The 56,432-nt window shown below is 63.5% G+C and carries 53 protein-coding genes and 3 pseudogenes (2 of these 56 cut by a window edge); 29 read left to right on the forward strand and 27 right to left on the reverse strand.

The window, feature by feature from the left end:
• From ttgB to ACFY68_RS08390, 5 genes are all read left to right on the forward strand, one after another.
• A protein-coding gene (gene ttgB, locus ACFY68_RS08370) for a multidrug efflux RND transporter permease subunit TtgB (protein WP_387525535.1) crosses the window boundary here: on the forward strand, positions 1–252 show its 3' portion. Its footprint begins 2,901 nt before the window's first position; 252 of the gene's 3,153 nt are visible here — the last part of the coding sequence; its start codon lies beyond the left edge, outside the window; the stop codon is at positions 250–252.
• Entirely contained in the window at positions 249–1,703 is a 1,455-nt protein-coding gene (locus ACFY68_RS08375) for an AdeC/AdeK/OprM family multidrug efflux complex outer membrane factor (protein WP_387525538.1), read from the forward strand. The genes ttgB and ACFY68_RS08375 overlap by 4 nt, the downstream gene beginning before the upstream one ends.
• A 245-nt stretch (positions 1,704–1,948) precedes the next feature.
• Entirely contained in the window at positions 1,949–3,202 is a 1,254-nt protein-coding gene (locus ACFY68_RS08380; RefSeq protein ID WP_387525541.1) for an OprD family porin, read from the forward strand.
• 207 nt (positions 3,203–3,409) lie between these two features.
• Positions 3,410–4,333: a LysR family transcriptional regulator gene (locus ACFY68_RS08385; RefSeq protein WP_346614523.1), complete on the forward strand. Its 924-nt coding sequence runs from the start codon at positions 3,410–3,412 to the stop codon at positions 4,331–4,333.
• A 124-nt stretch (positions 4,334–4,457) separates the two neighbouring features.
• Entirely contained in the window at positions 4,458–4,982 is a 525-nt protein-coding gene (locus ACFY68_RS08390; RefSeq protein ID WP_387525544.1) for a DUF962 domain-containing protein, read from the forward strand.
• A 74-nt stretch (positions 4,983–5,056) separates the two neighbouring features.
• On the opposite strand, the gene pcaC is transcribed toward ACFY68_RS08390, so the two are convergent.
• The 8 genes and pseudogenes from pcaC to pcaR form a co-directional block, all read right to left on the reverse strand.
• Entirely contained in the window at positions 5,057–5,455 is a 399-nt protein-coding gene (pcaC, locus tag ACFY68_RS08395) for a 4-carboxymuconolactone decarboxylase (protein ID WP_346614525.1), read from the reverse strand.
• A gap of 10 nt (positions 5,456–5,465) precedes the next feature.
• Positions 5,466–6,257 carry a 3-oxoadipate enol-lactonase gene (pcaD, locus tag ACFY68_RS08400; RefSeq protein ID WP_387525547.1) on the reverse strand — a complete coding sequence of 264 codons (792 nt, stop codon included), beginning with the start codon at positions 6,255–6,257 and terminating at the stop codon, positions 5,466–5,468.
• Positions 6,258–6,268: 11 nt separating this feature from the next.
• Complete coding sequence (locus ACFY68_RS08405) at positions 6,269–7,621, reverse strand: 3-carboxy-cis,cis-muconate cycloisomerase (RefSeq protein WP_387525550.1); 1,353 nt, start codon at positions 7,619–7,621, stop codon at positions 6,269–6,271.
• A gap of 9 nt (positions 7,622–7,630) precedes the next feature.
• Positions 7,631–8,920 (reverse strand): MFS family transporter, encoded by a 1,290-nt coding sequence (locus tag ACFY68_RS08410; RefSeq protein WP_387525553.1) that lies wholly within the window; start codon positions 8,918–8,920, stop codon positions 7,631–7,633.
• Between the two features lie 186 nt (positions 8,921–9,106).
• Complete coding sequence (pcaF, locus tag ACFY68_RS08415; protein WP_346614568.1) at positions 9,107–10,312, reverse strand: 3-oxoadipyl-CoA thiolase; 1,206 nt, start codon at positions 10,310–10,312, stop codon at positions 9,107–9,109.
• A pseudogene (locus ACFY68_RS08420) lies at positions 10,309–10,434 on the reverse strand (CoA-transferase subunit beta); the annotation flags it as partial. The gene pcaF and the pseudogene ACFY68_RS08420, both read right to left, overlap by 4 nt.
• Positions 10,435–10,604: 170 nt before the next feature.
• Positions 10,605–11,948, reverse strand: a complete 1,344-nt coding sequence (locus ACFY68_RS08425; protein WP_346614529.1) for an MFS transporter — start codon at positions 11,946–11,948, stop codon at positions 10,605–10,607.
• A gap of 310 nt (positions 11,949–12,258) precedes the next feature.
• Positions 12,259–13,134 (reverse strand): pca regulon transcriptional regulator PcaR, encoded by an 876-nt coding sequence (gene pcaR / locus ACFY68_RS08430; protein ID WP_387525556.1) that lies wholly within the window; start codon positions 13,132–13,134, stop codon positions 12,259–12,261.
• Between the two features lie 465 nt (positions 13,135–13,599).
• Here pcaR and ACFY68_RS08435 point away from each other — a divergent pair, with 465 nt between their 5' ends.
• Positions 13,600–13,800, forward strand: coding sequence for a hypothetical protein (locus ACFY68_RS08435; RefSeq protein WP_346614531.1), 201 nt, complete (start codon positions 13,600–13,602; stop codon positions 13,798–13,800).
• A 317-nt stretch (positions 13,801–14,117) separates the two neighbouring features.
• Entirely contained in the window at positions 14,118–15,590 is a 1,473-nt protein-coding gene (locus tag ACFY68_RS08440; protein ID WP_346614532.1) for an inorganic phosphate transporter, read from the forward strand.
• 96 nt (positions 15,591–15,686) lie between these two features.
• Here ACFY68_RS08440 and ACFY68_RS08445 read toward each other — a convergent pair whose 3' ends face one another.
• Entirely contained in the window at positions 15,687–17,162 is a 1,476-nt protein-coding gene (locus tag ACFY68_RS08445) for a helicase HerA-like domain-containing protein (RefSeq protein WP_387525561.1), read from the reverse strand.
• Positions 17,163–17,472: 310 nt separating this feature from the next.
• On the opposite strand from ACFY68_RS08445, the pseudogene ACFY68_RS08450 reads away from it, so the two are divergent.
• From ACFY68_RS08450 to ACFY68_RS08470, 5 genes and pseudogenes are all read left to right on the forward strand, one after another.
• Positions 17,473–18,345 (forward strand): annotated as a pseudogene (locus tag ACFY68_RS08450) (cache domain-containing protein); the annotation flags it as partial.
• Positions 18,346–18,606: 261 nt separating this feature from the next.
• Positions 18,607–19,203, forward strand: a pseudogene (locus tag ACFY68_RS08455) (methyl-accepting chemotaxis protein); the annotation flags it as partial.
• A 135-nt stretch (positions 19,204–19,338) separates the two neighbouring features.
• Positions 19,339–20,460, forward strand: a complete 1,122-nt coding sequence (locus tag ACFY68_RS08460; RefSeq protein WP_387525564.1) for a glycosyltransferase family 4 protein — start codon at positions 19,339–19,341, stop codon at positions 20,458–20,460.
• Entirely contained in the window at positions 20,453–21,217 is a 765-nt protein-coding gene (locus ACFY68_RS08465) for a DUF2334 domain-containing protein (RefSeq protein ID WP_387525567.1), read from the forward strand. The genes ACFY68_RS08460 and ACFY68_RS08465 overlap by 8 nt, the downstream gene beginning before the upstream one ends.
• Positions 21,214–22,206, forward strand: a complete 993-nt coding sequence (locus ACFY68_RS08470) for a lysylphosphatidylglycerol synthase transmembrane domain-containing protein (protein ID WP_387525570.1) — start codon at positions 21,214–21,216, stop codon at positions 22,204–22,206. The genes ACFY68_RS08465 and ACFY68_RS08470 overlap by 4 nt, the downstream gene beginning before the upstream one ends.
• On the opposite strand, the gene ACFY68_RS08475 is transcribed toward ACFY68_RS08470, so the two are convergent.
• Entirely contained in the window at positions 22,112–22,345 is a 234-nt protein-coding gene (locus ACFY68_RS08475) for a hypothetical protein (RefSeq protein WP_387525573.1), read from the reverse strand. The genes ACFY68_RS08470 and ACFY68_RS08475 overlap by 95 nt on opposite strands.
• Positions 22,346–22,394: 49 nt before the next feature.
• Positions 22,395–23,246: a formyltetrahydrofolate deformylase gene (gene purU, locus ACFY68_RS08480; protein ID WP_387525576.1), complete on the reverse strand. Its 852-nt coding sequence runs from the start codon at positions 23,244–23,246 to the stop codon at positions 22,395–22,397.
• A gap of 296 nt (positions 23,247–23,542) precedes the next feature.
• On the opposite strand from purU, the gene mvaT reads away from it, so the two are divergent.
• A complete protein-coding gene (mvaT, locus tag ACFY68_RS08485; protein ID WP_346614540.1) occupies positions 23,543–23,920 on the forward strand; it encodes a histone-like nucleoid-structuring protein MvaT in 378 nt (125 codons plus the stop codon).
• 80 nt (positions 23,921–24,000) lie between these two features.
• Here the strand turns inward: mvaT and sbcB are convergent, their stop codons facing one another.
• The 3 genes from sbcB to ACFY68_RS08500 form a co-directional block, all read right to left on the reverse strand.
• Positions 24,001–25,437, reverse strand: a complete 1,437-nt coding sequence (sbcB, locus tag ACFY68_RS08490; protein ID WP_387525580.1) for an exodeoxyribonuclease I — start codon at positions 25,435–25,437, stop codon at positions 24,001–24,003.
• Positions 25,438–25,483: 46 nt separating this feature from the next.
• Entirely contained in the window at positions 25,484–25,843 is a 360-nt protein-coding gene (locus tag ACFY68_RS08495) for a PilZ domain-containing protein (protein WP_387525872.1), read from the reverse strand.
• A 122-nt stretch (positions 25,844–25,965) separates the two neighbouring features.
• On the reverse strand, positions 25,966–26,352 hold the full coding sequence (locus ACFY68_RS08500; protein ID WP_346614542.1) for a tetratricopeptide repeat protein: 387 nt from the start codon (positions 26,350–26,352) through the stop codon (positions 25,966–25,968).
• Between the two features lie 180 nt (positions 26,353–26,532).
• On the opposite strand from ACFY68_RS08500, the gene pyk reads away from it, so the two are divergent.
• Entirely contained in the window at positions 26,533–27,987 is a 1,455-nt protein-coding gene (pyk, locus tag ACFY68_RS08505) for a pyruvate kinase (RefSeq protein ID WP_346614543.1), read from the forward strand.
• 138 nt (positions 27,988–28,125) lie between these two features.
• Here the strand turns inward: pyk and ACFY68_RS08510 are convergent, their stop codons facing one another.
• A complete protein-coding gene (locus tag ACFY68_RS08510; RefSeq protein ID WP_387525583.1) occupies positions 28,126–29,046 on the reverse strand; it encodes an iron-sulfur-binding ferredoxin reductase in 921 nt (306 codons plus the stop codon).
• 248 nt (positions 29,047–29,294) lie between these two features.
• On the opposite strand from ACFY68_RS08510, the gene ACFY68_RS08515 reads away from it, so the two are divergent.
• A complete protein-coding gene (locus tag ACFY68_RS08515) occupies positions 29,295–30,818 on the forward strand; it encodes a fumarate hydratase (RefSeq protein WP_346614545.1) in 1,524 nt (507 codons plus the stop codon).
• Positions 30,819–30,937: 119 nt separating this feature from the next.
• Here the strand turns inward: ACFY68_RS08515 and ACFY68_RS08520 are convergent, their stop codons facing one another.
• Together ACFY68_RS08520 and ACFY68_RS08525 are read right to left on the reverse strand one after the other, a co-directional pair.
• Positions 30,938–31,810: a carbon-nitrogen hydrolase family protein gene (locus ACFY68_RS08520; RefSeq protein WP_387525586.1), complete on the reverse strand. Its 873-nt coding sequence runs from the start codon at positions 31,808–31,810 to the stop codon at positions 30,938–30,940.
• Complete coding sequence (locus ACFY68_RS08525; RefSeq protein ID WP_387525588.1) at positions 31,807–32,397, reverse strand: GNAT family N-acetyltransferase; 591 nt, start codon at positions 32,395–32,397, stop codon at positions 31,807–31,809. The genes ACFY68_RS08520 and ACFY68_RS08525 overlap by 4 nt, the downstream gene beginning before the upstream one ends.
• 115 nt (positions 32,398–32,512) lie before the next feature.
• On the opposite strand from ACFY68_RS08525, the gene ACFY68_RS08530 reads away from it, so the two are divergent.
• Positions 32,513–32,911 (forward strand): nuclear transport factor 2 family protein, encoded by a 399-nt coding sequence (locus ACFY68_RS08530; RefSeq protein ID WP_387525591.1) that lies wholly within the window; start codon positions 32,513–32,515, stop codon positions 32,909–32,911.
• A gap of 18 nt (positions 32,912–32,929) precedes the next feature.
• Here ACFY68_RS08530 and ACFY68_RS08535 read toward each other — a convergent pair whose 3' ends face one another.
• The 6 genes from ACFY68_RS08535 to ACFY68_RS08560 are packed head-to-tail and all read right to left on the reverse strand — an operon-like array spanning position 32,930 to position 37,652.
• Positions 32,930–33,508 carry a DJ-1/PfpI family protein gene (locus tag ACFY68_RS08535; RefSeq protein WP_346614549.1) on the reverse strand — a complete coding sequence of 193 codons (579 nt, stop codon included), beginning with the start codon at positions 33,506–33,508 and terminating at the stop codon, positions 32,930–32,932.
• 51 nt (positions 33,509–33,559) lie between these two features.
• On the reverse strand, positions 33,560–34,717 hold the full coding sequence (locus ACFY68_RS08540; RefSeq protein WP_387525594.1) for a phosphatidylserine/phosphatidylglycerophosphate/cardiolipin synthase family protein: 1,158 nt from the start codon (positions 34,715–34,717) through the stop codon (positions 33,560–33,562).
• Position 34,718: 1 nt separating this feature from the next.
• Positions 34,719–35,300: a YceI family protein gene (locus ACFY68_RS08545; protein WP_346614551.1), complete on the reverse strand. Its 582-nt coding sequence runs from the start codon at positions 35,298–35,300 to the stop codon at positions 34,719–34,721.
• Between the two features lie 44 nt (positions 35,301–35,344).
• Positions 35,345–35,641: an amidase gene (locus ACFY68_RS08550; protein ID WP_387525597.1), complete on the reverse strand. Its 297-nt coding sequence runs from the start codon at positions 35,639–35,641 to the stop codon at positions 35,345–35,347.
• On the reverse strand, positions 35,638–36,717 hold the full coding sequence (locus tag ACFY68_RS08555; protein WP_387525600.1) for a serine hydrolase domain-containing protein: 1,080 nt from the start codon (positions 36,715–36,717) through the stop codon (positions 35,638–35,640). The genes ACFY68_RS08550 and ACFY68_RS08555 overlap by 4 nt, the downstream gene beginning before the upstream one ends.
• A gap of 47 nt (positions 36,718–36,764) precedes the next feature.
• Entirely contained in the window at positions 36,765–37,652 is an 888-nt protein-coding gene (locus tag ACFY68_RS08560) for an acyl-CoA dehydrogenase (protein WP_387525603.1), read from the reverse strand.
• 148 nt (positions 37,653–37,800) lie between these two features.
• On the opposite strand from ACFY68_RS08560, the gene olsB reads away from it, so the two are divergent.
• Together olsB and ACFY68_RS08570 are read left to right on the forward strand one after the other, a co-directional pair.
• Entirely contained in the window at positions 37,801–38,556 is a 756-nt protein-coding gene (gene olsB, locus ACFY68_RS08565; RefSeq protein ID WP_387525606.1) for an L-ornithine N(alpha)-acyltransferase, read from the forward strand.
• Positions 38,556–39,344, forward strand: a complete 789-nt coding sequence (locus ACFY68_RS08570; protein ID WP_387525609.1) for a lysophospholipid acyltransferase family protein — start codon at positions 38,556–38,558, stop codon at positions 39,342–39,344. The genes olsB and ACFY68_RS08570 overlap by 1 nt, the downstream gene beginning before the upstream one ends.
• 58 nt (positions 39,345–39,402) lie before the next feature.
• Here ACFY68_RS08570 and ACFY68_RS08575 read toward each other — a convergent pair whose 3' ends face one another.
• Positions 39,403–39,984, reverse strand: coding sequence for an ACP phosphodiesterase (locus tag ACFY68_RS08575; RefSeq protein ID WP_387525612.1), 582 nt, complete (start codon positions 39,982–39,984; stop codon positions 39,403–39,405).
• Positions 39,985–40,135: 151 nt separating this feature from the next.
• On the opposite strand from ACFY68_RS08575, the gene ACFY68_RS08580 reads away from it, so the two are divergent.
• Both ACFY68_RS08580 and ACFY68_RS08585 read left to right on the forward strand, forming a co-directional pair.
• Positions 40,136–40,438 carry a helix-turn-helix transcriptional regulator gene (locus tag ACFY68_RS08580; RefSeq protein ID WP_346614558.1) on the forward strand — a complete coding sequence of 101 codons (303 nt, stop codon included), beginning with the start codon at positions 40,136–40,138 and terminating at the stop codon, positions 40,436–40,438.
• Between the two features lie 17 nt (positions 40,439–40,455).
• Complete coding sequence (locus ACFY68_RS08585) at positions 40,456–41,505, forward strand: alkene reductase (RefSeq protein ID WP_387525615.1); 1,050 nt, start codon at positions 40,456–40,458, stop codon at positions 41,503–41,505.
• Positions 41,506–41,596: 91 nt separating this feature from the next.
• Here the strand turns inward: ACFY68_RS08585 and ACFY68_RS08590 are convergent, their stop codons facing one another.
• The 3 genes from ACFY68_RS08590 to ACFY68_RS08600 form a co-directional block, all read right to left on the reverse strand.
• Positions 41,597–42,421: an ATPase gene (locus tag ACFY68_RS08590; protein ID WP_387525618.1), complete on the reverse strand. Its 825-nt coding sequence runs from the start codon at positions 42,419–42,421 to the stop codon at positions 41,597–41,599.
• An 87-nt stretch (positions 42,422–42,508) separates the two neighbouring features.
• Positions 42,509–43,504 (reverse strand): NAD-dependent epimerase/dehydratase family protein, encoded by a 996-nt coding sequence (locus tag ACFY68_RS08595; protein ID WP_387525621.1) that lies wholly within the window; start codon positions 43,502–43,504, stop codon positions 42,509–42,511.
• A 46-nt stretch (positions 43,505–43,550) separates the two neighbouring features.
• Entirely contained in the window at positions 43,551–44,441 is an 891-nt protein-coding gene (locus ACFY68_RS08600; RefSeq protein ID WP_387525624.1) for a LysR family transcriptional regulator ArgP, read from the reverse strand.
• A gap of 100 nt (positions 44,442–44,541) precedes the next feature.
• Between ACFY68_RS08600 and ACFY68_RS08605 the strand changes: the two genes are divergently transcribed.
• From ACFY68_RS08605 to ACFY68_RS08645, 9 genes are all read left to right on the forward strand, one after another.
• Positions 44,542–45,141: a LysE/ArgO family amino acid transporter gene (locus tag ACFY68_RS08605; RefSeq protein WP_387525626.1), complete on the forward strand. Its 600-nt coding sequence runs from the start codon at positions 44,542–44,544 to the stop codon at positions 45,139–45,141.
• A 192-nt stretch (positions 45,142–45,333) separates the two neighbouring features.
• Positions 45,334–45,930, forward strand: coding sequence for a superoxide dismutase (locus tag ACFY68_RS08610; RefSeq protein WP_012312902.1), 597 nt, complete (start codon positions 45,334–45,336; stop codon positions 45,928–45,930).
• Positions 45,931–46,185: 255 nt separating this feature from the next.
• Positions 46,186–48,237, forward strand: a complete 2,052-nt coding sequence (locus tag ACFY68_RS08615) for an EAL domain-containing protein (protein WP_346614565.1) — start codon at positions 46,186–46,188, stop codon at positions 48,235–48,237.
• Between the two features lie 148 nt (positions 48,238–48,385).
• Positions 48,386–49,723 carry an imelysin family protein gene (locus ACFY68_RS08620; protein ID WP_387525630.1) on the forward strand — a complete coding sequence of 446 codons (1,338 nt, stop codon included), beginning with the start codon at positions 48,386–48,388 and terminating at the stop codon, positions 49,721–49,723.
• Between the two features lie 222 nt (positions 49,724–49,945).
• Positions 49,946–51,373: a di-heme oxidoredictase family protein gene (locus ACFY68_RS08625; RefSeq protein WP_387525633.1), complete on the forward strand. Its 1,428-nt coding sequence runs from the start codon at positions 49,946–49,948 to the stop codon at positions 51,371–51,373.
• Positions 51,374–51,391: 18 nt separating this feature from the next.
• Entirely contained in the window at positions 51,392–52,456 is a 1,065-nt protein-coding gene (locus ACFY68_RS08630; protein ID WP_346615726.1) for an imelysin family protein, read from the forward strand.
• A gap of 2 nt (positions 52,457–52,458) precedes the next feature.
• The gene (locus tag ACFY68_RS08635; RefSeq protein ID WP_387525636.1) at positions 52,459–53,556 is read left to right on the forward strand and encodes a DUF1513 domain-containing protein; all 1,098 of its coding nucleotides are present in this window, start codon (positions 52,459–52,461) and stop codon (positions 53,554–53,556) included.
• A gap of 238 nt (positions 53,557–53,794) precedes the next feature.
• Positions 53,795–54,943 (forward strand): efflux RND transporter periplasmic adaptor subunit, encoded by a 1,149-nt coding sequence (locus ACFY68_RS08640; protein WP_387525639.1) that lies wholly within the window; start codon positions 53,795–53,797, stop codon positions 54,941–54,943.
• A gap of 13 nt (positions 54,944–54,956) precedes the next feature.
• Positions 54,957–56,432: the 5' portion of a multidrug efflux RND transporter permease subunit gene (locus ACFY68_RS08645; protein ID WP_387525642.1), read on the forward strand. 1,569 nt of this gene lie beyond the right edge of the window; only the first 1,476 of its 3,045 coding nucleotides appear in the window; its start codon is at positions 54,957–54,959; the stop codon falls past the right edge of the window.

Consider the following 56,432-nt stretch of genomic DNA (forward strand, 5'->3'; position numbering starts at 1 on the left):
CGTCTGCGCCCGATCATCATGACCTCGCTGGCGTTCATCCTCGGCGTGGTACCGTTGACTATCGCCAGCGGCGCCGGCGCGGGCAGCCAGCACGCCATCGGCACCGGCGTGATCGGCGGCATGATCAGTGCAACCATCCTGGCAATTTTCTGGGTACCGCTATTCTTCGTCGCAGTGTCGTCGCTGTTCGGCAGCAAAGAGCCGAAAAAAGATGCCACCCCTGAAACTCCACGTTATGAGGCTGGGCAATGACCAAGTCTTTGTTGTCCCTGGCGGTAACCGCTTTGATCCTTGGCGGCTGCTCGCTGATCCCTGATTACCAGACCCCGGAAACCCCGGTGGCCCAGCAGTGGCCGCAAGGCCCTGCGTACTCGCCGACCCAGTCGGCCGACGTGGCCGCCGCTGAACAAGGCTGGCGCCAGTTCTTCCAGGACCCGGCACTGCAGCAACTGATCCAGACCTCGCTGGTGAACAACCGCGACCTGCGCGTCGCGGCGCTGAACCTGGACGCCTACCGCGCCCAGTACCGCATCCAGCGTGCCGACCTGTTCCCGGCGGTGTCGGCCACTGGCAGCGGCAGCCGCCAGCGCGTCCCGGCCAACATGTCGACCACCGGCGAATCCAACATCACCAGCCAGTATTCGGCCACCCTGGGCGTCAGCGCCTATGAGCTGGACCTGTTCGGCCGCGTACGCAGCCTGACCGAGCAGGCCCTGGAGACTTACCTGTCCAGTGAGCAGGCGCGCCGTTCCACGCAGATCGCCCTGGTGGCCAGCGTGGCCAACGCCTACTACACCTGGCAGGCCGACCAGGCGCTGTTCAAGCTGACCGAAGATACCCTCAAGACCTACGAGGAAAGCTACAACCTCACCCGCCGCAGCAACGAGGTAGGTGTGGCGTCGGCGCTGGACCTGAGCCAGGCACGCACCGCCGTGGAAGGCGCGCGGGTCAAGTACTCGCAGTACCAGCGCCTGGTCGCCCAGGACGTCAACAGCCTGGCCGTGCTGCTCGGCACCGGCGTACCGGCCAACCTGCCGGCCCCGCTGAAACTCGATGCCGACCAGTTGGCCGAGGTTCCGGCGGGCCTGCCCTCCGACCTGCTGACCCGGCGCCCGGACATTCAGGAAGCCGAGCACCTGCTGAAAGCTGCCAATGCCAACATTGGCGCTGCGCGTGCTGCGTTCTTCCCGAGCATCAGCCTGACCGCCAACGCGGGTACCCTGAGCCCGGACATGGACGGGCTGTTCAAGGGCGGTTCGGGTACCTGGCTGTTCCAGCCCCAGATCAACCTGCCGATCTTCAACGCCGGCAGCCTGAAGGCCAGCCTGGACTATTCGAAGATCCAGAAGGACATCAACGTCGCCAAGTACGAAAAGACCATCCAGACCGCCTTCCAGGAAGTCTCCGATGGCCTGGCGGCGCGCAAGACCTTCGAAGAGCAGTTGCAGGCGCAACGTGACCTGGTGCAAGCGAACCAGGACTACTACCGCCTGGCTGAACGCCGTTACCGCATCGGCATCGACAGCAACCTGACCTTCCTCGACGCCCAGCGCAACCTGTTCAGCGCCCAGCAGGCACTGATCACCGACCGCCTGTCGCAGCTGACCAGCGAGGTCAACTTGTACAAGGCGCTGGGGGGCGGCTGGTACGAGCGGACCGGCCAGGCCAATCAGCAGGCCTCGGTGAATACACCGAAGGGCTGACCCAACGGCTGCAACCTCAAGCCCACCCTCGCGGTGGGCTTTTTGTTGCCGCCACAGATAATTAACCAACCGGAACATTCCGTTCGATTATCGCCCGCTACCGTGTGCGACGAATTGCCTCGCCCCTTCCCTTCCCCGCACCATCGCACCCAGCAACGTTGCCCACGTTCATCAAAAAAGACCGCCCTGCAGGCCGCATCCTGCAGCACAGCGGTTCGCCAATAAAAACAAGAGATCCACGACAGATGAGCACTTCGCACCCCGCACGCCAGCTGCTGCCCGGCCTGTTGGCCATGTCCTGCACGTTCCCCGCGTTTGCCGCCGAAGGCGGTTTCATGGAGGACGCCAAAGCCAGCCTCAACCTGCGCAACTTCTACATCAACCGCAACTTCGTCGACCCGGCCCACCCCCAGGCCAAAGGCGAAGAATGGACGCAAAGCTTCATCCTCGATGCCCGCTCCGGTTTCACTCAGGGCACCGTGGGTTTCGGCGTGGACGTACTGGGTTTGTACTCGGTCAAGCTCGATGGCGGTAAAGGCACCACCAATACCCACCTGCTGCCGGTACACGACGATGGCCGCCCCGCCGACGACTTCGGCCGGCTGGGCGTGGCACTGAAAGCCAAGCTGTCGCAAACCGAATTGAAAGTCGGTGAATGGATGCCGGTGTTGCCGATCCTGCGCTCGGATGACGGCCGCTCACTGCCGCAGACCTTCCGCGGCGGCCAGCTTACCTCGAAGGAAATCGACGGCCTCACCCTGTACGCCGGCCAGTTCCGCGGCAACAGCCCGCGCAATGATGCCAGCATGGACGACATGTCGCTCAACGGCCGTGCGGCCTTCACCTCCGACCGCTTCAACTTCGGCGGCGGTGAGTACACCTTCAACGACAAGCGCACCATGATCGGCTTGTGGGATGCTCAGCTCAAGGACATCTACCGCCAGCAATACCTCAACCTGGTGCACAGCCAGCCACTCGGCGAATGGACACTGGGCGCCAACCTTGGGTATTTCATCGGCAAGGAAGATGGCGCCGAACGCGCCGGCCAACTCGACAACCGCACCGCTTCGGCGATGCTTTCGGCGCGCTACAAAGGCAACACTTTCTACGTCGGTTTGCAGAAAGTCAGCGGCGACGATGCCTGGCTGCGGGTCAACGGCACCAGCGGTGGCACCTTGGCCAACGACAGTTACAACTCGAGCTTCGACAATGCCAAGGAACGCTCTTGGCAGGTGCGCCACGACTTCAACTTCGTCAGTGTCGGTATCCCTGGGCTGACGCTGATGAACCGCTACATCAAGGGTGACAATGTCACCGCGGGCGGTGTTGACGATGGCAAGGAATGGGCGCGGGAGACCGAGCTGGCCTATGTGGTGCAATCGGGTTCGTTCAAGGATTTATCGGTGAAATGGCGCAACTCGACCATGCGCCGCGACTTCAGCACCAACTCGTTCGATGAGAACCGGTTGATTGTGAGTTATCCGCTGAATCTGCTGTGACTTCACTGGCCTCTTCGCGGGCAAGCCCGCTCCTACAGGGATTGCGCTCACTCCAAGCCTGCGCATTCCCTGGGGAAGCGGGCTTGCCCGCAAAGAGGCGGGCAAGCCTTAAATAACCTTATCGAATAACAACCTGCGCAAACCTTCATTGACGACATATGCGGTAACAGCTTAAATCGACGTCCGATCCCGCCGCAGAGCCTCGACATGGACCTTCGCCAACTGCGCTACTTCATCGCCCTCACCGAGTACCGCAGTTTCGTCCGTGCCGCCGAAGCCATGGGTATCACTCAGCCCGCGTTCAGCCGCGCTATCCAGGGCCTGGAGCAGACTTTCGGCTGCCCGTTGGTCGACCGCGCCAGCAAGGCACTGCCACCGACGCCTGAAGGGCTGGTGGTGCTGCAACACGCCCGGCGCCTGGTGCAGGGCGCCGCGCAGTTGAGCAACGAAGTGCTGCAGATGACCAAGCTCGACGCCGGCGAACTGCATTTCGGCAGCGGCCCGGCCCTGGCCGTGCGCCTGGTGCCTGAAGCGTTGCGGCACTTCATCGGCACCCACCCTGGCATCCGCACCGCGCTGCTGGTCGATAATGCCGAACGCCTCGGCCAGGCGCTGCGCCGTGAACAGATCGAATTTTTTGTCGATGACATCCGCCCGTTCGAAGCCGACGCCAACTTCCACACCGAACCGCTCAGCCCGCGCCCGGGGCTGTTCTTCTGCCGCCCCGGGCACCCGCTGCTGGCCAAGGACAGCTTGTCGACCAACGACCTGTTCGCCTACCCCCTGGCCAGCGCTCTGCTCGCCCCCGGGGTACGCAAGCGCCTGGCCAACCTCAGTGGGCGCAGCGACTTCACCCCACACCTGCAGACCGAACACCTGGCGGTGCTGCGCAGCGTGGTGCAAGCCACCGATGCCATCGGCACCGCCAGCGAAGAAGCCGTGGCCGACGACCTGGCCGCAGGGCGCCTGGTGCGCCTGCACTGGCGCAACCTGCCGCCGGCTCTGGAGGTGCTGAGTGTCCGCTGCGGTGTGGTCAGCCGTAGCGGCTACCGCCTGTCACCGGCCGCAAGGGCGATGATCGAGACGCTGGTTGGGCTGGATGCACCAGTGCGCAGTGCTGCCATTCGCTGAACGGATGATGATGGTGAGCTACGCGCTATTCTGATCAGTATTGGCCTCTTCGCGCCCACGCTGCGGGAGCGGGCCTGCCGGCACAGCCAGCACAACTGAACAGGTAAACCAGGGAGGAACAACAATGAGAAACCTCGTCGAACACCTGAGCCAATACGCCAATTACCACCGCGACCCGCGCAATATCGGCACGCATTTCATCGGCATTCCGCTGATCGTGGTGGCGGTGACCGTCTTGCTGTCGCGCCCGGGCTGGGAGGTGGCGGGCATGTGGCTGTCCCCTGCCCTGCTGGCGGCGGCGGCCGCGGTGTGGTTCTACCTGCGCCTGGACTTACGCTTCGGGTTGGTCATGGGCCTGCTGCTGGGCCTGTGCCTGTGGGTTGGCCAGGTGCTGGCGGTGCAAACCACCGCGCTGTGGCTCGGCGCCGGGCTTGGGGCGTTCGTGGTGGGCTGGATCATCCAGTTCGTCGGGCATCATTACGAAGGCCGCAAACCGGCATTCGTCGACGACATCAGCGGGTTGATCATCGGCCCGCTGTTCGTGGTGGCGGAAGCGGCATTCATGCTGGGCTTGTGCCCGGAGCTGAAACGCGCCGTGGAGGCCAATGCCGGCCCGGTGGCGCTGCGGCAGAAGAAGGCAGCCATCTAGTCGTCACTGGCCTCATCGTTGGCAGCGCTGCAATCCCTGTGGGAGCCGGCTTGCCGGCGATGAGGCCGGTGCAGTCAATCGTGTTGGCGAGACTCTACCCCCAACTCATCCCACACCGACTCCGCCAGGTGGAACGTGGCATTGGCCGCCGGAATGCCGCAATAGATCGCGCTTTGCATCAGCACTTCCTTGATCTCGTCACGCGTCACGCCGTTGTTGGCGGCGGCGCGCAAATGCAGCTTGAGCTCATCGTTGCGGTTCATGCCGATCAGCATGGCGATGGTGATCAGGCTACGGGTGTGCCGCGGCAGGCCCGGGCGGGTCCAGATATCGCCCCAGGCATGCCGGGTGATCATCTCCTGGAACTCGCCGTTGAAGTCATTGAGCTTCTCCAGGCTGCGGTCCACGTGCGCATCGCCCAGTACCGCGCGGCGTACCTGCATACCGGCGTCGTAACGTTGTTTCTCATCCATGGCGTAATCCTCAGCGAGCCAGCAGGAAGTCGAGCACGCGGCGGCTGAACGCCTCGCCGATTTCGACGTTGGACAGGTGCGCGGCCGGGAACTCGGCGTAGGTAGCACCGATGATGGCGGCCTGCATGAAGCGACCATGCTCCGGCGTGGTCACCACGTCTTCGCTGCCGGCGACGATCAGCGTTGGCACCTGGACACGGCCCAGTTGCTCGCGGAAATCGGCATCGCGCACGGCCGCGCAGTTGCCGGCGTAGCCTTCAGGGGACGTCTGCGCAAGCATCTGGCAGATGCGCTGCGCCTGCTCAGGCTGAGCCTCGGCAAACGCGGGGGTGAACCAGCGGGCGATGGAGGCATCGCGCAGGTCGGCCATGGCTTGCTGGCCACCCTTGAGCACGGTGTCGATACGGGTGTTCCACACCTCGTCATTGGCGATCTTCGCCGCGGTGTTGCACAGCGTCAGGCTGTGCAGGCGATCGCCCGCATTGATGCCCAGCCACTGGCCGATCAGGCCGCCCATCGACAGGCCGACGAAGTGCGCGTGGGGGATATCCAGCGCATCCAGCAACGCCAGTACGTCGCGGCCCAGCTGTTCGATGCGGTAAGGGCCCTGGGTGACCAGCGAAGCGCCGTGCCCACGGGTGTCGTAACGCAGCACCCGGAAGTGCTCGCTCCACATCGGGATCTGGCTATCCCACATGCCAAGGTCGGTACCCAGCGAGTTGGACAGCACCAGCACCGGGGCATCGTCCGGGCCATCGAGTCGATAGTTCAATACGCCATCGGCCAGTTGCAATTGCGCCACAGCGGTCTCCTTCAGGCAGTGAAACGTTGATGTTCAGCCACGGCGCGCGCCACCCAGACGCGGGCCTGGCCGAGGTAATGGGCAGGGTCGAGCAGGCGGTCGAGCTCTTGCTCGGTCAGCTCGGCCGTGACCTGCGGCTCGTCACCCAGCACGGCGCGCAAGTGGCGCTGCTCGGCGACGGCGCGCTGGCAGCATTGCTCCAGCAGGTGGTGGGCGCGGTCGCGGCCAAGGCGCTGGGCCAGGACGATGCTCACCGCCTCGGCCAGCACCAGGCCTTGGGTCAGGTCGAGGTTGCGGCGCATACGCTCGGCGTTCACTTCCATGCCCTCGGCAATCACCTGGGCCTGGCGCAAGGCGCCTGAAACCAGGCAGCAGATATCTGGCAGGGTTTCCCACTCGGCATGCCACAGGCCGAGGCTGCGCTCGTGCTCTTGGGGCATGGCACTGTAAAGCGTCGAAAGCAGGCCCGGCACACGGGTGGCGGCGCCAATCAGCACCGCAGCACCCACCGGGTTGCGCTTGTGCGGCATGGTCGATGAACCGCCCTTGCCAGGTGCGGAAGGCTCGAATACTTCACCTGCCTCGGTCTGCATCAGCAGGCTGATGTCGCGGCCGAACTTGCCCAGGCTACCAGCGACAAGGCCCAGCACCGAGGCGAACTCCACCAGGCGGTCGCGCTGGGTGTGCCAGGGTTGCTCGGGCAAGGTCAGCTTGAGCTGTTCGGCCAGGCCTTCGGCGACCGGCAGCGCCTTGCTGCCCAGGGCCGCCAGGCTGCCGGAGGCACCGCCAAACTGCAGCACCAGCAAACGCGGGCGCAGCTCCTGAAGGCGTTGACGGTGGCGCGTCAAGGCGCCGAGCACACCCGCCAGCTTCATCCCCAGGGTCACCGGGGTGGCGTGTTGCAGCCAGGTGCGCCCCACCAGCGGCGTGTCGGCATGCAGCAGGGCTTGGCGCGACAAGGTCTCGGCCAATGTGGCAAGGTCGCCCTCGATCAGCGCCAGGGCATCACGCAACTGCAGCACCAGGCCGGTATCCATCGCATCCTGGCTGGTCGCACCCAGGTGCACATAACGCTCGGCCTCGGGCACGCCGCTGGCTATCACCTTGCCCAACGCCTTGACCATCGGGATCGCCGAGTTGCCGGCGGTGGCAATGGCATCGGCCAGCGCACGCATGTCATAGCGCTCGGCCTGGCAGCCAGCCTCAATGGCGGCGACCGCGCTGTGCGGCACCAGCCCGGCGGCAGCCTCGGCGCGGGCCAGGGCGGCTTCGAAGTCGAGCATGCCCTGCAGGCGGCCGCGGTCAGAGAAAATCTCGCGCATGGCCGGGGCCGTGAAGTAGGCGTCGAACAGCTGGTTGGTCATGCCACGTCCTTAATCATCATGGTGCAAGTACGCCGCCTGCTTCGGCAGGCGCAGGCTGAACAGGAACGCGATCGCCATCATCGCCGTCACGTACCAGTAGAAGGTGTTTTCCATGCCCAGGGTTTTCAGACCCAGGGCTACGTATTCCGCCGAACCGCCGAACATCGCGTTGGCTACCGCATAGGCCAGGCCCACACCCAGTGCCCGCACCTGTGGCGGGAACATCTCGGCCTTCACCAGGCCGCTGATCGAGGTGTAGAAACTGACGATGCACAGCGCCAGGCTGACCAGCACGAAGGCCATGAACGGGCTGCTGACGGTCTTCAACGCCATCAGCAACGGCACGGTGAACAGCGTACCAAGGGCACCGAACAGCAGCATCGAATTACGCCGGCCGATACGGTCCGAAAGCATGCCGAAAAACGGCTGCAGCACCATGAACAGGAACAGCGCACCGGTCATCACATAGCTGGCGTTCTTGGCGGTCATGCCGGCCGTGTTCACCAGGTACTTCTGCATGTAGGTGGTGAAGGTATAGAAGATCAGCGAGCCGCCTGCGGTGTAGCCGAGCACGGTGATGAAGGCTGCAGCATGGTTGCGGAACAGGCCTTTGACCGAGCCTGCGTCCTTGTCGTTGCGGGTTTCGGCACTGCTGGTTTCGTGCAGCGAACGGCGCAGCATCAGCGAGATCAGGGCGGCAATGGCGCCGACCACGAAGGGGATGCGCCAGCCCCAGGCGCGCAGCTCGTCTTCAGTCAGCAGCTGTTGCAGGATCACCACCACCAGCACTGCCAGCAACTGGCCGCCAATCAGGGTGACGTACTGGAACGAGGCGAAGAAACCGCGCTGGCCGCGCAGCGCCACTTCACTCATGTAGGTAGCAGTGGTGCCGTACTCGCCACCCACCGAAAGGCCCTGGATCAGGCGGGCCAGCAACAGCAGTGCCGGGGCCCAGGTGCCGATGCTGGCATAGGTGGGCAGGCAGGCGATCATCAAGGAGCCGAAACACATCATCAGCACCGAGATCATCAGGGAATTCTTGCGGCCATGACGGTCGGCCAGGCGGCCGAAGATCCAGCCACCAATGGGGCGCATCAAAAAGCCCGCAGCGAACACGCCGGCGGTATTGAGCAACTGCACGGTCGGGTCGTCGGAGGGGAAGAAAGCCGGGGCGAAGTAGATCGCACAGAAGGCGTAGACGTAGAAGTCGAACCATTCCACCAGGTTGCCTGAAGAGGCACCGACGATGGCGAAGATGCGCTTACTGCGCTCTTCGCCGGTGTAATAGGCTGAGGTCATGACGATTTTACTCCTGGAGGGTCCTAGGTAAGTCTAGACATACCTAGTAACACACTCGTTCCGCTTTGGGGCTGGCCATTAGCCTTGGGTCTTATAGGGCCGGCCTCTTCGCGGGACAAGCCCGCCCCACAAAGGAGGCGTGGTCCCTTGTGGGGCGGGCTTGTACCGCGAAGAGGCCGGTACTGGTCAAACTCGCTCGATGGCTAGCGCCAAACCTTGGCCGACACCCACACACATGGTCGCCAGGCCTTTGCGCCCGCCGCTCTTTTCCAGCTGGTGAAGCGCAGTCAGCACCAGGCGCGCACCGCTCATGCCCAGCGGGTGCCCCAGGGCGATCGCGCCGCCGTTGGGGTTCACCTGCGGCGCATCATCGGCCACACCCAGCTCGCGCAGTACCGCCAGGCCTTGGCTGGCAAAGGCTTCGTTAAGCTCGATGACATCGAAATCGCTCACCGCCACGCCCAGGCGCTCGGTCAGCTTGCGTACCGCCGGGACCGGGCCGATGCCCATCACCCGAGGTGCCACGCCGCCACTGGCCATGCCCAGCACGCGGGCACGCGGGGTCAGGCCGTGCTGCTTGACCGCTTCTGCCGAGGCCAGGATCAGCGCCGCAGCACCATCGTTGACACCCGAGGCGTTGCCCGCAGTAACCGTCTTGTCCGGGCCATTGACCGGCTTGAGCCTGGCCAGTGCCTCAAGGGTGGTTTCCGGGCGCAAGTGCTCATCGCGCTCGACGATGGTTTCGCCTTTCTTGTGGGCGATACGCACCGGCACGATCTCTTCGGCAAAGAAACCGGCAGCCTGCGCTGCAGCTGCTTTCTGCTGGCTGCGCACGGCGAAGGCATCCTGGTCGGCACGGGACACCTGATAGTCGTCAGCGACGTTGTCGGCTGTCTCGGGCATGGAGTCCACGCCGTACTGGCTCTTCATCAGCGGGTTGATGAAGCGCCAGCCGATGGTCGTGTCTTCGAGCTTCATGTTGCGCGAGTAGCCGCTTTCGGCCTTGCCCATGACGAACGGGGCACGTGACATGGACTCGACGCCGCCAGCAATGGCCAGCTCCATCTCGCCACTGGCGATGGCACGGAATGCCGTGCCGATGGCGTCCATGCCCGAAGCGCACAGGCGGTTGAGGGTCACGCCCGGAACGCTCTCGGGCAGGCCGGCCAACAGCAACGCCATGCGTGCCACGTTGCGGTTGTCTTCGCCGGCCTGGTTGGCGCAGCCGAAGAACACTTCGTCGAGCTGGTCCCACTGCACGCCTGGGTTGCGCTCGATCAGCGCTTTGAGCGGTACTGCTGCCAGGTCGTCGGCACGCACGCCAGCGAGGGCGCCGCCGAAGCGGCCGATGGGGGTGCGGATGGCGTCACAGATGAATACGTCGCGCATTATGCTTCTCCTGCCACTTGGCCATGGGCTGCGGCGGTACGGGATTCGAGGTCACGCAGGGCGCCAAGTTCGACATCGGTCGGCTCGGCGCTGGTCTGTACATCGTCGGCGAAGCGAATAGGCCGAATGGCAGCCATTAGGAGACTCCTGGTCAGGGTGCTACGTTGCGCTCAGATTAAGGAGAGTGGTGGGTCGCTTACAATCCGATAATCGACTCTTTGTGCGATTATCGAACTGTATGTTGCCTTGCTATCCATCTCCGTAGCGGGCTGCAGCGCAGCCCCTGGAGGTGCGATCAGGTCGCGTCCGCGTGGCTTACCAGGCCTTTGACAATCACGCCTACGGTCGCCAGGGCTGCCGGTACCAGCAACGCCGTCAGCACCTGCTCGAAGTTCCAGCCCAGGCCCAGCAGCGTCGCACCACTCCAGGCACCGAGAATCGCGCCGAAACGGCCGATGCCGAGCATCCAGGAGACGCCGGTGGCGCGCCCTTGGGTTGGATAGAAGCGCGCCGCCAGCGATGGCATGGCCGATTGCGCACCGTTCACGCACATCCCGGCAATCAGCACCAGGGTGGCGAGCACGGTGATGTTGCCCAGGCTCTGCCCTACCGCGTAGGCAAACACGCCTGCCAACAGGTAAAAGATGCCAATGACCTTGTGCGGGTTGTAGCGGTCCATGGCCCAACCGACCGCCACGGCACTGAGCACCCCGCCGAACTGGAACAACGCACCGATGAAGGCGGCCTGCTCCATGCTCGCACCGCTGTCGCGCATCAGCGTCGGCAGCCAGCTGGTCAGCAGGTAGACGATTACCAGGCCCATGAAATAGGTCAGCCACAGCAGCATCGTGCCCAGGCCATAGGTGCCGGAGAAGATCACCGCGAACACGTTGCGCGCAGCGACCGCCTTCTGTTCCGGCACACTGAAACTGGCCGCCTGCGCCACCACGGCCGGGGCGATCGGCGCCAGGGTCTTGCGTACCTTATCGGTGCCGCGGTTGCGCACCACCAGAAAGCGCGCCGACTCTGGCAGCCAGACCAGCAACACAACCGCCAGCAACAGCGGCAGCACCCCGCCGACCACCAGCAGGCTATGCCAGCCGTAGGCCGGGATCATCTTGGCGGAAATGAACCCGCCACCGGCCATGCCCAGGTTGAAGCCACAGAACATGCTGGTGACGAGCAGCGACTTGAGGCGTTCTGGCGTGTATTCGGAGAGCAGCGTGGTGGCGTTGGGCATCCCTGCGCCCAGCCCCAGGCCCGTCAAAAAGCGCAGTACCAGCAACTGGTCGACGTTGCTGGCATAGGCCGAGGCCAGGCTGAAGCCGCCAAACACCAATACCGCGCCGACCAGCACGCCCTTGCGGCCAAAACGGTCGGCCAGCGGGCCAGAACCCAAGGCACCGAACACCATGCCGATCAAGGCGGCACTCATCACCGGGCCGAGGCTGGCGCGGTCGATCCCCCACTCCTGCGACAGGGCCGGGGCGATGAAGCCCATGGCGGCGGTATCCAGGCCATCGAGGAAGACGATCAGGAAGCAGAGAATCACCACGCGCCATTGAAAGCGCGACAGCGGCTGGTCATTGATGAACGACTGGACGTCGAGGCAGGTCCCGACGGATTGTGGTTTGTTCATTGTTGTTATCCAGAAATGGGGCACGGTCGGGCCACTGCACGAGAGCAACCAGTACAGGGTTCAGCGTCGATGAAGTGTGGCCTGAGTCAGCCTGGATACAACGGTACTGCGTGCGGGTGCGGCCGCGAAGTGACAGTGGTCATGGTGTGCGCCTCTAATGTTGTTCTTGTGCGGTCGGCAAAGCCGACCGTTGCGAGAGACATTAATCAGCGAATGAAGGGGGCGCAATTGACCCGGAGCGACACTGTGCGTTTATCGAACAGGAAACGGTAGCCGTGCTCGACAGTGGTGCACAGCAGCGCCCGCTTGTTCAACCAAACAGCTGATGGCAAAGATCACGGCTGGATGCCAGCAGGATCGGCAGGAACCGCTGCTCGAGCTCGCTGCGGCTGACACGCCCCACATGGGTACTGACATTCAGCGCCGCCAGCACCTGCCCCGAGGCGTCATAGATAGGCACCGCGATCGAACGCAGCCCCTGCTCCAGCTCCTGATCGACAACACACCAACCTTGAGCGCGTACCTGCTGGATGCACGCGAACAACGACTCGGCATCATGCAAGGTACGGCTTGTACGGGCCTTGAGGTCGGCGCGATCAAGGTATTCGCGCAAGCTGGTGTCGTCCATTGCCGCCAGCAGAATGCGCCCCATCGACGTGCAGTAGGCCGGTAACCGCCCGCCAACCGAAAGGTCCACCGATATCAGCCGTTCGACAGTGGCCGAACGGGCTATATAAAGGATGTCGTCGCCTTCGAGGGTGGCCATGTTGGCGGCCTCGTGCAACTGGTCGCTGATACGGTCCAGGTAAGGCTGGGCAGATACCGCCAGCGGCGTCGACGAAAGGTAGGCATGGCCAAGGGTCAGTACCTTGGGCAGCAACGAATACGTGCGCCCGTCGGTGGTGGCGTAGCCCAGCTTGATCAGCGTATGCAGGCAACGGCGCACGGCCGCCCGCGGGATCTCGGTGCGGTGGCTGATCTGCGCGATGGTCAGGTGGCGCTTGCGCTCCTGGAATGCCTGGATTACGGCAAGCCCCCGCGCCAGCGACGTCATGAAGTCTGGATCGCCGGTAAAAGCCTGTATGCGCTTGGCGGGTGAAGCCACGATGGGCGGCGCCATTGCCGGTGTCGTCGGGCGTGCCGACTCTGGGCTGGCAGATTCGTTGCCCGGGATTTCGTCACTCATCGCTCACCTCAAAAAAAACCCTGCTTCGTGCGATTATCGAACAAACGGCCGATAATCGCAATTGACCGCTGACACGTTTGCTTATACCTTTCTCCTGCCACTTGTGGCTTCTTTGGAGAGACTGGTCAGGTACCCACCGTAGAAGTCCCCAGGCAACGGCCTCGCCTTCGTGCGAGGCCGTTTTATTTGTACGCCCGGCCTCTTTACCGCAGCGAACTTCCGCCGCCAGGTCTGTTCAAAAGAATACACCGCCGACCAAAGTCGCAAACTTTGACATTACACGTCAGGGTTGGGTAAATAAGACTGTTTGGCTTTTTATCGGTTGCTATAATCGATTCTGCTGGCCCGGATCGGTACTCCGGCATGGCAACACTGGCCTGACCCCTATCCGAAAACCAGCACATCCTGTGCATGGGCAACTTGCACCTGCACGCAACACCAGCACTTTTACATTCAGGTACTACTGTGACGAAAGATGAACTGCGCGCGGAACTCGAGCGCCAGGCTGAACGTTACAAGGAAGTTTACGGCGGTGAAGTCACCACCTACGCCGCTCAACCGGAGCCGGAGCGCAAGCCTTGGCGAAAAAGGGCCACGGTCCAGGACCAGGCCTTCAACCAAGAACTGGAAAAGATGGAAAAGGAGCTGCGCAGCGACGAACCCTGAGCAGCCGCCCCAGTGGTCACTCGCGTCGCGGGCAGCGCACCCTCGACGCGGAAAATCCTGACCGAAAGGCCGAGGATGAAATGGAATTACACAAATTTCATACGACCGTTTGAACACCAGGCAAGCTGACCGTTTTTCAGACATTTGGCGGATTTGGGCTTTTTTTGTGGCTTTTAACGGAACCTTCCCAGTGTTTTTACGTCTGCGATAGCGTTTGGGTGCAGTTCACAAAGCTGCCATCGGTCAGCTGCGGGTGCATCGATTGCCATTGTTTTCTGGCATAATCCCGCCCCCCAAATGACCGCCAGACAACCTTCATGATCGATTTATTCAGCGGACTGGATGCATGGGTATTGGTGAGCCTGCTGCTCGCCTTGACCTTCGTGCTCGCATTCGAGTTCATCAATGGCTTTCATGACACCGCCAACGCGGTAGCCACCGTCATCTATACCAAAGCCATGCCGCCACACCTGGCCGTGTTTTTCTCCGGGGTGTTCAACTTCCTTGGCGTTCTGCTCGGGGGTGTCGGGGTGGCCTATGCCATCGTTCACCTGCTGCCGGTCGAACTGCTCATCAATGTGAATACCGGACATGGCCTGGCCATGGTCTTCTCGTTGCTGGCTGCGGCCATCACCTGGAACCTGGGCACCTGGTACTTCGGCATCCCGGCCTCCAGCTCGCACACCCTGATCGGCTCGATCCTCGGCGTGGGCCTGGCCAATGCCATGATCAACGACATCCCGCTGGGTGATGGCGTCAACTGGCAGAAGGCGATCGACATCGCCATGTCGCTGGTGGTCTCGCCCATGGCTGGCTTCGCTGTTGCAGCGCTGGTATTGATCGGCCTGAAATGGTGGCGGCCGCTGTCGAAGATGCACAAGACGCCAGAGCAGCGTCGCAAGCTCGACGACAAGAAGCACCCGCCTTTCTGGAACCGCCTGGTGCTGGTCATTTCGGCGATGGGCGTGAGCTTCGTGCACGGCTCCAACGATGGCCAGAAAGGCATCGGCCTGATCATGCTGGTGCTGATCGGCATCGTCCCGGCCAAGTTCGTGCTTGACCTGAACAGCACCACCTACCAGATCGAACGCACCCGCGACGCGACCCTGCACCTGAGCCAGTTCTACGAGCGCAACGCCCCGACCCTGGGCGAGTTCCTGGCGCTCGGCAAGGCCCAGGCCAGCGACCTGCCAGAGCAGTTCAGCTGCAACCCTCAGCAGACCGAGCCAACCATCGCCGCACTGCAGTCCTCGCTGCAGGGTGTGACCGATTACCGCGCACTGGATGCCGAAAAACGCGTGGAAGTGCGTCGCTACCTGTTGTGCCTGGATGACACCGCGAAGAAGGTCGGCAAGCTGCCAGGCCTGGACGCGCGTGAAAAAGCCGACCTCGACAAGCTGCGCAAGGACCTCACTGCCACCACCGAGTACGCCCCGTTCTGGGTAATCGTTGCGGTAGCCCTGGCCTTGGGCCTGGGTACCATGGTCGGCTGGAAGCGCGTGGTACTGACCGTGGGCGAGAAGATCGGCAAACAGGGCATGACCTATGCCCAGGGCATGTCGGCGCAGATTACTGCGGCCTGCGCCATCGGCCTGGCCAATGTCTTCGCCTTGCCGGTTTCGACCACACACGTGCTGTCGTCCGGTGTGGCCGGCACCATGGTTGCCAACAAGAGCGGCCTGCAGGGCGGCACGGTCAAAACCATCCTGCTGGCCTGGGTGCTGACCCTGCCGGCATCGATGGGCCTCGCGGCTGGCCTGTTCTGGCTGGCGTCGAAAGCGATTGGCTGAATAAATCTGCCGTAAAGAAAAAGGCGCCTCAAGAAGGCGCCTTTTTCATGTGTGGATACTGGCCCTTTCGCGGGCAAGCCCGCTCCTACAGGCACGCTAGCGCTTCTTGCCTCCGAGCAACGACCCCATCAACCCGCGCACCAACTGCCGCCCAAACTGATTGGCCGCCTGGCGCACAGCCGATTTGATCGCCTGCCCTGCCGCACTCTGCAGAAAATCCCCGGCCTTGTCGGCCAGGCTCTCTTCATCCGCCTTCGGCACTGGTACGGGCTCTACCGGTTCACCTTTGCGCTCGGCCAGCATTTCATAGGCCGACTCACGGTCGATCGGCTTGTCGTAGCGCCCCGCCAATGCAGACCCGGCAATCAAGGCACTGCGCTCGCCCGCACTCAACGGCCCGATCCGCGATTGTGGCGGCGCTATCAATACCCGCTGGACCATCGCCGGCGTGCCCTTTTCTTCGAGCGTACCGACCAGCGCCTCACCAATCCCAAGCTCGGTCAACACTGCCAATGTATCGAACGCCGGGTTCGGGCGGAAACCGTCAGCCACGGCCCTCAGTGCCTTCTGCTCCTTGGCGGTGAACGCGCGCAAGCCATGCTGAATACGCAAACCCAATTGGGCCAGCACGCTGTCCGGCAGATCGCTCGGCGACTGGGTGACAAAGAACACCCCCACACCCTTGGAGCGAATCAGCCGAACCACTTGCTCCAGGCGATCCTGCAGGGCCTTGGGGGTGCCGTTGAACAGCAGATGCGCCTCATCGAAGAACAATGCCAGTACCGGTTTGTCGGCATCCCCCCGCTCCGGCAGCTGCTCGAACAATTCGGCCAGCAGCCACAACAGGAACGTGGCGTAGACCTTCGGCGCTTCATGCACCAGCCGGCTGGCATCAAGCAGGTGGATTCGCCCCCGGCCATCGCCGTCCAGCCGCAGCAGGTCTTCCAGCTGCAACGCCGGCTCGCCGAACAGCGCCTCGGCGCCCTGCTGCTCCAGCGTTGCCAGGCGGCGCAACAAGGCCTGGGTCGAGGCCGTGGTCATCAGCGCGCTGTCTTCGCCCAACAGCTGCGGATTGTCTTTCAAGTGGGCGAGCAGCGCCTTCAGGTCCTTGATGTCGAGCAGCAACAGGCCTTCTCGATCAGCCACCTTGAACGCGGCATAAAGTGCCGCCTGCTGGCTGTCGGTCAGCTCCAGCAGGTTACCGAGCAACAGCGGCCCCATCTCGCTGAGCGTGGTGCGCAGCGGGTGGCCGGATCGCCCGGCGATGTCCCACAGGCTCAAGGGGTATGCCTGCGGCTTGTACCCCAGCCATGGCATACCGGCGATCCGCTCGGCCACCTTGCCCTGCGGCGCACCCGCAGCACCGACACCGCACAGGTCGCCTTTGACATCGGCGGCGAATACCGCCACGCCCGCGTCGCTGAACACCTCCGCCAAGTGCTGCAAGGTCACGGTCTTGCCTGTGCCAGTAGCACCGGCGACCAGCCCGTGGCGGTTGGCCAGGCGCATGGCTTGTTTGACAGGCTGGCCATCCGGGCCAGCGCCTACAACTATGGTCGAAGATTCCGGCATCTTTTTAATCCCCTGCTCAAGCTTGACCACCCGTCGGCCGATACGTCTGGATGATATTCGCCTTAGAAGACAGAACACCCCTGAAAGGACTTTCGGGATGTTGCACTGTTTTATAGCGGTACTCGTGCGAACGCCCGATAAAAACCTTAGCGGAACCGATTACGCCATGAATAAAAGCCTTCGTTTCAGCCACAAGATTCTCTTGGCCGCATCACTGATTGTGATACTCGCCTTCAGCCTGTTCACCCTTTACAACGATTATCTCCAGCGTAATGCCATCCGCGAAGATCTGGAGAATTATCTGGCTGAAATGGGCGCGTCCACTTCAACCAACATTCGCAACCTGTTCGAAGGCCGTATCAAGCTGGTAGAAAATCTGGCGCAAAACATCGCACAGCAACCTGCCAACGCCGAAACGCTAATGGGCCAGAATGCCCTGACCTCGAGCTTTCTGACCGTGTACCTGGGCAAGGTCGACGGCGGCTTCAGCGTGCGCCCCTACTCGCCCATGCCCGAAGGCTACGACCCGCGCACCCGCCCCTGGTACAAGGACGGCATGAACGCCCAGGGCGCCATCCTCACCGAACCGTACATCGACATGACCACCAACAAGATGGTCATCGGCATCCTCAGCAAGGTGTCCAGCAGCGTTGGCGTGGTCGGTGGCGACCTGGCCCTGGATGGCCTGGTACAGATCATCAACTCGCTGAATTTCGGCGGCATGGGCTACGCCTTCCTGGTCAACGACCAGGGCAAGGTCCTGGTGCACCCGGACCAGGCACTGGCCATGAAGTCGCTGTCAGACCTGTTCCCGCAGCACACGCCGAAACTGTCCAGCCAGCTGACCGAAGTCCAGGCCGATGGGCAAACCCGGCTGCTGACCTTCGCCCCGATCAAAGGCCTGCCGTCGGCCAACTGGTACATCGGCCTGTCGGTGGATAAAGACAAAGCCTTCTCCATGCTCAGCACTTTCCGCACCTCTGCGGTGATCGCCACGGTGGTGGCGGTGGTGATCATCATTGGCCTGCTCGGCCTGCTGATCCGCGTGCTCATGCAACCGCTGCTGACCATGACCCGCGCCATGGAAGACATCGCCGAAGGCGAAGGCGACTTGACCAAACGCCTGAAAATTCACAACCACGACGAGTTCGGCATTCTGGGCACTGCGTTCAACCGTTTCGTCGAGCGCATCCACAGTTCGATCCGTGAAGTGTCTTCGGCCACCGAACGCGTCAATGAAGTGGCCTTGCAGGTGATCAGTGCCTCCAACTCGTCGATGACCAACTCTGACGAGCAGTCCAACCGCACCAACAGCGTCGCCGCCGCCATCAACGAGTTGGGCGCCGCCGCCCAGGAGATCGCCGGCAATGCCGCGCAGGCCTCGCAGCATGCCAGCTCGGCACGCCTGCTGGCCGAAGAAGGGCAGCAGGTGGTGGAGCGCAACATCGCGGCAATGAATCGCCTGTCGGACCTGATCGTCACCTCCAGCGCGCACATCGAAACGCTCAACAGCAAGACGGTGAACATCGGCCAGATCCTCGAGGTGATCACCAGTATTTCCCAGCAGACCAATTTGCTGGCGCTCAACGCCGCAATCGAAGCAGCCCGAGCCGGTGAGGCCGGCCGTGGTTTCGCCGTGGTGGCGGACGAAGTGCGCAACCTGGCGCACCGCACCCAGGAGTCGGCGCAACAGGTGCAGAGCATGATCGAAGAACTGCAGGTCGGTGCGCGCGAGTCGGTCGACACCATGGGCCAGAGCCAGCGCCACAGCCAGGACAGCGTCGCCATCGCCAACCAGGCAGGCGAACGCCTCGACAGCGTCACCGTGCGCATTGGCGAGATCGACGGCATGAACCAGTCGGTAGCCACCGCAACCGAAGAGCAGACCGCCGTGGTCGACTCGATCAACATGGACATCAACGAGATCAACATGCTCAACCAGGAAGGCGTCGAAAACCTGCAGGCAACCCTGCGGGCGTGTGCGGACCTGGAGCAGCAGGCCACCCGCCTGAAGCACCTGGTGGGCAGCTTCCGCATCTGACCTCAGGCGGCAAGCAGCAAAGCTGCTTGCCGCTAACCCAACCGAACAAACTATCCTTCAGAGAGGTCAACCTTTAGGCGTGTCATCGCCGGCTCTTTACAGCCGGGTGACAGACCCGAAGACGATCCCGGAGGGATGCTGATCGTGCACATCGCTGACATCACCATGTTCTACGCCCCGGCCAGCGGCGGCGTACGGACTTATCTTGATGCCAAACATCACCGCCTCGGCGCTATTCAAGGGGTGCGCCATAGCCTCTTGATTCCCGGTGCCAGCGCGCACCACGCCGATGGTGTCCACCATGTCCCCGCACCTCCCCTGCCCTTTGGCAAAGGCTACCGCTTCCCGGTGCGCCTGGCGCCCTGGTGCAATGTGCTGCGCGGCCTCAAGCCAGACCTGATCGAGGTTGGCGACCCTTACCTGACCGCCTGGGCAGCCCTGGAGGCGCGGCGTCAGCTCGATGTACCAGTGATCGGCTTCTACCACTCCGACCTGCCGTTGCTGGTCAGCAACCGCATGGGCAACTGGTTCACGCCCAACGTCGAAGCCTACGTCAGCAAGCTGTACGGCAATTTCGACCGGGTGCTGGCCCCCAGCCAGGTGATGGCCGACAAGCTGCGCCGCCTGGGCGTGCGCGATGTGCATGTGCAGCGCCTGGGCGTTGACCTCGCAACCTTCAACCCGAACCAGCGCGACCCGCAGCTACGCGCCGAACTGGGCATCCCCGATACCAGCCGCTTGCTGATCTTCGCTGGCCGCGGTTCGCGGGAAAAGAACCTGCCGGTGCTGCTCGACTGCATGCAGCGCCTGGGCCGCCCCTATCACTTGTTGCTGGTTGGCTCGAACATGCCCGCCAACGTCCCTGACAACGTCAGCGTGATCAATCACTTCTGCCCCCTTCACGAGGTCGCCAGGCTGGTGGCCAGCGCCGACCTGCTGGTGCATGCCGGCGACCAGGAAACCTTCGGCCTGGTCATCCTTGAAGCGATGGCCAGCGCCACGCCCGTGGTGGCCGTGCGCGCCGGGGCGTTCGGCGAGATCGTCAACGAGCAGTGCGGGCGCCTTTGCCGCGCCAACGATGGCCTGGCCATGGCGGCTGCGGTGCGCGAAGCGTTCGAGGCGGGCGTACGCACGCTTGGGGCGCAGGCGCGTAACCATGTCGAGCAGCATTACTCGTGGGATAACGTGGTCAACGGTTTGCTGCAGCACTATCAGGCAGTGCTGGGCCACCAGCCGCTGGTGCGCGCCCATGGCTGAGGCCAACGCCACACGGGCCAGCCTGATGCTGGTGCTGCACGACGTCGCCCCCGAAACCTGGCCGGACTATCAGCCTTTCATCGAGGCCGTGGACGAAATGGGCGACGTGCCCATGACCTGGCTGGTAGTGCCGGACTTCCATCACCGTAACCCCCTGGCGCACTCCCCGGCCTTCTGCCGCCTGCTGGAGCGGCGCCTGGCGCGCGGCGATGAGCTGGCGCTGCATGGCTTTTACCACGCTGACGACGGGCCATCGCCGCGTAACCTCGGCGACTATTTCATGCGCCGCATCTATACCCATGAAGGGGAGTTCTATGCCCTTGACCAAGCGCAGGCGATGCAGCGCCTGGAGGCAGGGCTTGCATTGTTCGACCAGCAAGGCTGGCCCGTCGCAGGCTTCGTCGCCCCCGCCTGGCTGATGAGCCAGGGCACGCGCCAGACCTTGCGCCAACTGCCGCTGCGCTACACCAGCACCCCCCAGCATTTGTACCGTTTGCCAGACTTTACCGCCTTCGATGCCCCGGGCCTGGTATGGAGCGCACGCAGCGCCTGGCGCCGAAGCTTGTCCAGGGTAGTCTGCGACTGGCAGTGCAAGCGCTGGGGGGCGGCGCAAACCCTGCGCCTGGGGCTGCACCCGGTAGACATGCGCCACCGCTCTTCACGCAACTACTGGTTGCGCACCCTCGACAAACTGCTGTTGCAAGGCCGTGAGCCGCTGACCAAATCGGCCTGGCTGGAGCGCCAGGTGAGCGCATGAACCGCCTGGGCTGGCTGGCCGTGGCGGTGCTGTTTGCCGTGTTGGTACCTGCAGTGCTGGGCGGCAATGAGCTGCTACCCAGGCTCAAGGCGTTCGACCCCGGCCTTATGCTGACGTTGCTAGGCATGATCCTGCTGTGCTGGGTCATCAACGCTATCCGGTTGCGCCTGCTGCTGGGCCAGCATGGGGCCAGGTTGGGGCACATGCGCAGCCTCGGCGTGGTGATGGCCACTGAATTCGCCATCTGCACCACCCCGGGGGGCAGCGGTGGCCCACTGACGCTCATGGCATTGCTGGCCCGCGACCGTATTGGCCCGGCGCGCAGCGGTGCGGTGTTCGCCATGGACCAGCTCAATGACCTGCTGTTCTTCTTCTGCGCGATGCTGGCGATTGCTGGTTACGCCTTGTTCCACAGCCTGGGCCGCAGCCAGGAGAGCATGTTGCTGGGCAGTGCCCTGCTGCTGTGCTCGGCATTGGCGGCGATCGTGGCGCTGCTGCGCTATCGGCGGGCAGTCATGCGCTTCAACGGCCGACTCTTGCAACGCTTGGGCACGGCGCCACGGCGTAAACGACGCTGGGCACGCAAGGTGCTGCATTTCATCGATGCCTTGGCGCAGACCTGGCAACTGCCCAAACGCACCCTGGCGCTGGTGTTTACACTCACCTGTGTGCACTGGAGCCTGCGCTACAGCGTGCTGTACCTGGTGCTGCAAGGCCTGGGCGTGGAGCTTTCGTGGATCCCGAGCTTTCTGGTGCAGATGCTCTCGCTCAGCGCTGGGCAGTTCAGCTTGCTGCCAGGCGGCGCCGGGGCAGCCGAGCTGACGTCGGCAAGCCTGCTGACGCCACTGGTGGGTAGCTCGACAGCTGCCGCAGCGATCCTGATCTGGCGCGCGGTTACTTACTATTTTTATCTGCTGGCGGGCGGGCCGGTGTTTGTCTGCCTGCTGGCGCGTCCGCTACTGGAGCGCTGGCGGCGTCAGGCGAGTTGAGCTGGCGCCAGAGTTCGGCGGCATCGGGAAAGTCAGTGCCGTCTTCTTCACTCAGGGCTTCGGGGTCGTAACGCGCGAGGCAGCCTTCGCCGAGGGTCGGCGGCAGTGAAACGGCGGGTTTGATGCGGGAAGTTGCCATCATTGCTCCCCATCGGTATTGGGGGCTGCGTGGCAGCCCCCTTGGTGTATCAGTCGAATACCACCGTCTTGTTACCACGCACCAGCACGCGGTCTTCCAGGTGGTAACGCAGGCCACGGGCCAGTACCATCTTCTCGACATCACGGCCAAAGCGCACCATGTCCTCGATGCTGTCGGCATGGTTAACACGCACCACGTCCTGCTCGATGATCGGGCCGGCGTCCAGCTCTTCGGTCACATAGTGGCAAGTCGCACCGATCAGCTTCACACCCCGCAGGGCGGCCTGATGGTACGGCTTGGCGCCGACGAACGACGGCAGGAAGCTGTGGTGGATGTTGATCACTTTCTCGGCGTAATCCTGGCACAACTGCGGCGGCAGGATCTGCATGTAGCGCGCCAGCACCACAACGTCAGCCGCGTGCTCTTGAACAAGACGCGACACTTCGGCGAACGCCGGTGCCTTGTCTTTCGGGTCGACCGGTACGTGGAAGAACGGAATGCCGTGCCACTCCACCATGCTGCGCAGGTCGTTGTGGTTGGAAATCACGCAAGGAATCTCGCAATCCAGCTCGGCCGTGTGCCAACGGTGCAGCAAGTCTGCCAGGCAGTGGGATTCGCGGCTGGCCATCAGCACAACACGTTTTTTCTGCGCAGAATCCGTCACTCGCCAGATCATGGAGAACTCTTCGGCAATCGGCGCGAATGCTTCGCGGAAGGCCTCGATACCGAACGGCAGCGATTCGGCACGAATTTCATGGCGCATGAAGAACCAACCACTCTGCTCATCGGAGTGGTGGCTGGCTTCGTTGATCCAGCCATTGTACAAAGCCAGGAAATTACTGACTTTCGCCACGATACCAACACGGTCGGGGCAGGCGATCACCAGGCGATAGGTGCGCATGAATAAGACTCCAGAACTTCGCAAAGGCGCTCATTCTAGCGGCCCGCTCGAAAAAACGCAGTAATCATCGCGCCCACCGGTAGCGCCGCCCTTGGCCAAGGGGCTGCGGCAGCCTGTCGCTAGCAACAGATGAAAAACATGACGAACTGCAGGGCTTATGTAAATTTTTCTTAACCTTGAGATATTTTGTCACAGCCGTATTAACACTTGATCAATTGATTAATATGTTTACTTGAGACTTTCGCCTGTCTATTATTGCCCCACACATTCTCTGAACATGCATCAAGGAACACTCCATGTCTCTGATCAACGAGTACCGCGCCACCGAAGAAGCCATCAAGGAACTTCAGGCCCGCCTGGCCAACCTGTCGCAGGATGACAAGCTGAAAAAAGAACTGGAGTTCGAAGGCAAACTGCGCACGCTGATGGGCGAATACTCCAAGTCGCTGCGCGATGTCATTGCCCTGCTCGACCCAGAGTCGAAACTGAGCAAAGCGCCACGTGGCGCAGTCAAGGCCACCGCCACCAAGCGTGCGCGCAAGGTCAAGCAATACAAGAACCCGCACAACGGTGAAGTAATCGAAACCAAAGGCGGCAACCACAAGACCCTGAAAGAATGGAAAGCCAAGTGGGGTGGTGATGTGGTTGAAAGCTGGGCGACTCTGCTGGACTGATTGTCCGCAGCCCTGCGCAACTGCTTGTAACAAGAACGCCGGCTCAATGCCGGCGTTCTTGTTTGCGTATGCATCAACGCTCAAGCGCCGATTGCAAACTGCTCAGCCAAATGCCGCGCATGCGCCTGCCAGGCATCAAGTACCCGCCGCCCCGCCTCGTCGGCGGTGGCCCAGGCGCTCTGCCGGGCCTGTTCGAAGTCCCCCAGCGTGTTCGGTGCGCCCCACAGCGGGTCACTCAGGCGTTGCTGGCAGAAGCCATACCAGCGCTGACGCTCTTCGCTGTTCAAGGTCTCGGGGAAGTTACGTGCCCGGTAACGGAACAATAACTCGGGCATGCGCGGGTCATCGAACATCCAATGCCCCTGCCCCAACTGTGCAGGGTCTAGCGTGCGCACTTGCTCGCACAAGCGCCGGTCACGGTCCCCCAGAAAACCGTCATACAACTGTTGTTCCGGATCTTCACTCGGGGTGAAGTCATCCTTGCCGTAGATGTGCTCCAGCTTGTGTTGCCATTCTTGTTGTTGATTGGCCAACGCCTCACCGCGTGATTGCAGGAGTGGCAAATCGATGCCGAGGCGTTGCTGATCCGCCGGGCGTAAAACCGAAAGCGGCGCCACCACCGGGCAGCGATTGATCTGCAGCAACTTCAACGGCACCGGCAATTGCCCTTCAGATAATTCCTCATGACGCGTGTACAAGCGTTCACGAAGTAGCTCGGCACTATCCCTTATCAACGGTAGGGTTTCCTGATGGAGGTCACACACAATCAGGGCATTGCGATTACGCGGGTGCCAAGCCAACGGCAAGACCACGCCAAGATAATTGCGCGCCGCCGAGAAGCGCCCCGATATATGCACCATCGGCTGCAACAAACGGATGTGCTCCATCACTTTGTGCTTGCTGCGCAACTGGAACAACCACTCGAACAACTTCGGTTGTTTCTCTCGTATCAGGCGCGCCAATGCGATGGTGGCCCGCACGTCGGAAAGTGCCTCGTGTGCATGCCCATGGTCAATGCCATTGGCTTTGCTCAACAGCTCCAGGCGCAGGCTGGTACGCCCATCCTGTTGTGGCCATTCGATGCCTTCCGGGCGCAGCGCATACGCCGTGCGTACCACATCGATCAGGTCCCAGCGGCTGTTGCCGCCCTGCCACTCACGGGCGTAGGGGTCGAAGAAGTTGCGGTACAAGCTGTAACGGGTAACTTCGTCGTCAAAACGCAGGGTGTTGTAACCCGCCCCGCAGGTACCAGGGCGCGCCAGTTGCTCATGTACCCGCGTCATGAATTCGGCTTCGCACAGCCCTTGGGTGGCCAATTGCTGGGGCGTGATGCCGGTTACCAGGCAGGCTGCCGGGTGCGGCAGGATATCGTCGGATGGGCGGCAATAAAGGCTGATCGGCTCGTCGATCTCGTTGAGGTCGAAGTCGGTGCGCAGGCCTGCGACCTGCAGCGGCCGATCGCAGCGTGGGTTGATGCCAGTGGTTTCGTAGTCGTGCCAGAAGATGCTGGAGGTCACGGGAGCGTCCTGATTCAAGGTCGCCCCGATTCTAGCGGACCTGCCCTCAGACGGAAGCGTTAGCCGGGTGGAAACTGAAATAGTCACGCAGCGAGCGGACGAATTCGTCGTATTCGCGCGGGGCTTGCAGCAGCATGAACCCCGAGTCGTAGTGCCCTGGGGTCTGATCCTCGCGGCACCACAGGCAACTGGCGGTCAAGTTGATGAACTGAAAACCGCCACCGGTCAGCGGCAGACGCAATTGCAGCTCGAAATCGGGCCCGACCAGCACAGGTAGCTGGCTGATCAACATCAGTCCATCTTCAGAGGCATTGCCCAACTGCCCGATCGGCTGATCGGTAAAACGGTTGAAGACCTTGAGAACACAAGGCAGCTGATGGCGTTCGATATGACGCTGGTTGAACATGGTCACAGTGCAGTCCGTACCCGGTGCCAGGAATGCGAGGTACTGGCGGTTGTTGTAACAGCTAAGTTACAGGTTAGCGCAGCGTGGGCGGCAAATCCCGTGAAATAAACGATACCTTGGTATTAACGCCAAGGAGAGGCCTTCACCGGGCTGGCCACCGCCGCCTCGCCACCGCGGTAGTGGCCCAGCTGCTGCAGTGTCTGCAGCCGCGCCTTGGCGCGGTAGGCGTATTCATTGCGCGGGTATTGCTGGATCAGGTATTCGTAGGTTTGCGCAGCGTCGACGAACAGCTGCTGGCGCTCCAGGCACTGGCCCCGCAGCAGCGACACTTCCGGATGGATGAACGGCCGCGCCCGGCTGGTGCGGTCGACCTGCGACAGCTCCAGCATGACCTGCTGGCAGTCGCCACGGTCGTAGGCGCGGTAGGCGTTGTTCAAATGGTGGTCCATGGACCAACGGGTACAGCCGACGGCGCTGGCCGCCAAGGCTAAAACGATCAGGGCTCGCATGGGGGATCTCCTTTGATGCCAGTGTATCGGCCTTTTCCGCCAAATCTTCACAGGCTTTTGCAAGGATACCCCGCCCGTTCAAATGCCACCCTGCACTGCTTGCAGGTAGTGCAACGGAACAATGACTACAGCGCGATTCAGGAGTAGCCTTTCGCTGCGCTTCACTATAGGAGTCTGTGCATGACCATCCGCCGTACCAAAATCGTCGCCACCCTTGGCCCCGCCAGCAACTCGCCGGAAGTGATCGAACAACTGATCCTCGCCGGCCTGGACGTGGCACGCCTGAACTTCTCCCACGGCACCCCGGACGAGCACAAGGCGCGCGCCCGCCTGATCCGTGAGATCGCTGCCAAGAATGGTCGCCACGTCGCACTGCTGGGCGACCTGCAGGGTCCGAAGATCCGCATCGCCAAATTCAGCAACAAGCGCATCGAACTGAAAGTCGGTGACACGTTCACCTTCTCCACCGCTCACCCGCTGACCGAAGGCAACCAGGACATCGTCGGTATCGACTACCCGGACCTGGTCAAGGACTGCGGCGTCGGTGACGAACTGCTGCTCGACGATGGCCGCGTGGTCATGCGCGTCGAGACCGCCACCGCTGATGCCCTGCACTGCGTGGTGATCGTCGGTGGCCCCCTGTCGGACCACAAAGGCATCAACCGCAAAGGTGGCGGCCTGACCGCTCCGGCCCTGACCGAAAAAGACAAGGCCGACATCAAGCTGGCCGCGGAAATGGACCTGGACTACCTGGCCGTGTCGTTCCCGCGTGACGCCAAGGACATGGAATACGCCCGCAAGCTGCGTGACGAGTCCGGCGGCAGCGCCTGGCTGGTGGCCAAGATCGAGCGCGCCGAAGCCGTTGCCGACGACGAGACCCTCGACGGCCTGATCGCCGCCTCCGACGCAGTCATGGTTGCCCGTGGCGACCTGGGCGTGGAAATCGGCGACGCCGAGCTGATCGGCATCCAGAAGAAGATCATCCAGCACGCCCGCCGCAACAACAAGGCGGTGATCGTGGCGACCCAGATGATGGAGTCGATGATCCAGAACCCCATGCCGACCCGCGCCGAAGTGTCCGACGTGGCCAACGCCGTGCTCGACAACACCGATGCGGTGATGCTGTCGGCCGAAAGTGCCGCCGGTTCCTACCCGATCGAAGCCGTACAGGCCATGGCGCGTATTTGCCAAGGTGCCGAAAAGCACCCGACCAACCAGAAGTCCAGCCACCGCCTGCACACCACCTTCGAGCGCTGCGACGAAAGCATCGCCCTGGCGGCCATGTACACCGCCAACCACTTCCCCGGCGTCAAGGCGATCATCGCCCTCACCGAAAGTGGCTACACCCCGCTGATCATGTCGCGCCTGCGTTCGCACGTGCCGATCTACGCACTGACCCCGCACCGCGCCACCCAGGCACGTACCGCGATGTTCCGCGGCGTCTACCCGATCGCCTTCGACCCGGCATCGCTGCCGGCCGACAAGGTGAGCCAGGCGGCGGTCGACGAGCTGCTCAAGCGTGGGCTGGTGGAGCAAGGCGACTGGGTCATCCTGACCAAGGGCGACAGCTACCACACCATCGGTGGCACCAACGGCATGAAAATCCTGCATGTCGGTGATCCGCTGGTTGGCTGATCTGCCTCCCCAGGGCCGCTTTGCGGCCCATCGCCGGCAAGCCAGCTCCCACAGCTACTGCGCCAGCCTCTGGCCTGAGGCTGATCCTGTGGGAGCCGGCTTGCCGGCGATGAGGCCGGCCCACACAGCACACCGCCTTCAGGCATGCTCGACAAATACATCGGCAAACACCTGCCCCCTCGGCACCCCAGCAATAAACAGCCGCCGCGCGAACCGCTCCACACTCCCCGCCGCCCCGCACACCAGCGCGACTGTCTGCCGCGAAGACGGCCGCAACGCCGCCAACGCTTCATCCAGCTGATCCGCCTGCACCAGGTCGATACTCACCCCTTCGATATTCTTCAACGGCTCAGCCAGATAATGCCCGGCGTGCTCACGCGCCACATGCATCACCCTGATCTCGCCGCAATGCCCCTGGCGCAGCGCCTCGCGCAAGATGCCCCACAACGGCGCAAGCCCGGTCCCCGCTGCCAACAGCCAGAGCGGCCGCTCCTGCCAGTCCGGATCGTAGTGCAACGCCCCACCCCTGAGTTCGCCCAGGCGCAGCACGTCGCCCACCTGCAACCCCCGCGCCTTGTCGCAAAAGGCCCCCGGTCGTCGGCAGTCGATATGAAATTCCAGAAATTCATCTTCCCCCGGTAGGCTCGCCAGCGAATAGGGCCGTGCTACCGAACCGTTCCACAACACCACATGCTGGCCAGCCTGGTAGCGCAGTGTTCGCTCTGGCCGCAGGCGCAGGCGCAATACCTCGCCGAACCAGTCCAGCGCACAGACCTGCGCAGGAATGCCGTCCTGCAGCGGGTCGAACACCGCCACGCGCAAGTCGCCCACCACCCGGCACTGGCAGGCCAGGCGCCAACCCTGGGCGTGTTTTTCCAGCGCCAGGGCCTCGGGCAAGGCATCTGCCGGCTGCCCGTCCAGGCAATGCACCAGGCAGGCATGGCAACTGCCGGCACGGCAGCTGTAGGGCACGTTCAAGCCGGCCTCGTTCAGGGCATCGAGCAGGTTGCTGCCGGTGGGCACCGTCCAACGGCGCTCGCCCACACAGAGTTCAGGCATGGTCACATTTCTCCGGGTCTACAGGGCCACTCTAAGGCAAGCGGGCACCCGCAGCAAAAAGGATGCCCGCCGCCTGCAGACCAAGGTCCAGACCACACGCAGGTGTTTCGCCGCCGCAGGCGCGCTATACTGCCGCGCCTTTTTACGTCGGCCTGACCTGCCGACGCCTTGCCAGGCGTTTCGACACACGGGTGTGCAGTGTCGAAAAGCCTTTACGAATGTTCCCGTCTTTAAGAGGAGCGCGCTGCATGACCGTGATCAAGCAAGACGACCTGATTCAGAGCGTCGCCGACGCCCTGCAATTCATCTCGTACTACCACCCCGTCGATTTCATCCAGGCGATGCACGAGGCCTACCTGCGTGAAGAGTCGCCTGCCGCGCGCGACTCCATCGCCCAGATCCTGATCAACTCGCGCATGTGCGCCACCGGCCACCGCCCGATCTGCCAGGACACCGGCATCGTTACCGTGTTCGTACGTGTTGGTATGGACGTACGCTGGGACGGCGCCACCCTGAGCGTCGACGACATGATCAACGAAGGTGTGCGTCGCGCCTATAACCTGCCTGAAAACGTCCTGCGTGCGTCGATCCTGGCCGACCCGGCCGGTGCCCGCAAGAACACCAAGGACAACACCCCGGCCGTTATCCACTACTCGATCGTCCCTGGCGACAAGGTCGAAGTCGATGTCGCAGCCAAGGGCGGCGGTTCCGAGAACAAGTCGAAGATGGCCATGCTCAACCCGTCCGACTCGATCGTCGACTGGGTGCTGAAAACCGTTCCGACCATGGGCGCTGGCTGGTGCCCGCCTGGCATGCTCGGCATCGGCATCGGCGGTACCGCCGAGAAAGCCGCAGTGATGGCCAAGGAAGTGTTGATGGAGTCCATCGACATCCACGAGCTCAAGGCCCGTGGCCCGCAGAACCGTATCGAAGAAATCCGCCTGGAGCTGTTCGAGAAGGTCAACCAGCTGGGCATCGGCGCCCAGGGCCTGGGCGGCCTGACCACCGTGCTCGACGTCAAGATCATGGACTACCCGACCCACGCCGCGTCCCTGCCGGTATGCATGATCCCGAACTGCGCCGCCACCCGCCATGCGCACTTCGTGCTCGACGGTTCGGGCCCTGCCGAGCTGGAAGCACCGTCGCTGGACGCCTACCCGGAAATCGTCTGGGAAGCGGGCCCAAGCGCCCGTCGCGTCAACCTCGACGACATCACCCCGGAAGAAGTCGCCAGCTGGAAGCCGGGCGAGACCATCCTGCTCAACGGCAAGATGCTCACTGGCCGCGACGCCGCGCACAAGCGCATGGTCGAGATGCTCAACCGTGGCGAGGAGCTGCCGGTCGACCTCAAAGGCCGCTTCATCTATTACGTTGGCCCGGTCGACCCGGTCGGTGACGAAGTGGTTGGCCCAGCCGGCCCGACCACCGCCACCCGCATGGACAAGTTCACCCGTCAGATCCTCGAGCAGACTGGCCTGCTGGGCATGATCGGCAAGTCCGAGCGTGGCCCGACCGCCATCGAAGCGATCAAGGACAACAAGGCCGTCTACCTGATGGCTGTCGGCGGCGCCGCCTACCTGGTAGCCCAGGCGATCCGCAAGTCCAAGGTCCTGGCGTTCGCCGAGCTGGGCATGGAAGCGATCTACGAGTTCGATGTGAAGGACATGCCGGTCACCGTCGCGGTGGACAGCAACGGTGAGTCGGTACACATCACCGGCCCTGCGCTGTGGCAGAACAAGATTGCCGAGAGCCTGGCTGTTGAAGTGAAGTAAGGCAGTTGCAATAGCGGCGGCCCTTTCGCGGGTAAACCCGCTCCCACAGGTACAGCGCTGATCCAAAGTGTGCGCTGTACCTGTAGGAGCGGTTTACCCGAGAAGGGGCCGCCGCCGTTTCAGAGAACCCGTTCGAACTGCTCAGGCCAATCGCGCCGCGTGAACACCTGCCCCTCCTCCCGCACACGCCGCACCTGCGCCAGGTCAATATCACACACCAGCCATTGGCTGCTCGCCGGGCTCAGTTGCTCGCTCTCGGCAATTACCCCATTTGCCGGCATGCCGTGATCCGGCGGCACGAACAGCCCCGCCCGCCCGATGTTCTCATCCAGCGCCTGCGACCAGGCTGCCACGCCAACGGTCGGGCTCTGCAAAACCGCAATCTGATTCTCCAGCGCCCGCGCCTGGGCGCCAATGCGCACCCGGTGGTAGCCGGCCTCGGTATCGGTGCAGCTGGGCGCCAGAATCAGGTCGGCGCCCGCTTCAGCCAGGCCTCGCGCCAGCATCGGGAATTCATTGTCGTAGCAGATCAGAATGCCCAGCCGGCCCAACTGGGTATCGAACACCGTCAGCCCATGGCCGGCCGCAATGTCCCACTGCTCACGCTCGAAGCGGGTCATCATCAGCTTGTCCTGATGCCCTAGCTCACCGTCCGGGCCGAACAGCCAGGCACGGTTGCGGTACCGCCCATCGGGGTCAAGCACCGGCAGGCTGCCCGGTTGCAGGTATACGTTCCAGCGCCGAGCCATGCTTTCGCACAACGCCCGCCACGGTTCGATCAGCGGCTGAATACCGGCAATGGAAGCCTTGAGGTCACTACGTTGCTCGGCGGGCAACTGGCCGCTGAGCACCAGGCCTGCATATTCCGGCAGCAGCAACAACTGGGCGCCCGCCTCGACCGCCTCGGCGCACAGGCGCTGCAGGTGGTCGGCGTAAGCATCCCATGTTTCATGCAGCTCGATGGCGTACTGGCAGGCCGCCAGGCGGATCATATCGGCAGCTCCTTGAGCCAGAACGACATGATCTTGTCGCTGCTATGCGGCTCGCCAAGGTCGCGCCAGGCATAGCTGGTACGCAACGACGGGTCGTGCAGGAAGCCGCGGTTGCGCCAAAAACCGTGCAGCGGTTTGTAATTGGCTGGCCGCAACGGGTGCACACCCGGGCGCTCGACGGCGCAGAACGCGCAATAATCGAATTCGGCCAGCTTGTGCGCATACGACTCGCGTTCGATGAAAAAGCGCACACCCAGGCCTTGGCCACGGTATTCGGGCAACACCAGCGATTCGCCGAAGTAGTACACGCTGGCCGGGTCACGCCCCTGCGCCAGGAACGGCTGCTGGAACTGCGGCGCAACGTCCACCAGCGGCAGGCCGGTCGAAGCGCCCACCACCTTGTCGTCATCCAGCGCCAGCACTACCAGGCTGCGGCCTGAGCGAGCATAGGCGGCCAGGTAGTCGGCTTCATATTCGGGCGTACCGTCGTACAGGTAGGGAAACTCGCGGAACACGGTTAGCCGCAGGCGAGCGAGGTCATCGATGTAAGGCGCGATAGCGGCGCCGTGCAACAGGCGTATTTGCATGCTTGGCGGTCGTTTTGTCGATGTGGATGACGCGCTCGGCTAAGCCGGGCTTGAGGGGAAACCCTATCATCCGAACCAACGCTGCGCCTTTTCCCTACACGACAGGTATTGTTCCATGACCGCTACCGAACTGGTAAATGCTTACTACGCCGCCTTCAACGCCGGTGACATGGCAAGCTTTCTGGCCTTGCTCAGCGAGGACGTGATCCATGACATCAACCAAGGCGAGCGGCAGATGGGCAAGGCGAAGTTCGCCGCATTCATGGGCAAGATGAACCGCTGCTACCGCGAGCGCCTGGCCGACATCGTGGTGATGCAGAACGCCGATGGCAGCCGGGCAGCGGCGGAGTTCACCGTACATGGCGAATATGTGGCCGATGACGAAGGCTTGCCGGCCGCCAATGGGCAGACCTATGTGCTGCCGGCGGGGGCGTTCTTCTACTTCCACTGCGGGAAGATTGCCCGGGTGACCAATTACTACAACCTCAATGACTGGGTCGAGCAGGTGGAGTGACACCACGGGCCGAGTAGATCAGGCGATACGCGTCCCAAGCACCTTCAGGAAAGCCGCCAACCAGGCAGGATGCGCCGGCCAGGCTGGCGCCGTCACCAGGTTGCCATCGACATGCGCCTGGTCCACCGCGATGTCGATGAACGTCCCGCCGGCCAGCCGCACCTCCGGTGCGCACGCCGGGTATGCACTGCATTCGCGCCCTTCCAGCACCCCCGCCGCCGCCAGCAGTTGCGCCCCATGGCACACCGCCGCAATCGGCTTACCCGCCTGGTCGAAGGCCCTGACCAGCGCCAGCACCCGCTCATCCAGGCGCAGGTATTCCGGCGCCCGCCCACCCGGGATGAGCAACGCGTCGTAACTTTCGGGCCGGACCTGGACGAAGTCATGGTTCAACGCAAAGTTGTGCCCAGGCTTCTCACTGTAGGTCTGCTCGCCCTCGAAATCATGGATCGCCGTGCGCACGGTCTGCCCGGCGATTTTCTCCGGGCACACCGCGTGTACCGTATGGCCAACCATGGTCAAGGCCTGGAACGGCACCATCGCCTCGTAGTCCTCGACGTAGTCGCCCACCAGCATGAGAATCTTCTTCGCCGTCATCGCATCCACTCCTTCGGTGATAGGGGAACAGCCATTGCACGATAGTCTGCTTCAGTCGCGACGGTCGAGCAGGTTGACCACCAGGCGGTCCAGCCAGCCCCATACCCGCTGCTTGACCCGGCGCCACAACGGCCGGGCGTTCCAGTGGTCAAGGTCGACTTCTTCGCTCAAGGCGAAATCCCGTTCGAAGCTGGCCCTGACGGCTGCCGTCAGCGACGGGTCCAGCGCCTCGACGTTGGCCTCCAGGTTGAAGCGCAGGTTCCAGTGGTCGAAATTACACGAACCGACGCTGACCCAGTCGTCCACCAGCGCCATCTTCAGGTGCAGGAAGCATGGCTGGTATTCATAGATCCGCACACCCGCGCGCAGCAACCGGGGGTAGTAACGGTGGCCCGCGTAACGCACCGAGGGGTGATCGGTGCGCGGGCCGGTGAGCAGCAGGCGCACGTCGACGCCTTTGCCCGCAGCCCGGCGCAATGAACGGCGCACGCTCCAGGTCGGCAGAAAGTACGGCGTGGCCAACCACACGCGTTGCTTGCCGCTGTTGAGCGCACGTACCAGCGAATGCAGGATGTCCCGGTGCTGGCGGGCGTCGGCATAGGCTACACGGCCCATGCCCTGCCCTTGCGCCGGGACCTTGGGCAGCCGTGGCAGGCCGAACCCTTCAGGCGGTCGCCAGGCGGTGCGGCGGTTGTTGGCCTGCCACTGGCGATCAAACAGCAGTTGCCAGTCGCCCACCACCGGGCCCTGCATCTGCACCATCACCTCGTGCCACTCGCTGGTCGCCTCACCCGGCGTCCAGAACTCGTCGGTGACACCGGTACCGCCGACCACCGCCCAACGCTCGTCCACCAGCAGCAGCTTGCGATGGTCGCGGTACAGGTTGCGCAGGCCGCGGCGCCAGCGCAGGCGGTTGTACCATCGCAGGTGCACGCCGGCGTCCAGCAGGCGTTGGCGCAAGGCCGAATTGAAAGCCAGCGAACCATAATCATCGAACAGGCAACGCACGCGCACACCGCGCCTGGCTGTCTGCACCAGCGCCTCGACCACCGCCTCGGCGCAGGCACCGGCCTCGACCAGGTACAGTTCCAGGTCAACTTGCGTCTGCGCGTGCTCGATGACCTGCAGCATACGCGGAAAGAATTCAGGCCCGTCGACCAGCAGCTCGAATTGATTGCCATCCCGCCAGGGGAAGACCGGCCCCGGCATGTCAGCGCGCGTTGAAGATCAGCACCGCATTGACCGGTACCGTCGGGTTGATGGACTTGAGCTTGGCGAACGTGCGCAAGGTTTCCAGGCCGGGCAGCAGGCCAAAATCCTGGGCGCGCAATATCAACGGTTCGAGCGTCACCACCTGGAAGCGCCGTGCATCCAGGCGGGTGGCCAGCAACAAGGCGTTGTAGCTGTGCGACTGGCCATGCAGGGTGACGGTCAGCGGCAGGCGCAATTCAATTTGTGCGCCGTCGGCGAGGTCGTTGATCGGCCGCAGGTCGAGCTGGGCCTTGACCGTCGCCTCGGCAAAGCGGCCGACTTCGAACAGGTCGTCACGCATGCGCTCGTCACGCAGTGGTATACCGCTGCTCACCGAGTCCATCTCGATACGCAGCCCAGCCATGCCTTTGCGGTCGACGCTGCCATGCAGCACCAGAAAACGATGGACCTCGGCCGTATCGCCGTTCTTGCCGGTGATGAATGACAGGCGTGAAGACTCGCCATCGAGGTGCCAATTGGCGTGGGCGGGCAGGCATAAAGCCAGCAGTAGGGCGGGCAAAAGACGCGGCAGCTTGAACATGACAGATCTCGTGAAACCAGACCGCCAACCTTACCCGCCCGCCTTCATGGCAGCAAGCGGCAGCCGGCCTGGGCAGACTGCCACGTCGCCGCATTGTGCTGGCCCAGGCCGGTGGCCCTGACCAGGCGCTGCTGGCGGTCCTCCTCCAGTGAGCTCAAGGGCAGCCACTGTTTCACGTAACCCCGGCAATACGCCTGGTCGAAGCCCATGACAAACCGGCACGAGCAATACTCCTTGGCCGAATAGGCCGAAAGGATGCCCGGGAAGTCCGCCAACGCCTGGCGCTCGAGCCAGGCCCACCCCAGCAAGGCAACAGCCACCAGCAATGCAAGGCGCTTCATGCGCCCTCCTTGGGCAACGCCGCCAGCACGCGCTTGAGCAATTCGTTATGGCTGTAGCTACCGTCGCGATCATCGCCGTAGCGGACGATGACCAGCCTGTGTCTGGGCAGTATGTACAGCGCCTGGCCCCAGTGGCCGAGGGCGGCATAGGTGTCCGCCGGCGCATCGGGCCAAGGCAGCCCGCTGCCCGCCAGTGGCAGGTTCAGCCACCAGTGGCCGCCTGGGTTGGCTTCGCCTGGCGTGGGCCGCGCCTGGCTGAACGGCGTACGGTTGAAGCTGACCCAGCTCGCCGGCAACACCTGCCGTTCACGCCAGCGCCCTTCACGCTGCATCAACAGGCCGATACGCGCCAGGTCGCGCGCCTTGAGGTAAAGGTAGGAGGAACCGACAAAGGTGCCGCTGGCGTCACGCTCCCAGACGGCGCTGTCGATACCCAGCGGCGTGAACAGGGCCTGCCAGGGATAATCGGCATAGGCATCGGGTGCGAGCATGCCGCGCAACGCGGCGGCCAGGACATTGCTGTCGCCACTGGAATAGAGAAATTGCTGGCCAGGCTTTTGCGCAGCACGCTGCGCCGCGGTATAGCCTGCCATGTCGTTGCGCCCTCGGGTGTAGAGCATGGCGACCACCGAGGATTTCACCGGCGCATATTCGTAGTCCTCCTGCCACGCCAGGCCACTGGCCCAGTGCAGCAGATCAACCAGGCGCACATCGGGGTGTGCCTGCATCGGTGGGTAAAAGCGTGCTACGGGGTCGTGCAGCTGGAAGCGTCCCTCGCCCTGAGCCACACCCAGTACCGTGGCCAGCACACTCTTGCTCACCGACCAGGTGAGGTGGGCAGTGCTTGCCGTGGTGGGGGCGGCGTAGCGCTCATGCAGGATGCGGCCATCACGGATGACCAGCAGGGCGTCACTGCGGATACCGTTGCGCTGGCTGGTGCTGCGTTCGGGGAAGGCATAGCTGTCGACGGCCTGCCAATCGCCGCTGACGGGGTCGACTTGCCAGTCCGGTATCGGCCAGCTCTCTGCCCTGGCCGAGCTGACGGCCAACGCCAGGGCCAGCAAGCATGCCTTCATGGTGAGCGCCCCCAGGTTTCAATGGTGCTCTCGATCCTGGCAAACGCTCATGACAATCCGGCGGCGCTCCAGGCTTTTGCCAGGCGTTTTTCCCGGGCAGCGGTAGCCAGCGCCATGACCCCCTGATCCCGCTGCCAAAGCCGCGCCCACTGCTCCGGCCCCGCCATCAGCGCCTTGTCGATGGCCCCTTTCAGCTCCTGAAACTGCGCAAACAACCCGCCCAGCAGCAAATGGCAACCGACGCTGTCGGCACACTGGCGGCTAGCCTCGGCACACGCCGCCAGCAAAGCGATCAGACGCAATCGCAGCGGCTGCGGCCAGTCACACTCCTGTCCCACGCCATACAGCCAGGCGGTCATGGCTGCGAGCACATACAAGTCTTCGAGCGAGCGAAACGGCCTGACGTAGGCGTCCCAGCCGTCCCCCGCCAACAGTTCGCAGGCAGCGTGCTGTAGCAGCAGCCGCCCGTGGCCCACCTCAGGCATCAGTGGCAGAGTCGGCAATGCCTCGAGGGTCACCCCCACCTCCCCTGGATACACCACCGCCAAGTTGAGCCGTGCCGCTTCACCCTGCCCTTCGCTGCGCGCCGCCACCAGCAGCCATTCGGCGTCGAGCCCGGCGGTGACGAAATCCTTGCTGCCGGTGAGGCGCAAACCCTCCAGGCGTGTCTGCATGTCCGCAGGGCGCACGCTGCGCCGCTCGGTGGCGCACAGCGCGCCGAGGCTGGCCGGCGCGCTGGGCCAGAGCGCGCGCAGGGCCGCCTGGTAGCCGATCAGAAAGGCGAGGCCCGGCGTGGCCATGGCCCGCCCGCCCAACACCGCCAGCTCGAAGGGCGCGACGGCGCCGAGGCGCTCGAGCTGCGCGGCATAGGTCTCGCCCAGGGTGCCGGCCAGGGGCTGGCGGAGGGGGTCGTTAAGTCGTTGTAGCCAAGCCATGGGGCGCTCCTTTGATAGGCGCTTGTCGGGGGTGTCACGCAAGCATCACCAAAGATTCACAGGGGTGACACCGCGCCTACCTAGGCTGACTTTGCACAACAAAGCCGACCGGCCGCAACCCTTCATGGCTGGCTTATGGAGACTCGCAATGACTCGGATCGCTCGCTCTGGCGACAACAGCACTGAACGCCGTCTGCAAGCCGAACGCCTGGTCGGGGCTGCCGCCCTGAAGGAAGCACAGGCCCTGCGCTTCAACGTGTTCAGCGCAGAATTCAAGGCCAAGCTCAAAGGCGCCGAACAGGGCCTGGACATGGATGACTACGACGTCCACTGCCAGCACATCGGCGTACGCGACCTGAGCACCGGCGAACTGGTCGCCACCACCCGCCTGCTCGACCACCAGGCTGCCAGCAGCCTGGGGCGTTTCTACAGCGAAGAAGAGTTCAGCCTGCACGGCCTGCTGCAACTGCAAGGCCCGATACTCGAACTGGGCCGCACCTGCGTGGCCCCCGCTTACCGTAACGGTGGCACCATCGCTGTGCTCTGGGGCGAACTGGCCGAAGTACTCAACGAGGGCCGCTACAGCTACCTGATGGGCTGCGCGAGCATCCCCATGCAGGATGGCGGCGTCCAGGCCCACGCCATCATGCAACGCCTGCGCGAGCGCTACCTGTGCACCGAGCACCTGCGCGCCGAACCGAAAAACCCGCTGCCAACCCTGGCCCTGCCCAACAACGTCATCGCCGAGATGCCGCCGTTGCTCAAAGCGTACATGCGCCTGGGTGCGAAGATTTGTGGCGAGCCGTGTTGGGACAAGGACTTCCAGGTTGCCGACGTGTTCATCCTGCTCAAGCGCGACGACCTCTGCCCGCGCTACGCCCGCCACTTCAAGGCGGCGGTCTGATGCCCAGGCTGCGGGTGGTCGCCCGCCTTGCCAGGCTGTTGCTGGTGCTGCTGTTAGGCATGCTCATGGCCAGCGTGATTGCCGTCGGCGAGCGCCTGGGCGTCAAGGCCCCCCTCGAACGCCGTCAACGCTGGGCCTGCCTGTTCATGAAACGCCTGGTCGCCGCCCTGCCCTTCGAGGTGCAGGTGATTGGTGAGCTGCCCAAGCGGCCCATGCTGTGGGTCAGCAACCACGTGTCCTGGACCGATATCCCGCTACTCGGCATGCTGCGGCCGCTGTCGTTCCTGTCCAAGGCTGAGGTGCGCCACTGGCCGGTGGCCGGCTGGCTGGCGGAGAAGGCGGGCACGCTGTTCATCCGCCGCGGCGGCGGCGACAGCCAGCGCTTGCGCGAACAGATAAGCGAACAACTGGGTCATGCCCGGCCGCTGTTGATCTTCCCCGAAGGCACCACCACCGACGGGCGCCAGGTGCGCACCTTTCATGGGCGCTTGCTGGCTGGTGCCATCGATCAGGGCGCAGCGGTGCAGCCGGTGGCCATCCAATACCTGCGCAATGGCGAGGCTGACCCGATTGCGCCGTTCATTGGTGACGATGACCTGGTGTCACACCTGATGCGGCTGTTTGCCGAGCCGCGGGGCGAGGTGTGCATTCACCTGTTGCAGCCCATCAGCAGCGCCGGCAAGGAGCGCGCGATGTTGGCGCTTCAGGCACAGCAGGCCATTCAGATGGCGTTGTTCGGGGTTGAAGAGGTTGAGGGCGGGCGGCGTCGGCAGGCGCGGGCGGCTTGAGATTTCCAGTGTCTGGGCGGGCGCTTCGCGGGCAAGCCCGCTCCTACACGTTAGGAGCCTAACCCGCCGACCTCTGCTCAGTGGCAAACACCTGCAGTTGCGGATAAAACTCACGAAAATCCGCCAGCAACGGCTCATACAACCGCTCCAGCTCGCCCATCACCCCCACCATGCCCTCTGGCCGCGACAAGCGCCGGCCAATGCCATTGAACACCTGCTCAAGCGTAGCGAAGTCGCCATACGCCCCCAGCCAGTCATCTGCCGCCATGAACGGCGCAATCCGCGCCAACCTGCCTGGCAATTCAGGCTCTGCCAGCAACACGCGGTAAAACGACCCGGTGAATTGCTCCAGCGGCTGTTCGGCATAGTCGCCCCAATGCCGCGCCAGGCAATGATCGAAGAACACATCCAGCACGATCCCGGCAAAGCGCCGCCGCTCTCGCGGAAAACGCGCCAGTGCCGCCAGCACCAGCGGGTGACGATCGGTGTAGCTGTCGATATGCCGGTGCAGGCGGATCGCCGCCTCCAGCGCGGGCGGAAAACGCCCTTCCAGCGAGCCTTTGACGAAATCGCCATACAGGCTGCCGAGCAGTTGTTGCGGCGCGGGGCCGCCAAGGTGCAGGTGTGCGAGGTAGTTCATGAGCGCAGTCTAGCACTGCGCCTGCGTATATCGTTATAACGCGATATAGCGATTCGTGATCAGCTCAGAACCACTTCATATTTCTATATCGTGAAGGACCGATCTATATTTCGTCCTATCGCGATATACCGCTACACCGTGAGCCCACACCATGCCTCTTGATCTCGACGAAATAATAAAAGCCCTGGCCCACCCGGTCCGACGAGAAATCCTCAACTGGCTGAAAGACCCTGCAGCGCACTTCCCCGCCCAGCATCACAGCACCGAAAACGGTGTGTGTGCCGGGCAGATCGACCAGCGCTGCGGCCTGTCGCAGTCGACCGTCTCTGCCCACCTGGCCACCTTGCAGCGCGCCGGGTTGATCAACAGCCAGAAGGTCGGCCAGTGGCACTTCTTCAAACGCAACGAAGCCACCATTCAAGCGTTCCTCGAACAACTGCGCCAAGCACTTTGACAAGGCAGGTAACCGTTATGACCACGCTTTTCGATCCGATCACACTGGGTGACGTGCAACTGCCCAACCGCATCATCATGGCCCCGCTTACCCGCTGCCGCGCCGATGAAGGCCGGGTGCCCAACGCGCTGATGGCCGAGTATTACGTGCAGCGCGCCAGCGCCGGGCTGATTCTCAGCGAAGCGACTTCGGTTACCGCCATGGGTGTCGGCTACCCGGACACGCCTGGCATCTGGAACGACCAGCAAGTCCGCGGCTGGAACAATGTCACCAAGGCCGTGCATGGCGCTGGCGGGCGGATCTTCCTGCAGCTGTGGCACGTCGGCCGCATCTCGCACCCCAGCTACCTGAATGGCGAGTTGCCTGTGGCGCCCAGCGCCATCCAGCCCAAGGGCCATGTCAGCCTGGTGCGCCCGATCACCGAGTACCCGACCCCGCGCGCCCTGGAAAGCGAAGAAATCGCTGACATTGTCGAGGCTTACCGCAGTGGCGCCGAGAATGCCAAGGCCGCCGGCTTCGACGGCGTGGAGATCCATGGTGCCAACGGCTACCTGCTCGACCAGTTCCTGCAGAGCAGCACCAACCAGCGTACAGACCGCTATGGTGGCTCGCTGGAGAACCGTGCACGCCTGCTGCTGGAAGTGACCGACGCGGCCATCGAGGTTTGGGGCGCAGGCCGTGTGGGCGTGCACCTGGCGCCGCGTGCCGACTCCCATGACATGGGCGACGCCAACCGTGCCGAAACCTTCACCTATGTGGCGCAGGAACTGGGCAAGCGCGGTATCGCCTTCATCTGCTCGCGGGAGAAGGAGGCCGACGACAGCATCGGCCCGCTGATCAAGGCAGCGTTTGGTGGCCCGTACATTGTCAACGAACGGTTCGACAAAGCCAGCGCCAACGCTGCATTGGCCAGTGGCAGGGCGGATGCGGTGGCATTTGGCGTGCCGTTCATTGCCAACCCGGACCTGCCGGCCCGGCTGGCGGCGGATGCGCCCTTGAACCAGGCCCATCCAGAAACTTTCTACGCCAAGGGGCCGGTGGGGTACATCGACTACCCACGGCTGTGATCGAACACCCGGCCACTCCTGCAGACGCTCGCGGTCACCTGTAGGCGCGGCCTGGTGTCGCGAAAGGAGGGCAAAGCCCTCCCCTGCGGCCTCAAGGCCGGGCGTTGATCTGCTGCTGCAGGTTCTGGATCTGGCTCTGCAGCGTATTGAAGTTACGCGTGGTCTGCCCACGGAACGCATCGAATTCCTGCACCGAAGCACCACCTGCCGCCGCAGCTGGGCGGTTGTCCGCCTGGCTCTTCAACACCAGCATGTCCTGTTCCAGGCTCTCGATGGCCGCTTTCTGGTTGCCTTGCTTCTTCAGCGCCGCCACCTCGTCACTCAAGTTCTTGAGTTGCCCGTCAAGCTTGCCGCCATCCACCTGGCCTGACTTCAACGCCGCCAGTTCGCCGTTCACCGCCTTCAACTGCGCCTGCAACTGAGTCTGCAATTCAGTCACGACTTTTTGCTGTTCGCGCGTATCGGCCAACACCTGTTCCAGGCGCTTGCCCAGATCCCCCGTCTGCCCGGCCACGCCCTGCTGTTGCTTGCCCTGCTCGGCCAGGCTGGCCTGCAGTTGGCGGATCTGCAGCTTCAAGGCTTCACTGCCGGTGCTGGTCGAGGACTCACTGGCATCGACCTTGCCGCTGATGGCCTGCAGGCGCCCCGCCGCTTCTTCGCTGATGCGTGCAAAACTTTCCTGGGTGGCAACCAGTTGCTGCTCCATCAGCGAAATCTGCTGGAAGCTCCACCAGCCAAGCCCGGCCAAGGCAATGAACGAGGCGCCCAACAGCGCCCACAAAGGGCCGGTGCTGGCGGGCCTGACGGCCTTCTGCCGGCTGCGCGACACGTGCGCCGGCAACAGTTCGTCATCATCAGGGGTACCGGCCCGCAAGGCTGGCACATCATCGAAATCGTCGTGGGCATCGTTGCGCATGGGTAGGTTCAACCGCGGTAGTAGCAAAAAGGCATGAGTATAAACCGCTCGCGCGGCGCACTGATGACCATCATCCCTGCCCCAGGTTCACTGGCCAAGTGGCTGGTGCTTCCACCAACCGCAAAATTCATCCAGGGCTGTCCACACGCTGACCTTGGGCTGGTAGTCCAGGTACTGCCGGGCACGGCTGATGTCCAGGGTGAAATCGCGGCTCATCACCTGCATCCCCAGGCGCGACAGGGTCGGCTGCGGTCGCCCGGGCCAGAACATGCAGGCCGCCTCGTTCAGCGCCGCCATGCTGTAGGCCAGGCCGTAGGAGCGGTAGCGGGTCACCTGGGGCAGGTGCATCTGGCGCATCACGTAGTTGACCACGTCCCATAACGGCAACGGCTGGCCGTTGCTGATGTTGTAGGCCTGGCCCAAGGCACGGTCCTCAGCGAACAGCGCGCTGAGCAGCGCCTCGTTGAGGTTGTGCACGCTGGTGAAATCGACCTTGTTCAGGCCGTTGCCGATGATCGCCACACGGCCCTTGCGCTGCATCTGCATCAGCCGCGGGAAGATACTGGCATCGCCGGCACCAGTAACGAAGCGCGGGCGCAGCGCCAGCACTTCCAGGCCGAACTCCTGGGCACCGAATACCTTTTGTTCGGCGAGGTACTTGGTCTGCCCATAGTGATCGTGAAAACGCCGTGGCACCTGGTCCTCGCGGATATCCAGGCGTGAGCGGCCATTGAAGTAGATCGACGGCGACGACAGGTGCACCAGGCGCCGCACGTGCTCCTTCAGGCACCCTTCGACCACGTTCTCGGTAACCACCACATTGCCCTGGTGGAAATCCTGATAGCGCCCCCAGTTGCCCACTGCACCCGCGCAGTGCACCACGGCATCGACGCCCTGGCACAGGCGCCGGGCCAGTTCGGCGTCACCCAGGTCGCCAGGGATGAACTGCGCGCCGCGCTTGACCAGGTGCTCGACCCCCTCGGCGCGCCGGCCGCTGACCCGCACGTCCAGGCCCTGCTCCAGGGCAAAGCGCGCAAAGCGCCCGCCAATGAAGCCGCTCGCGCCAGTGACCAGAATTTGCATGTAACACCCCGCCTCAGATTTCAGATGCAACAGACGCCGGCCACCTTTACAACGGCACCAGCCAATGCCGTGCCGTGTGCCGCAAGTGTTCGGTCAGTTGCGCGAGCAGATGCCCGCCATTACGCCAATGATGCCAGTACAGCGGCACATCGATAGGGGTATCGGCACATATTTCCACCAGTTTGCCATCCGCCAACTGTTCACGGGCCTGTAGCTCCGGCACCAAGCCCCAGCCCAGGCCTGCTTCAGTCATGCGCAAAAAGCCTTCGGATGACGGGCACAGGTGGTGCAGGAAACCGCCATCGATGCCCAGCGACGCCAGGTAACGGTGCTGCAGGAAATCATCCGGGCCATACACGATGGCCGGTGTTCGGGCCAGGCGCTTGGCATCGAACCCCTGTGGGAAATACCGCGCCATGAACGCCGGGCTGGCCAGCGCCCGATAGCGCATGGCGCCAAGCGGCAGGCTGCGGGCCCCGGCCACCGGCCGTTCGCTGCCGCACAGGCAGGCCGCCACCTCGCCAGCGCGCATGCGTTTGAGGCCGACCTCCTGGTCTTCCACCACTAGGTCGGTGAGCACCTGCTGCTCGGCGCAGAACGTGCCCACCGCGCCCGCCCACCAAGTGGCCAGGCTGTCGGCGTTGAGGGCGATGCGCAGGCGCTCCGGCAGGCCCTCTTCGTCCAGGGCCGGCACCTGGCGCTGCAGGTCGCGCTCAAGCAACCGCACCTGCTGCACATGGTTGAGCAACTGCCGGCCGACCTCGGTGGGGCTCGGTGGCGTGGCGCGCACCAGTACCGGCTGGCCAACCCGCGCTTCGAGCAACTTGATACGTTGCGAGATTGCCGATTGCGAAAGCCCAAGTACCTGGGCGGCCCGCTCGAAACCACCTTGCTCGATGACTGCCGCAAGGGCGGCCAGCAGCTTGTAGTCGAACATCGATTTTCCTAATGAGGGATCAGCTTTATTTGTTTTTCTTATACAGCGCAGAGAATCACAATAGCCAGCATCTTCTTCTGAACCTTCCCTGGAGCCTGCCATGTGGCAAAGCTATCTGAACGGCATGCTGGTGGCCTTCGGCCTGATCATGGCCATCGGCGCACAGAACGCCTTTGTTTTGGCACAGAGCCTGCGCCGTGAGCATCACCTGCCGGTGGCGGCGCTGTGCATCGTCTGTGACGCCCTGCTGGTAGCTGCCGGCGTGTTCGGCCTGGCAACCGTGCTGGCGCATAACCCGACCTTGCTGGCGGTCGCCCGCTGGGGTGGCGCGGTGTTTCTGCTCTGGTACGGTGCCAAGGCACTGCGCAGCGCCTGTTCCAAACAGAGCCTGCAGCACCAGCAAGGCCAAGGCATGCGCTCGCGCCGTGCGGTGCTGCTCAGCGCCCTGGCGGTCACCCTGCTCAACCCGCATGTCTACCTCGACACCGTGCTGCTGATCGGTTCGCTCGGTGCCCAGCAGACCGTGCCCGGGGCGTATGTGGCCGGGGCCGCCAGTGCATCGCTGGTGTGGTTTTCGACCTTGGCGATCGGTGCCGCGTGGCTGGCGCCCTGGCTGGCCCGCCCGGCGACCTGGAGGATGCTCGACCTGATGGTGGCGGTGATGATGTTCGCTGTGGCGGCGCAGCTGATCTTCAATTGACGCCCACCCGTCGGCGCCGGCAAACCCCTCTGGAACCTCTATTCCCTATGTTTGTTGCGTGGTTATGCGCCGGGGCTGGTGCTATGATCCAGCCCTTGCGTCGCAAAGAGTACAAACTCGCCGACGCACATAGGGCCGCCCGTGATCGGCCCTGCGCAAACCGCGAACTAGACCTGAATCAGGAGATCCACCATGGCTTTTGAATTGCCGCCGCTGCCGTACGCCCACGATGCCCTGCAGCCGCACATCTCCAAGGAAACCCTGGAGTATCACCACGACAAGCACCACAACACCTATGTCGTGAACCTGAACAACCTGGTCCCAGGCACCGAATTCGAAGGCAAGACCCTGGAAGAGATCGTCAAGAGCTCTTCGGGCGGCATCTTCAACAACGCCGCTCAAGTCTGGAACCACACCTTCTACTGGAACTGCCTGTCGCCAAACGGCGGTGGCCAGCCTACCGGTGCCCTGGCTGAAGCCATCAACGCCGCGTTCGGTTCCTTCGACAAGTTCAAGGAAGAGTTCACCAAGACTTCGGTTGGCACTTTCGGTTCCGGCTGGGGCTGGCTGGTGAAGAAAGCCGACGGCTCCCTGGCCCTGGCCAGCACCATTGGCGCCGGCTGCCCGCTGACCAGCGGCGACACCCCGCTGCTGACCTGCGACGTCTGGGAACACGCCTACTACATCGACTACCGCAACCTGCGTCCGAAGTACGTCGAGGCATTCTGGAACCTGGTCAACTGGGCCTTCGTTGCCGAACAGTTCGAAGGCAAGACCTTCAAGGCCTGATGACTCACGCCCTGAACAAAACCCGGCCATGTGCCGGGTTTTTTTATGCCTTAAGGCGCCAATCGACAGTTTTCCGCGCACCTCTTGCTCACCCCGTATAGCGCGCTAACATCAAACGTCTGGAAGTTCGCTAAGCGCGCTCAAGTTGCAGGGTCAGGCAACCGATACACTGCTCAGGACAGCCCTACCGGCCGATAGTGTATTGCCAACGTTAATGGCAAAATGATGCCATGCGCATGGATTAAGGAAACCCCATTGAAGCTGGAATTGCGGAACAGCTTATCGGTCAAGTTGCTCAGGGTCGTGCTCCTGTCGGCGCTGGCGGTCGGCGTTGTCCTCAGCTGCGCGCAGATCGTCTACGACACCTACAAGACCCGCCAGGCCGTCAACAATGATGCCCAGCGCATCCTCGACATGTTCCGCGACCCTTCAACCCAGGCGGTCTACAGCCTCGACCGGGAAATGGGCATGCAGGTGATGGAAGGCCTGTTCCAGGATGAATCGGTACGCCAGGCCTCGATCGGCCACCCCAACGAAACCATGCTGGCAGAAAAGTCCCGCCCGCTGCAGGACTCGCCCATGCGCTGGCTGACCGACCTGATCCTCGGCCAGGAACGCACCTACACCACCCAGCTGGTCGGCCGCGGCCCGTACAGTGAGTATTACGGTGACCTGAGCATTACCCTCGATACGGCGGCCTACGGTGAAGGCTTTTTGGTAAACGCCATCATCATTTTCATTTCCGGCGTGCTGCGCGCCCTGGCCATGGGCCTGGTGCTGTACCTGGTCTACCACTGGCTGCTGACCAAGCCGCTGTCGAAGATCATCGAGCACCTCACCCAGATCAACCCCGACCGCCCCAGCCAGCACCAGATCCCGCTGCTCAAGGGCCATGAGAAGAACGAGCTAGGCATCTGGGTGAACACCGCCAACCAGCTGCTGGCCTCGATCGAGCGCAATACTCACCTGCGCCACGAAGCCGAGAACAGCCTGCAGCGCATGGCCCAATATGACTTTCTCACCGGCCTGCCGAACCGCCAGCAGTTGCAGGCGCAGTTGGACAAGATCCTGGTCGATGGCGGCCGGCTGCAGCACCGCGTCGCGGTGTTGTGCGTGGGGCTGGACGATTTCAAAGGCATCAACGAGCAGTTCAGCTACCAGGTCGGCGACCAGTTGCTGCTGGCCCTGGCCGACCGCCTGCGCGCCCACAGTGGCCGGTTGGGCGCGTTGGCGCGATTGGGCGGCGATCAGTTCGCCCTGGTCCAGGCCAACATCGAACAGCCCTACGAAGCCGCGGAGCTGGCCCAGAGCATCCTCGACGACCTGGAAGCGCCATTCGGCCTCGGCCACCAGCAGATCCGCCTGCGCGCCACCATCGGCATCACCCTGTTCCCCGAAGACGGCGACAGCACCGAGAAGCTGCTGCAAAAGGCCGAGCAGACCATGACCCTGGCCAAGGCCCGCTCGCGCAACCGTTACCAGTTCTACATCGCCAGCGTCGATAGCGAGATGCGCCGCCGCCGCGAGTTGGAAAAGGACCTGCGCGAAGCCCTGCCGCGCAACCAGCTGTACCTCGTCTACCAGCCGCAGATCAGCTACCGCGACCACCGCGTGGTGGGGGTCGAGGCGTTGCTGCGCTGGCAGCACCCGGAGCTAGGCATGGTGCCGCCGGACCAGTTCATCCCGCTGGCCGAACAGAACGGCTACATCATTACCATCGGCGAATGGGTGCTCGACCAGGCCTGCCGGCAACTGCGCGAATGGCACGACCTGGGCTTCAGCGAACTGCGCATGGCGGTCAACCTGTCCACCGTGCAGTTGCACCACAACGAACTGCCGCGGGTGGTAAACAACCTGCTGCAGGCGTACCGCCTGCCCCCGCGCAGCCTGGAGCTGGAAGTGACCGAGACCGGCCTGATGGAGGACATCAGCACCGCCGCGCAACACCTGCTGAGCCTGCGCCGCTCGGGGGCGATGATCGCCATCGACGACTTCGGTACCGGCTACTCGTCGCTGAGTTACCTGAAGTCGCTGCCGCTGGACAAGATCAAGATTGACAAGAGCTTCGTCCAAGACCTGCTCGACGACGACGACGATGCCACCATCGTGCGGGCCATCATCCAGCTGGGCAAAAGCCTGGGCATGCAGGTGATCGCCGAAGGCGTGGAAACCGCCGAACAGGAAACCTACATCATCGCCCAGGGCTGCCACGAAGGTCAGGGTTACCACTACAGCAAGCCGCTGTCGGCGCGCGAGCTGACCAGTTACCTGCGCCAGGCGCAGCGCAACCAGGTTTCCGCCTTCTGACCCCTGCCGTTGCGGGTTACAAGCCGTGACCTGCATTTACATGAATTGCACCCTCGCCCCTTTACAGCAAATGCAAATCTTTCGCATGATGTGGCGGTTTTACGTGCCACGGCGCACTGTCCAACCACACGACGCAGGGAAACCAATAATGATTCGAATGCCTCTGGCCTCCGCCAGTCTGCTGGCCATCGCCATCGCTCTCGCCGGTTGCGGTGAAGGCAAGGACGACAAGGCTGCCGCTCCGCAAGCTCAGGCACCTGCTGCCGCCAGCACCACCGCTGCGGCGCCTGGGGCTGTCGACGAAGCGGCCGGCAAGGCCGTGGTCAAGCATTACGCCGAAATGGTCTACGCCGTGTACAGCGACTCGCTGAGCACCGCCAAGACCCTGCAGACCGCCATCGACGCGTTCCTGGCAACCCCCAATGACGACACCCTGAAAGCCGCCAAGGCCGCCTGGGCCGCCGCACGCGTACCTTACCTGCAGAGCGAAGCCTTCCGCTTCGGCAACACCATCATCGACGACTGGGAAGGCCAGGTGAACGCCTGGCCCCTGGACGAAGGCCTGATCGACTATGTCGACAAGAGCTACGAGCACGCCTTGGGCAACCCGGCCGCCGGCGCCAACATCATCGCCAACACCGAGATTCAGGTGGGCGAAGAAAAAATCGACGTCAAGGACATCACCCCTGAGAAACTGGCCAGCCTGAACGAGCTGGGCGGTTCCGAAGCCAACGTCGCCACGGGCTACCACGCCATCGAGTTCCTGCTCTGGGGCCAGGACCTCAACGGCACCGGCCCAGGCGCGGGCAACCGCCCAGCCTCCGACTACCTCGAAGGCAAAGGTGCCACCGGCGGCCACAACGACCGCCGCCGCGCCTACCTGAAGTCGGTCACCGAGCTGCTGGTCAAGGACCTCGAAGAGATGGTCGGTAACTGGGCGCCGAATGTCGCCGACAACTACCGCGCCACGCTGGAAGCCGAGCCGGTCAACGATGGCCTGCGCAAGATGCTGTTCGGCATGGGCAGCCTGTCGCTGGGCGAACTGGCCGGCGAGCGCATGAAGGTCTCGCTGGAAGCCAACTCGCCGGAAGATGAGCAGGACTGCTTCAGCGACAACACCCACTACTCGCACTTCTACGACGCCAAGGGCATCCGCAACGTCTATTTGGGCGAGTACACCCGCGCCGACGGCAGCAAACTGACCGGCCCAAGCCTGTCGTCCCTGGTGGCCAAGGCCGACCCGGCCGCCGATGCGACCCTCAAGGCCGACCTGGAAGCCACCGAGGCGAAGATCCAGGTGATCGTAGACCACGCGCTCAAAGGCGAGCACTACGACCAACTGATCGCTGCCGACAATGCGGCCGGCAACCAGATCGTGCGTGATGCCATTGCCTCCCTGGTCAAGCAGACCGGTGCGATCGAGCAGGCTGCGGGCAAGCTGGGCATTGCCAACCTGAGCCCGGACACAGCCGATCACGAGTTCTGATTGGCAGCATGGTGCGCTGAAAGAGGCGACCTTAGGGTCGCCTTTTTTCTGCCCGGGCGCCTCCGGCCGTGAGAACCGGGGAGTAACTGTGGGAGCCGGCGTGCCGGCGATGGGGCCGGTAATGACACCGATTTCATCCAGTAATTGCAAATTGCTCTTATTCAAACTCCCCCACTTTGCTAAGCTTGCACGCCGGTTTTTCGCCCACGCCCAGGATTTTGCATGTCCTTGTCGCTGTCCCGACTCTCCCCTCTGCTGCTGGCCCTCGCCCTTGCCGCCTGTGACGACGCCCCGCGTTTCACCCAGGCCGAGCCAGGCGAAGCGTTGTCCGGTGGCCAGGCGACCGTCCAGCGCAGCGACCGCAACGCCTTTTCTCTGCCGTCGGCCAACCTGTCGCCCGAGCGGCGCCTGGACTTTGCCGTCGGCAACAGCTTCTTTCGCAACCCTTGGGTAATCGCGCCATCCACCACCACCGCGCGTGATGGGCTCGGCCCGCTGTTCAACACCAACGCCTGCCAGAACTGCCACGTGCGCGATGGCCGTGGCCATCCGCCAGAGCCAGGCGCCAGCAACGCCGTGTCGATGCTGGTACGCCTGTCGATCCCCGACCAGCCTTACCTGGCCAAAGAGATCGAGCGACTGGGCGTGGTCCCAGAGCCGGTCTACGGCACCCAGTTGCAGGACATGGCCGTGCCCGGCGTGGCGCCCGAAGGCAAGGTACGGGTGAGCTACACCAGCCAAACCGTTGCCTTCAAGGATGGCCACCAGGTCGAACTGCGCCGCCCGAGCCTGCAGATCACCCAGCTCGGCTACGGCCCGATGCACCCCGACACGCGCTTCTCCGCGCGCGTGGCCCCGCCGATGATCGGCCTGGGCCTGCTCGAAGCCATCCCCGAAGCCGACATCCTCGCCAACGAAGACCCGGACGACCGCAACCGCGACGGCATTCGCGGGCGGGCCAACCGGGTCTGGGACGACGCCCAGGGCACCACCGTGGTCGGCCGCTTCGGCTGGAAGGCCGGGCAGCCCAACGTCAACCAGCAGAATGTGCATGCCTTCAACGGTGACATGGGCCTGACCAGCACCCTGCAGCCCAAGGACGATTGCACCCCGGCGCAGCGCGACTGCCTGGCCGCACCCAATGGCGACGGCGCCAACGGCGAAAAGGAAGTCAGCGACAACATTTTGCGCCTGGTGACCTTCTACACCCGCAACCTCGGCGTACCCGCCCGGCGCGATGTCGGCGCACCGCAGGTGCTGGCCGGCAAGAACCTGTTCTTCAAGGCCGGCTGCCAGGGCTGCCACACGCCACAGTTCACCACCGCCGCCGACACCACCGAGCCCGAGCTGGCCGGCCAGGTGATCCGCCCCTACAGCGACCTGCTGCTGCACGACATGGGCCCGGGCCTGGCCGACGAACGCACCGAATTCGCCGCCAACGGCCAGGATTGGCGCACCCCACCGCTGTGGGGCATCGGCCTGACCGAAACGGTCAGTGGCCACACCCAGTATTTGCATGATGGCCGCGCCCGCAACCTGCTCGAAGCCGTGCTCTGGCACGGCGGCGAAGCACAGGCGGCGCGCGACCATGTATTGACCTTCAATGCCGAGCAGCGCGCCGCGCTGCTGGCGTTTCTGAACTCACTTTAAACGCGCAAGGAGCCGGGCATGTTCCGACCCAAACTGTTGTTCACCAGCCTCGCCGCACTCGCCCTCGGTGCCTGCTCGCCGCAGGACCCGCAGGCGGTGACCTCCGCCGCCATCGCCAAGCAGGTGATCCTGCCGACCTACAGCCGCTGGGTCGAAGCCGACCGTCAGCTGGCCGTCAGTGCCTTGGCCTACTGCGAAGGCAAGGAAAGCCTGGACACCGCCCGCGCCGACTTCCTCAACGCGCAAAAAGCCTGGGCTGAGCTGCAGCCGCTGCTGGTCGGCCCGCTGGCCGAAGGCAACCGGGCCTGGCAGGTACAGTTCTGGCCCGACAAGAAAAACCTGGTCGGCCGCCAGGTCGAGCAGCTGGTGAACGGTGACAAGCCGGTCGACGCCGCCGCGCTGGGCAAAGCCAGCGTCGTGGTGCGCGGCCTTTCGGCATACGAGTACATCCTGTTCGACAGCAAGCCGGACATCGCCACTGCCGAGCAGAAAGCCCGCTACTGCCCACTGCTGGTCGCTATCGGTGAACACCAGAAGGCCCTGGCCGAAGAGATTCTCAAGGGCTGGAACAGCACCGACGGCATGCTCTCGCAGATGACCAAGTTCCCCAACCAGCGCTACGCCGACTCGCACGAGGCAATCGCCGACCTGCTGCGCTCCCAGGTGACTGCCCTGGATACCCTGAAGAAGAAGCTTGGCGCGCCGATGGGCCGCCAGAGCAAGGGCATCCCGCAGCCGCTGCAGGCCGAAGCCTGGCGCAGCCATTCGTCGATCAAGAGCCTGGAAGCCACCCTGAAGGCGGCCCAGGCGGTCTGGGTAGGGGTCGACAACCAGGGCCTGCGCGGCCTGCTGGGCAGCGACCAGAAAGCCCTGGCGCAGAAGATCGACGACGCCTACGCTACCTCGCTGAAACTGCTGGCCGACAACCAGAAGACGCTGGGCGAGCTGTTGGCCGATGACGCCGGCCAGCAAACCCTCAACCAGATCTACGACAGCCTCAACGTCGTCCACCGCCTGCACGAAGGCGAACTGGCCAAGGCGTTGAACATCCAGCTGGGCTTCAATGCCAACGACGGTGACTGATCATGCTGCGACGCCAGGCCATCAAACTCGGTAGCGTATTGCTCAGCGCCCTGACCCTGGGTGGCTGGAGCCTGTTCCGCAACAAAGGCAGCGAACCCTTGCTGCTGTCGGCGCGTGACGATGGCGACGGCAAGCACTATGCGGTCGGGTTCCGCCTGGACGGCACCCAGGTGTTCAGCACCCAGGTGGCCCAGCGTTGCCATGCCATCATCAACCACCCCGAACTGCCGATCGCCCTGTTCGTCGCGCGCCGCCCCGGTACCGAAAGTTACCTGGTCGACCTGCGCGACGGGCGCCTGCTGCAGACTGTCAGCTCGCAGCCAAACAGGCACTTTTACGGCCACGCGGTAATCCACAAAGGCGGTGAGTGGCTGTATGCCACCGAGAACGACACCACCGACCCAGGCCGCGGCGTGCTCGGTGTGTACCGCTTCGAAGGCGAGCGCCTGGTGCACACCGGCGAGATTCCGACCCACGGCATCGGCCCGCATGAAGTGGCCTGGCTGCCGGATGGCGAAACCCTGATCGTGGCCAACGGCGGCATCCGCACCGAGGCCGAGAGCCGGGTCGAAATGAACCTCAACGCCATGCAGCCAAGCTTGGTGCTGATGCAGCGCGACGGTGCGCTGCTGAGCAAGGAAACCTTGGCCCAGCAGATGAACAGCGTGCGCCACTTGGCCGTGGGTAGCGACGGCACCATCGCCGCCTGCCAGCAGTTCATGGGCGATGCCGATGAAACAGCCGAGCTGCTGGCGATCAAGCGCCCGGGCGAGCCCTTCAAGGCCTTCCCGGTACCGGAGCGGCAATTGCAGTCGATGGCGCAATACACTGCCAGCGTTGCCATCCACAGCGACCTGCGCCTGGTTGCACTGACTGCACCGCGGGCCAATCGCCTGTTTGTCTGGGACCTGGACAGTGGCGCGGTGAAGCTCGATGCGCCGATGCCGGATTGTGCGGGGGTTGGCGCAGTGAAGGACGGCTTTGTGGTGACGTCCGGGCAGGGGCGCTGCCGCTTCTATGATTGCCGCAAGCAAGAACTGATCGGCCAGCCGATGGAGCTGCCTTCCGGGTTCTGGGACAACCATCTGCACCTGGTCTGACACTCGGGCCGCCTGTACCGGCCCTATCGCCGGCAAGCCGGCTCCCCCAGGTACACCACCGGCCTGAAGGCATGCACTGTACCTGTGGGAGCCGGCTTGCCGGCGATAGGGCCCGCCCAGTCGATACATCTCCCCAACCCGCCAAAAACAGTCAATACTTCCCCCATCCGCACGTGGGCAGGATCGCCCGTTGTCGTGTCAAGACCAATAACAATCACGCTTCCAAGGAACCGGACCTATGCTGCGCCGGCGCATGCTCATCATGTTGGCCGTGGTTCTGCTGATCGTGTTGGCCCTGGGGGGCTACAAGGCCTTCTCGGTCTATCAGCAAATCCAGCTGTTCACCGCTCCCAAGCCACCCGTCACCGTGGCCGCAGCCTTGGCCGAAGAGCGCCAGTGGCAGCAACGCCTGCCGGCTGTAGGCAGCCTCAAGGCACTGCAAGGCGTTGAACTCAGCCTTGAGGTCGAGGGCACGGTCAAATCGCTGCACTTCGACTCCGGCCAGAAGGTCAAGGCCGGGCAACTGCTGCTACAGCTCAACGACGACCAGGAAACCGCCCTGCTCGGCACCGCCCAGGCCGACCTGGGGCTGGCCAAGGTCGACTTCGGCCGTGGCAGCCAACTGGTGGGCGATTCGGCCATTTCCCGTGGCGAGTACGACCGCCTCACCGCCCAGTACCGGCGCAATCAGGCGGTGGTCGACCAGCTCAAGGCGTCGAAGACCAAGAAGAGCATCAGCGCGCCGTTCAGCGGCACCATCGGCATCCGCCAGGTGGATGTGGGCGACTACCTGGCCCCCGGCACGGTGATTGCCACCCTGCAGGACCTGTCCAGCCTCTACGTTGACTTCAATGTGCCCGAGCAGGCGCTGCCGCAGCTGAGCCTCGGCCAACAGGTGCTGGTACAAGTGGCTGCCTACCCGGGCCAGAGCTTCCCTGCCAGCCTCAGCGCGATCAACCCCAAGGTCGACGAGAGCACACGCAACCTGCTGGTGCGCGCCACCCTGGCCAACCCGGATGGCAAGCTGCTGCCGGGCATGTTCGCCAACCTGCTGGTGCTGCTGCCCAACCCGCAGCCGCAAGTGGTGGTGCCAGAAAGCGCCATTACCTACACGCTGTATGGCAACTCGGTGTATGTGGCCATGCCCAGGAAAGACAAGGACGGCAACCCCGCGCAGGATGACAAGGGCCAACCGCAGCTCAGCGCCGAACAGCGCAGCGTGCAGACCGGCGAACGCCGCGATGGCGTGGTGGTGGTCAGCAAGGGGCTCAAGGCTGGCGAGCAGGTGGTCACCGCCGGGCAGCTCAAGCTGACCCCGGGCGCCGCCATCCGCATCGGCCAAGACACCGCCCTCAAACCCGAACCAGGCGCCCCGCGCGCGGACTGACCCGGAGGCAGGCATGGCGTTCACCGACCCGTTCATCCGCCGCCCGGTACTGGCCAGCGTGGTCAGCCTGCTGATCCTGCTGCTGGGCTTCCAGGCCTGGAGCAAGCTGCAGATCCGCCAGTACCCGCAGATGGAAAACGCCCTGATCACGGTGACCACCGCCTACCCGGGGGCCAACGCCGAGACCATCCAGGGCTATATCACTCAGCCACTGCAGCAAAGCCTGGCAAGCGCTGAAGGCATCGACTACATGACCTCGGTGAGCCGGCAGAACTTCTCGATCATCTCCATCTACGCGCGCATTGGCGCCGACAGCGACCGCCTGTTCACCGAGCTGCTGGCCAAGGCCAATGAAGTGCGCAACCAGCTGCCGCAGGACTCCGAAGACCCGGTGCTGAGCAAGGAAGCGGCGGACGCTTCGGCACTGATGTACGTCAGCTTCTACAGCAAGGACATGAGCAACCCGCAGATCACCGACTACCTGTCCCGGGTGATCCAGCCGAAGCTTGCGACCTTGCCAGGCATGGCCGAGGCAGAGATCCTCGGCAACCAGGTATTTGCCATGCGCATCTGGATCGACCCGGTGAAGCTGGCCGGCTTCGGCCTGGCTGCCACCGATGTGACCAACGCAGTGCGCCGCTACAACTTTCTGGCTGCCGCCGGTGAGGTCAAAGGCGAGTACGTGGTCACCAGCATCAATGCCAACACCGAGCTGAAATCGGCCGAGGCTTTTGCCGCATTGCCGGTCAAGACTGCAGGCGACAGCCGGGTGCTGCTGGGTGATGTGGCACGGGTCGAAATGGGTGCGGAAAACTACGACACGGTCAGTTCGTTCGACGGCATCCCTTCGGTGTACATCGGCATCAAAGCCACGCCGGCGGCCAACCCGTTGGACGTGATCAAGGAAGTCCGGCGAATCATGCCGGAGCTGGAAAGCCAGCTGCCTTCCGCACTCAAGGTCTCGATCGCCTATGACGCCACGCTGTTCATCCAGGCCTCCATCGACGAAGTGATCAAGACCCTCGGCGAAGCGGTGCTGATCGTCATCGTGGTGGTGTTCCTGTTCCTCGGCGCGCTGCGCTCGGTGCTGATCCCGGTGGTGACCATCCCGCTTTCGATGATCGGTGTGCTGTTCTTCATGCAGATGATGGGCTACTCGCTGAACCTGCTGACCCTGCTGGCGATGGTGTTGGCCATCGGCCTGGTGGTGGATGACGCCATCGTCGTGGTGGAAAACATCCATCGGCACATGGAGGAAGGCAAGACGCCGTTCGACGCAGCGCTGGAAGGTGCACGGGAAATCGCCATGCCGGTGGTGTCGATGACCATCACCCTGGCTGCCGTCTATGCGCCGATCGGCTTTCTGACCGGGCTTACGGGTGCCCTGTTCAAGGAGTTCGCCTTGACCCTGGCCGGTGCGGTGATCATCTCAGGCATCGTTGCCCTGACCTTGTCGCCCATGATGTGCGCCCTGTTACTGCGCCAGGAG

The organism is Pseudomonas sp. NPDC012596, assembly GCF_042902325.1.
Classification (GTDB): domain Bacteria; phylum Pseudomonadota; class Gammaproteobacteria; order Pseudomonadales; family Pseudomonadaceae; genus Aquipseudomonas.

Coding starts and splice junctions, on each gene's coding strand:
- ACFY68_RS08560 (WP_387525603.1), bottom strand. CDS start 37,652: ATGGCTTGGCTACAACGACTTAACGACCCCCTCCGCCAGCCCCTGGCC.
- olsB (WP_387525606.1), top strand. CDS start 37,801: ATGACTCGGATCGCTCGCTCTGGCGACAACAGCACTGAACGCCGTCTG.
- ACFY68_RS08635 (WP_387525636.1), top strand. CDS start 52,459: ATGCTGCGACGCCAGGCCATCAAACTCGGTAGCGTATTGCTCAGCGCC.
- ACFY68_RS08445 (WP_387525561.1), bottom strand. CDS start 17,162: ATGCCGGAATCTTCGACCATAGTTGTAGGCGCTGGCCCGGATGGCCAG.
- ACFY68_RS08470 (WP_387525570.1), top strand. CDS start 21,214: ATGAACCGCCTGGGCTGGCTGGCCGTGGCGGTGCTGTTTGCCGTGTTG.
- ACFY68_RS08525 (WP_387525588.1), bottom strand. CDS start 32,397: ATGCAAATACGCCTGTTGCACGGCGCCGCTATCGCGCCTTACATCGAT.
- ACFY68_RS08550 (WP_387525597.1), bottom strand. CDS start 35,641: ATGAAGCGCCTTGCATTGCTGGTGGCTGTTGCCTTGCTGGGGTGGGCC.
- ACFY68_RS08390 (WP_387525544.1), top strand. CDS start 4,458: ATGAGAAACCTCGTCGAACACCTGAGCCAATACGCCAATTACCACCGC.
- ACFY68_RS08405 (WP_387525550.1), bottom strand. CDS start 7,621: ATGACCAACCAGCTGTTCGACGCCTACTTCACGGCCCCGGCCATGCGC.
- ACFY68_RS08620 (WP_387525630.1), top strand. CDS start 48,386: ATGATTCGAATGCCTCTGGCCTCCGCCAGTCTGCTGGCCATCGCCATC.
- pcaC (WP_346614525.1), bottom strand. CDS start 5,455: ATGGATGAGAAACAACGTTACGACGCCGGTATGCAGGTACGCCGCGCG.
- ACFY68_RS08500 (WP_346614542.1), bottom strand. CDS start 26,352: ATGCGAGCCCTGATCGTTTTAGCCTTGGCGGCCAGCGCCGTCGGCTGT.
- ACFY68_RS08575 (WP_387525612.1), bottom strand. CDS start 39,984: ATGAACTACCTCGCACACCTGCACCTTGGCGGCCCCGCGCCGCAACAA.
- pyk (WP_346614543.1), top strand. CDS start 26,533: ATGACCATCCGCCGTACCAAAATCGTCGCCACCCTTGGCCCCGCCAGC.
- ACFY68_RS08515 (WP_346614545.1), top strand. CDS start 29,295: ATGACCGTGATCAAGCAAGACGACCTGATTCAGAGCGTCGCCGACGCC.
- ACFY68_RS08585 (WP_387525615.1), top strand. CDS start 40,456: ATGACCACGCTTTTCGATCCGATCACACTGGGTGACGTGCAACTGCCC.
- ACFY68_RS08570 (WP_387525609.1), top strand. CDS start 38,556: ATGCCCAGGCTGCGGGTGGTCGCCCGCCTTGCCAGGCTGTTGCTGGTG.
- ACFY68_RS08605 (WP_387525626.1), top strand. CDS start 44,542: ATGTGGCAAAGCTATCTGAACGGCATGCTGGTGGCCTTCGGCCTGATC.
- ACFY68_RS08495 (WP_387525872.1), bottom strand. CDS start 25,843: ATGTTCAACCAGCGTCATATCGAACGCCATCAGCTGCCTTGTGTTCTC.
- ACFY68_RS08535 (WP_346614549.1), bottom strand. CDS start 33,508: ATGACGGCGAAGAAGATTCTCATGCTGGTGGGCGACTACGTCGAGGAC.
- ACFY68_RS08545 (WP_346614551.1), bottom strand. CDS start 35,300: ATGTTCAAGCTGCCGCGTCTTTTGCCCGCCCTACTGCTGGCTTTATGC.
- ACFY68_RS08510 (WP_387525583.1), bottom strand. CDS start 29,046: ATGCCTGAACTCTGTGTGGGCGAGCGCCGTTGGACGGTGCCCACCGGC.
- ACFY68_RS08530 (WP_387525591.1), top strand. CDS start 32,513: ATGACCGCTACCGAACTGGTAAATGCTTACTACGCCGCCTTCAACGCC.
- ACFY68_RS08540 (WP_387525594.1), bottom strand. CDS start 34,717: ATGCCGGGGCCGGTCTTCCCCTGGCGGGATGGCAATCAATTCGAGCTG.
- ACFY68_RS08580 (WP_346614558.1), top strand. CDS start 40,136: ATGCCTCTTGATCTCGACGAAATAATAAAAGCCCTGGCCCACCCGGTC.
- purU (WP_387525576.1), bottom strand. CDS start 23,246: ATGCGCACCTATCGCCTGGTGATCGCCTGCCCCGACCGTGTTGGTATC.
- ACFY68_RS08440 (WP_346614532.1), top strand. CDS start 14,118: ATGATCGATTTATTCAGCGGACTGGATGCATGGGTATTGGTGAGCCTG.
- ACFY68_RS08520 (WP_387525586.1), bottom strand. CDS start 31,810: ATGATCCGCCTGGCGGCCTGCCAGTACGCCATCGAGCTGCATGAAACA.
- pcaR (WP_387525556.1), bottom strand. CDS start 13,134: ATGAGTGACGAAATCCCGGGCAACGAATCTGCCAGCCCAGAGTCGGCA.
- ACFY68_RS08555 (WP_387525600.1), bottom strand. CDS start 36,717: ATGAAGGCATGCTTGCTGGCCCTGGCGTTGGCCGTCAGCTCGGCCAGG.
- ACFY68_RS08630 (WP_346615726.1), top strand. CDS start 51,392: ATGTTCCGACCCAAACTGTTGTTCACCAGCCTCGCCGCACTCGCCCTC.
- mvaT (WP_346614540.1), top strand. CDS start 23,543: ATGTCTCTGATCAACGAGTACCGCGCCACCGAAGAAGCCATCAAGGAA.
- ACFY68_RS08380 (WP_387525541.1), top strand. CDS start 1,949: ATGAGCACTTCGCACCCCGCACGCCAGCTGCTGCCCGGCCTGTTGGCC.
- ACFY68_RS08465 (WP_387525567.1), top strand. CDS start 20,453: ATGGCTGAGGCCAACGCCACACGGGCCAGCCTGATGCTGGTGCTGCAC.
- ACFY68_RS08590 (WP_387525618.1), bottom strand. CDS start 42,421: ATGCGCAACGATGCCCACGACGATTTCGATGATGTGCCAGCCTTGCGG.
- ACFY68_RS08600 (WP_387525624.1), bottom strand. CDS start 44,441: ATGTTCGACTACAAGCTGCTGGCCGCCCTTGCGGCAGTCATCGAGCAA.
- ACFY68_RS08610 (WP_012312902.1), top strand. CDS start 45,334: ATGGCTTTTGAATTGCCGCCGCTGCCGTACGCCCACGATGCCCTGCAG.
- ACFY68_RS08410 (WP_387525553.1), bottom strand. CDS start 8,920: ATGACCTCAGCCTATTACACCGGCGAAGAGCGCAGTAAGCGCATCTTC.
- ACFY68_RS08385 (WP_346614523.1), top strand. CDS start 3,410: ATGGACCTTCGCCAACTGCGCTACTTCATCGCCCTCACCGAGTACCGC.
- ACFY68_RS08460 (WP_387525564.1), top strand. CDS start 19,339: ATGCTGATCGTGCACATCGCTGACATCACCATGTTCTACGCCCCGGCC.
- ACFY68_RS08475 (WP_387525573.1), bottom strand. CDS start 22,345: ATGGCAACTTCCCGCATCAAACCCGCCGTTTCACTGCCGCCGACCCTC.
- ACFY68_RS08640 (WP_387525639.1), top strand. CDS start 53,795: ATGCTGCGCCGGCGCATGCTCATCATGTTGGCCGTGGTTCTGCTGATC.
- ACFY68_RS08595 (WP_387525621.1), bottom strand. CDS start 43,504: ATGCAAATTCTGGTCACTGGCGCGAGCGGCTTCATTGGCGGGCGCTTT.
- ACFY68_RS08625 (WP_387525633.1), top strand. CDS start 49,946: ATGTCCTTGTCGCTGTCCCGACTCTCCCCTCTGCTGCTGGCCCTCGCC.
- ACFY68_RS08425 (WP_346614529.1), bottom strand. CDS start 11,948: ATGAACAAACCACAATCCGTCGGGACCTGCCTCGACGTCCAGTCGTTC.
- ACFY68_RS08375 (WP_387525538.1), top strand. CDS start 249: ATGACCAAGTCTTTGTTGTCCCTGGCGGTAACCGCTTTGATCCTTGGC.